Source organism: Streptomyces sp. NPDC052109, from assembly GCF_040680195.1.
In the GTDB taxonomy this organism is placed as follows: domain Bacteria; phylum Actinomycetota; class Actinomycetes; order Streptomycetales; family Streptomycetaceae; genus Streptomyces.
Genome location: NZ_JBFAWF010000001.1, coordinates 334,422 through 390,624, shown reverse-complemented (window position 1 = coordinate 390,624; position 56,203 = coordinate 334,422). Strand labels below are relative to the sequence as shown.

The 56,203-nt window shown below is 68.8% G+C and carries 54 protein-coding genes, 1 tRNA gene and 5 pseudogenes; 22 read left to right on the top strand and 38 right to left on the bottom strand.

Annotated features, from left to right (window positions below):
- Positions 1-433: 433 nt before the first annotated feature.
- A complete protein-coding gene (locus AB0L59_RS01800; RefSeq protein WP_365578126.1) occupies positions 434-2,386 on the bottom strand; it encodes a GTPase in 1,953 nt (650 codons plus the stop codon).
- Between the two features lie 1,662 nt (positions 2,387-4,048).
- On the bottom strand, positions 4,049-5,653 hold the full coding sequence (locus tag AB0L59_RS01795; protein WP_365578124.1) for a dynamin family protein: 1,605 nt from the start codon (positions 5,651-5,653) through the stop codon (positions 4,049-4,051).
- Positions 5,654-5,926: 273 nt separating this feature from the next.
- Between AB0L59_RS01795 and AB0L59_RS01790 the strand changes: the two genes are divergently transcribed.
- A tRNA-Arg gene (locus tag AB0L59_RS01790) sits at positions 5,927-6,002 on the top strand.
- Between the two features lie 178 nt (positions 6,003-6,180).
- On the opposite strand, the gene AB0L59_RS01785 is transcribed toward AB0L59_RS01790, so the two are convergent.
- The 12 genes from AB0L59_RS01785 to AB0L59_RS01730 all read right to left on the bottom strand — a co-directional run bounded on the left by AB0L59_RS01785 (position 6,181) and on the right by AB0L59_RS01730 (position 13,785).
- A complete protein-coding gene (locus tag AB0L59_RS01785) occupies positions 6,181-7,581 on the bottom strand; it encodes a site-specific integrase (protein WP_365578122.1) in 1,401 nt (466 codons plus the stop codon).
- The gene (locus tag AB0L59_RS01780) at positions 7,581-7,781 is read right to left on the bottom strand and encodes a helix-turn-helix domain-containing protein (protein WP_356161037.1); all 201 of its coding nucleotides are present in this window, start codon (positions 7,779-7,781) and stop codon (positions 7,581-7,583) included. Before AB0L59_RS01780 ends, AB0L59_RS01785 begins: the two co-directional genes overlap by 1 nt.
- Positions 7,778-9,145, bottom strand: coding sequence for a replication initiator protein RepSA (repSA, locus tag AB0L59_RS01775; protein ID WP_365578120.1), 1,368 nt, complete (start codon positions 9,143-9,145; stop codon positions 7,778-7,780). The genes AB0L59_RS01780 and repSA overlap by 4 nt, the downstream gene beginning before the upstream one ends.
- Before the next feature lie 127 nt (positions 9,146-9,272).
- Positions 9,273-9,590 (bottom strand): SpdD-like protein, encoded by a 318-nt coding sequence (locus tag AB0L59_RS01770; RefSeq protein WP_365578118.1) that lies wholly within the window; start codon positions 9,588-9,590, stop codon positions 9,273-9,275.
- A 24-nt stretch (positions 9,591-9,614) separates the two neighbouring features.
- Positions 9,615-9,770: a hypothetical protein gene (locus AB0L59_RS01765; protein WP_107069211.1), complete on the bottom strand. Its 156-nt coding sequence runs from the start codon at positions 9,768-9,770 to the stop codon at positions 9,615-9,617.
- A 13-nt stretch (positions 9,771-9,783) separates the two neighbouring features.
- Complete coding sequence (locus AB0L59_RS01760) at positions 9,784-9,975, bottom strand: mobile element transfer protein (protein ID WP_365578116.1); 192 nt, start codon at positions 9,973-9,975, stop codon at positions 9,784-9,786.
- 1 nt (position 9,976) lies between these two features.
- Positions 9,977-10,171, bottom strand: coding sequence for a hypothetical protein (locus AB0L59_RS01755; protein ID WP_365578114.1), 195 nt, complete (start codon positions 10,169-10,171; stop codon positions 9,977-9,979).
- A gap of 20 nt (positions 10,172-10,191) precedes the next feature.
- Positions 10,192-10,866 carry a DUF2637 domain-containing protein gene (locus tag AB0L59_RS01750; protein WP_365578112.1) on the bottom strand — a complete coding sequence of 225 codons (675 nt, stop codon included), beginning with the start codon at positions 10,864-10,866 and terminating at the stop codon, positions 10,192-10,194.
- Positions 10,866-11,069, bottom strand: a complete 204-nt coding sequence (locus AB0L59_RS01745) for a hypothetical protein (protein WP_365578110.1) — start codon at positions 11,067-11,069, stop codon at positions 10,866-10,868. Before AB0L59_RS01745 ends, AB0L59_RS01750 begins: the two co-directional genes overlap by 1 nt.
- 83 nt (positions 11,070-11,152) lie before the next feature.
- The gene (locus tag AB0L59_RS01740) at positions 11,153-12,508 is read right to left on the bottom strand and encodes an FtsK/SpoIIIE domain-containing protein (protein ID WP_365578108.1); all 1,356 of its coding nucleotides are present in this window, start codon (positions 12,506-12,508) and stop codon (positions 11,153-11,155) included.
- 2 nt (positions 12,509-12,510) lie between these two features.
- Positions 12,511-12,867 (bottom strand): hypothetical protein, encoded by a 357-nt coding sequence (locus tag AB0L59_RS01735; protein ID WP_365578106.1) that lies wholly within the window; start codon positions 12,865-12,867, stop codon positions 12,511-12,513.
- A 138-nt stretch (positions 12,868-13,005) separates the two neighbouring features.
- On the bottom strand, positions 13,006-13,785 hold the full coding sequence (locus AB0L59_RS01730) for a GntR family transcriptional regulator (RefSeq protein ID WP_365578104.1): 780 nt from the start codon (positions 13,783-13,785) through the stop codon (positions 13,006-13,008).
- An 18-nt stretch (positions 13,786-13,803) separates the two neighbouring features.
- Between AB0L59_RS01730 and AB0L59_RS01725 the strand changes: the two genes are divergently transcribed.
- Positions 13,804-14,268 carry an NUDIX domain-containing protein gene (locus tag AB0L59_RS01725; RefSeq protein ID WP_361981548.1) on the top strand — a complete coding sequence of 155 codons (465 nt, stop codon included), beginning with the start codon at positions 13,804-13,806 and terminating at the stop codon, positions 14,266-14,268.
- A gap of 792 nt (positions 14,269-15,060) precedes the next feature.
- Here the strand turns inward: AB0L59_RS01725 and AB0L59_RS01720 are convergent.
- The 4 genes and pseudogenes from AB0L59_RS01720 to AB0L59_RS01705 all read right to left on the bottom strand — a co-directional run bounded on the left by AB0L59_RS01720 (position 15,061) and on the right by AB0L59_RS01705 (position 21,082).
- Complete coding sequence (locus AB0L59_RS01720) at positions 15,061-16,818, bottom strand: response regulator receiver domain (RefSeq protein WP_365578102.1); 1,758 nt, start codon at positions 16,816-16,818, stop codon at positions 15,061-15,063.
- Entirely contained in the window at positions 16,815-19,844 is a 3,030-nt protein-coding gene (locus tag AB0L59_RS01715) for an ATP-binding protein (RefSeq protein ID WP_365578100.1), read from the bottom strand. The genes AB0L59_RS01720 and AB0L59_RS01715 overlap by 4 nt, the downstream gene beginning before the upstream one ends.
- A gap of 231 nt (positions 19,845-20,075) precedes the next feature.
- Positions 20,076-20,243, bottom strand: a pseudogene (locus tag AB0L59_RS01710) (IS701 family transposase); the annotation flags it as partial.
- Between the two features lie 53 nt (positions 20,244-20,296).
- Positions 20,297-21,082: a GIY-YIG nuclease family protein gene (locus AB0L59_RS01705; protein ID WP_365578098.1), complete on the bottom strand. Its 786-nt coding sequence runs from the start codon at positions 21,080-21,082 to the stop codon at positions 20,297-20,299.
- Between the two features lie 119 nt (positions 21,083-21,201).
- On the opposite strand from AB0L59_RS01705, the gene AB0L59_RS01700 reads away from it, so the two are divergent.
- Together AB0L59_RS01700 and AB0L59_RS01695 are read left to right on the top strand one after the other, a co-directional pair.
- Entirely contained in the window at positions 21,202-22,518 is a 1,317-nt protein-coding gene (locus AB0L59_RS01700; RefSeq protein WP_365578096.1) for a DNA cytosine methyltransferase, read from the top strand.
- The gene (locus AB0L59_RS01695) at positions 22,515-23,402 is read left to right on the top strand and encodes a very short patch repair endonuclease (RefSeq protein WP_365578094.1); all 888 of its coding nucleotides are present in this window, start codon (positions 22,515-22,517) and stop codon (positions 23,400-23,402) included. Before AB0L59_RS01700 ends, AB0L59_RS01695 begins: the two co-directional genes overlap by 4 nt.
- A gap of 268 nt (positions 23,403-23,670) precedes the next feature.
- On the opposite strand, the gene AB0L59_RS01690 is transcribed toward AB0L59_RS01695, so the two are convergent.
- From AB0L59_RS01690 to AB0L59_RS01675, 4 genes are all read right to left on the bottom strand, one after another.
- Positions 23,671-23,973 (bottom strand): hypothetical protein, encoded by a 303-nt coding sequence (locus AB0L59_RS01690; protein ID WP_116129677.1) that lies wholly within the window; start codon positions 23,971-23,973, stop codon positions 23,671-23,673.
- Positions 23,970-24,713, bottom strand: coding sequence for a GntR family transcriptional regulator (locus AB0L59_RS01685; protein ID WP_365578092.1), 744 nt, complete (start codon positions 24,711-24,713; stop codon positions 23,970-23,972). Before AB0L59_RS01685 ends, AB0L59_RS01690 begins: the two co-directional genes overlap by 4 nt.
- Positions 24,710-24,934 (bottom strand): hypothetical protein, encoded by a 225-nt coding sequence (locus AB0L59_RS01680; protein ID WP_365578090.1) that lies wholly within the window; start codon positions 24,932-24,934, stop codon positions 24,710-24,712. The genes AB0L59_RS01685 and AB0L59_RS01680 overlap by 4 nt, the downstream gene beginning before the upstream one ends.
- 526 nt (positions 24,935-25,460) lie before the next feature.
- A complete protein-coding gene (locus AB0L59_RS01675; protein WP_365578088.1) occupies positions 25,461-25,739 on the bottom strand; it encodes a hypothetical protein in 279 nt (92 codons plus the stop codon).
- A gap of 79 nt (positions 25,740-25,818) precedes the next feature.
- Here AB0L59_RS01675 and AB0L59_RS01670 point away from each other — a divergent pair, with 79 nt between their 5' ends.
- On the top strand, positions 25,819-26,574 hold the full coding sequence (locus AB0L59_RS01670) for a GntR family transcriptional regulator (RefSeq protein WP_365578086.1): 756 nt from the start codon (positions 25,819-25,821) through the stop codon (positions 26,572-26,574).
- A gap of 726 nt (positions 26,575-27,300) precedes the next feature.
- Here AB0L59_RS01670 and AB0L59_RS01665 read toward each other — a convergent pair.
- Entirely contained in the window at positions 27,301-27,540 is a 240-nt protein-coding gene (locus tag AB0L59_RS01665) for a hypothetical protein (RefSeq protein WP_365578084.1), read from the bottom strand.
- Positions 27,541-27,582: 42 nt separating this feature from the next.
- On the opposite strand from AB0L59_RS01665, the gene AB0L59_RS01660 reads away from it, so the two are divergent.
- Genes AB0L59_RS01660 through AB0L59_RS01650 form a run of 3 tightly spaced genes read left to right on the top strand, consistent with a single transcriptional unit; the run spans position 27,583 to position 30,133 of the window.
- Entirely contained in the window at positions 27,583-28,533 is a 951-nt protein-coding gene (locus AB0L59_RS01660; protein ID WP_365578082.1) for an AAA family ATPase, read from the top strand.
- Positions 28,530-28,733 carry a helix-turn-helix domain-containing protein gene (locus tag AB0L59_RS01655; RefSeq protein ID WP_365578080.1) on the top strand — a complete coding sequence of 68 codons (204 nt, stop codon included), beginning with the start codon at positions 28,530-28,532 and terminating at the stop codon, positions 28,731-28,733. Before AB0L59_RS01660 ends, AB0L59_RS01655 begins: the two co-directional genes overlap by 4 nt.
- Positions 28,733-30,133 (top strand): site-specific integrase, encoded by a 1,401-nt coding sequence (locus AB0L59_RS01650; RefSeq protein WP_365578078.1) that lies wholly within the window; start codon positions 28,733-28,735, stop codon positions 30,131-30,133. The genes AB0L59_RS01655 and AB0L59_RS01650 overlap by 1 nt, the downstream gene beginning before the upstream one ends.
- Here the strand turns inward: AB0L59_RS01650 and AB0L59_RS01645 are convergent.
- The 3 genes from AB0L59_RS01645 to AB0L59_RS01635 are packed head-to-tail and all read right to left on the bottom strand — an operon-like array spanning position 30,042 to position 31,625.
- Entirely contained in the window at positions 30,042-30,593 is a 552-nt protein-coding gene (locus AB0L59_RS01645) for a bifunctional DNA primase/polymerase (RefSeq protein WP_365578076.1), read from the bottom strand. The genes AB0L59_RS01650 and AB0L59_RS01645 overlap by 92 nt on opposite strands.
- The gene (locus AB0L59_RS01640) at positions 30,514-30,738 is read right to left on the bottom strand and encodes a hypothetical protein (protein WP_365579460.1); all 225 of its coding nucleotides are present in this window, start codon (positions 30,736-30,738) and stop codon (positions 30,514-30,516) included. Before AB0L59_RS01640 ends, AB0L59_RS01645 begins: the two co-directional genes overlap by 80 nt.
- Complete coding sequence (locus AB0L59_RS01635; RefSeq protein ID WP_365578074.1) at positions 30,672-31,625, bottom strand: helix-turn-helix transcriptional regulator; 954 nt, start codon at positions 31,623-31,625, stop codon at positions 30,672-30,674. The genes AB0L59_RS01640 and AB0L59_RS01635 overlap by 67 nt, the downstream gene beginning before the upstream one ends.
- Before the next feature lie 429 nt (positions 31,626-32,054).
- On the opposite strand from AB0L59_RS01635, the gene AB0L59_RS01630 reads away from it, so the two are divergent.
- The gene (locus tag AB0L59_RS01630) at positions 32,055-32,510 is read left to right on the top strand and encodes a hypothetical protein (RefSeq protein WP_365578072.1); all 456 of its coding nucleotides are present in this window, start codon (positions 32,055-32,057) and stop codon (positions 32,508-32,510) included.
- A 120-nt stretch (positions 32,511-32,630) separates the two neighbouring features.
- On the opposite strand, the gene AB0L59_RS01625 is transcribed toward AB0L59_RS01630, so the two are convergent.
- Positions 32,631-33,554 (bottom strand): Ku protein, encoded by a 924-nt coding sequence (locus AB0L59_RS01625; RefSeq protein ID WP_365578070.1) that lies wholly within the window; start codon positions 33,552-33,554, stop codon positions 32,631-32,633.
- Between the two features lie 979 nt (positions 33,555-34,533).
- On the opposite strand from AB0L59_RS01625, the gene AB0L59_RS01620 reads away from it, so the two are divergent.
- The gene (locus AB0L59_RS01620; protein WP_365578068.1) at positions 34,534-35,676 is read left to right on the top strand and encodes a hypothetical protein; all 1,143 of its coding nucleotides are present in this window, start codon (positions 34,534-34,536) and stop codon (positions 35,674-35,676) included.
- A 441-nt stretch (positions 35,677-36,117) separates the two neighbouring features.
- On the opposite strand, the gene AB0L59_RS01615 is transcribed toward AB0L59_RS01620, so the two are convergent.
- On the bottom strand, positions 36,118-37,716 hold the full coding sequence (locus AB0L59_RS01615) for a hypothetical protein (RefSeq protein WP_365578066.1): 1,599 nt from the start codon (positions 37,714-37,716) through the stop codon (positions 36,118-36,120).
- Between the two features lie 211 nt (positions 37,717-37,927).
- Here AB0L59_RS01615 and AB0L59_RS01610 point away from each other — a divergent pair.
- Both AB0L59_RS01610 and AB0L59_RS01605 read left to right on the top strand, forming a co-directional pair.
- A pseudogene (locus AB0L59_RS01610) lies at positions 37,928-39,162 on the top strand (IS701 family transposase).
- Positions 39,163-40,109: 947 nt separating this feature from the next.
- Complete coding sequence (locus AB0L59_RS01605) at positions 40,110-40,694, top strand: transposase (protein WP_365578064.1); 585 nt, start codon at positions 40,110-40,112, stop codon at positions 40,692-40,694.
- A 467-nt stretch (positions 40,695-41,161) separates the two neighbouring features.
- Here AB0L59_RS01605 and AB0L59_RS01600 read toward each other — a convergent pair whose 3' ends face one another.
- Positions 41,162-41,578, bottom strand: coding sequence for a hypothetical protein (locus AB0L59_RS01600; RefSeq protein ID WP_365578062.1), 417 nt, complete (start codon positions 41,576-41,578; stop codon positions 41,162-41,164).
- A gap of 80 nt (positions 41,579-41,658) precedes the next feature.
- On the opposite strand from AB0L59_RS01600, the pseudogene AB0L59_RS01595 reads away from it, so the two are divergent.
- From AB0L59_RS01595 to AB0L59_RS01585, 3 genes and pseudogenes are all read left to right on the top strand, one after another.
- Positions 41,659-42,034, top strand: a pseudogene (locus tag AB0L59_RS01595) (HAD family hydrolase); the annotation flags it as partial.
- A 445-nt stretch (positions 42,035-42,479) separates the two neighbouring features.
- On the top strand, positions 42,480-43,097 hold the full coding sequence (locus tag AB0L59_RS01590) for a hypothetical protein (RefSeq protein WP_365578060.1): 618 nt from the start codon (positions 42,480-42,482) through the stop codon (positions 43,095-43,097).
- A gap of 408 nt (positions 43,098-43,505) precedes the next feature.
- Positions 43,506-43,655, top strand: coding sequence for a hypothetical protein (locus AB0L59_RS01585; protein WP_365578058.1), 150 nt, complete (start codon positions 43,506-43,508; stop codon positions 43,653-43,655).
- Between the two features lie 303 nt (positions 43,656-43,958).
- Here AB0L59_RS01585 and AB0L59_RS01580 read toward each other — a convergent pair whose 3' ends face one another.
- The gene (locus AB0L59_RS01580) at positions 43,959-44,276 is read right to left on the bottom strand and encodes a hypothetical protein (RefSeq protein ID WP_365578056.1); all 318 of its coding nucleotides are present in this window, start codon (positions 44,274-44,276) and stop codon (positions 43,959-43,961) included.
- 319 nt (positions 44,277-44,595) lie between these two features.
- Here AB0L59_RS01580 and AB0L59_RS01575 point away from each other — a divergent pair, with 319 nt between their 5' ends.
- Both AB0L59_RS01575 and AB0L59_RS01570 read left to right on the top strand, forming a co-directional pair.
- Positions 44,596-45,555 (top strand): D-2-hydroxyacid dehydrogenase family protein, encoded by a 960-nt coding sequence (locus AB0L59_RS01575; RefSeq protein ID WP_365578054.1) that lies wholly within the window; start codon positions 44,596-44,598, stop codon positions 45,553-45,555.
- 189 nt (positions 45,556-45,744) lie between these two features.
- The gene (locus AB0L59_RS01570) at positions 45,745-46,068 is read left to right on the top strand and encodes a chaplin (protein ID WP_365578052.1); all 324 of its coding nucleotides are present in this window, start codon (positions 45,745-45,747) and stop codon (positions 46,066-46,068) included.
- Between the two features lie 80 nt (positions 46,069-46,148).
- Here the strand turns inward: AB0L59_RS01570 and AB0L59_RS01565 are convergent, their stop codons facing one another.
- From AB0L59_RS01565 to AB0L59_RS01530, 8 genes and pseudogenes are all read right to left on the bottom strand, one after another.
- The gene (locus AB0L59_RS01565) at positions 46,149-47,015 is read right to left on the bottom strand and encodes a tyrosinase family protein (RefSeq protein WP_365578050.1); all 867 of its coding nucleotides are present in this window, start codon (positions 47,013-47,015) and stop codon (positions 46,149-46,151) included.
- Positions 46,999-47,493, bottom strand: a complete 495-nt coding sequence (locus AB0L59_RS01560; RefSeq protein ID WP_365578048.1) for a tyrosinase cofactor — start codon at positions 47,491-47,493, stop codon at positions 46,999-47,001. The genes AB0L59_RS01565 and AB0L59_RS01560 overlap by 17 nt, the downstream gene beginning before the upstream one ends.
- A 145-nt stretch (positions 47,494-47,638) precedes the next feature.
- Entirely contained in the window at positions 47,639-48,154 is a 516-nt protein-coding gene (locus AB0L59_RS01555) for a hypothetical protein (RefSeq protein WP_365578046.1), read from the bottom strand.
- Positions 48,155-48,270: 116 nt separating this feature from the next.
- Positions 48,271-48,854 (bottom strand): annotated as a pseudogene (locus AB0L59_RS01550) (vitamin K epoxide reductase family protein).
- On the bottom strand, positions 48,854-49,345 hold the full coding sequence (locus AB0L59_RS01545) for a DUF5949 family protein (RefSeq protein WP_365578044.1): 492 nt from the start codon (positions 49,343-49,345) through the stop codon (positions 48,854-48,856). The pseudogene AB0L59_RS01550 and the gene AB0L59_RS01545 overlap by 1 nt, the downstream one beginning before the upstream one ends.
- Before the next feature lie 164 nt (positions 49,346-49,509).
- A complete protein-coding gene (locus AB0L59_RS01540) occupies positions 49,510-49,800 on the bottom strand; it encodes a hypothetical protein (RefSeq protein ID WP_365578042.1) in 291 nt (96 codons plus the stop codon).
- 207 nt (positions 49,801-50,007) lie between these two features.
- Positions 50,008-50,793 (bottom strand): hypothetical protein, encoded by a 786-nt coding sequence (locus AB0L59_RS01535; RefSeq protein ID WP_365578040.1) that lies wholly within the window; start codon positions 50,791-50,793, stop codon positions 50,008-50,010.
- 169 nt (positions 50,794-50,962) lie between these two features.
- Entirely contained in the window at positions 50,963-51,202 is a 240-nt protein-coding gene (locus AB0L59_RS01530; RefSeq protein ID WP_365578038.1) for a chaplin, read from the bottom strand.
- Positions 51,203-51,416: 214 nt separating this feature from the next.
- Between AB0L59_RS01530 and AB0L59_RS01525 the strand changes: the two genes are divergently transcribed.
- The 5 genes and pseudogenes from AB0L59_RS01525 to AB0L59_RS01505 form a co-directional block, all read left to right on the top strand.
- Positions 51,417-51,701 (top strand): hypothetical protein, encoded by a 285-nt coding sequence (locus tag AB0L59_RS01525; protein ID WP_365578036.1) that lies wholly within the window; start codon positions 51,417-51,419, stop codon positions 51,699-51,701.
- A gap of 53 nt (positions 51,702-51,754) precedes the next feature.
- On the top strand, positions 51,755-52,924 hold the full coding sequence (locus AB0L59_RS01520; RefSeq protein ID WP_365578035.1) for a glycosyltransferase: 1,170 nt from the start codon (positions 51,755-51,757) through the stop codon (positions 52,922-52,924).
- Entirely contained in the window at positions 52,921-54,339 is a 1,419-nt protein-coding gene (locus tag AB0L59_RS01515) for an exopolysaccharide biosynthesis polyprenyl glycosylphosphotransferase (RefSeq protein ID WP_365578033.1), read from the top strand. Before AB0L59_RS01520 ends, AB0L59_RS01515 begins: the two co-directional genes overlap by 4 nt.
- Positions 54,340-54,342: 3 nt before the next feature.
- Positions 54,343-55,704, top strand: coding sequence for an O-antigen ligase family protein (locus AB0L59_RS01510; protein WP_365578031.1), 1,362 nt, complete (start codon positions 54,343-54,345; stop codon positions 55,702-55,704).
- 28 nt (positions 55,705-55,732) lie between these two features.
- A pseudogene (locus AB0L59_RS01505) lies at positions 55,733-56,203 on the top strand (hypothetical protein); the annotation flags it as partial.

The following is a 56,203-nucleotide window of genomic DNA, read 5'->3' as shown; positions in this document are numbered from 1 at the left end:
TGCTGTGCGCATGCGCTGTGCGTGTCTGGCGTGCGTGTCCGCTGTGCGCACCTGTTGTGCACGTTGCGTTGGGCGCACCCGTTGTGCGCGTCCGTTGTGCGTGTGTGTCTGGTGTGTCGCGTGTGTCTGCGGTGCGGGCGCGTACGACCGCCGTACGTGCCCGCACGTCACGCCGATCGCGCGCGCCGTCCGCCGTCCCTCCGGCCGGACCGGCCCTGCGATCGCCGCGACCCCAGACTGCCTCTGCCCGGCCGAGTCCGCTGAGCGCTGTGGACACCCACCCACCTGTGGAAAAGCCCGCCACCCACACGAGTGGTCCCGTCCCCCGCGGTCCACTGCCACCCTGGGTGCCGATTCATCCCGCCCCCGAAAACCGGCGAGGAGCCCCGGAATACCGAGGCTCCTCGCGCTCACCCCTCGCCCGCTCCGGCGCTCACCCCACCCCGGCACCGCGTCGCACGACGCGGCTGTACTGCTCCCGGACCTCCCGGTACCGGAGCAACTCCGCCGCCACCGGCTCCAGCACGCGGGCCCGGCCGCAGCCGGCGGCCGCCTCGCGCAGCCGCCGTTCCGCCTCCTGGCCGTAGCGCCTTGCCGGGCCTCTGGCCGCCATCCGGCAGCCCCACTCCACCAGCGGCCCGCCGACGATCCCGCACACCATCAACAGCACCGGAATCCCGAGGTTGGGCGCCATGACGCCGATGATCTGACCGGCCAGCCACAGGCCGCCCACGACCTGCAAGAGGGTCATCGCGGCCTGGACCAGCACCGCCGCCGGCCACCAGCCGGGCCGCGGCGGCCGGCCCGGCGGCAGTCCCGCCCGCGCCGCCATCTCGTCCAGCGTCTCGGACAGCCCCTGGGACCCGCGTACGGCCGCCTCGCGCACCGCCTGCGCCCACGGCGTCGGCAACCCTGCCGAGGCGCGGTCGGAGACCGTACGGACCGCCTGTTCCACGCGCTGGCGGGCCGTGGCCTCCTCGTCGGGCTGGGCCGCCCGTACCGGGATGCGGCCCGTGCTGGACTCGCCCCGGCACTGGTACCAGCGCCACAGCCGCAGCCAGGGCGTGCCGCACGCGCGGTTGGCATTGCGCAGCCAGGCCCGCTCGGCGGCCTCGCCCGCGGCGGTGGCGCCCACCGCGTCCGCGAGTCGCGCGGAGAATTCCTCACGCGCCTCCTCGCTGAGGCCGATCCGCCGCCCGGCGGCGTACACGGGCCGCAGCTCGGCCGCGGCGGCGTCCACGTCGGCCGACACGCGGCGCGCCGCGGCGCCGCGCTCCGCCACGAACTGGCCGATCGACTCGCGCAGTTCGCCGACGCCGTCGCCGGTGAGCGCCGAGAGCGCGAGCACCGTGGCGCCCGGTTCGCCGTACTCGCCGAGCGCGATGCCGTCCTCGTCCAGCAGCCGGCGCAGATCGTCCAGGACCTGGTCGGCGGCCTCTCCGGGCAGCCGGTCGATCTGGTTGAGGACGACGAACATGATCTCCGCGTGGCCGGCCATGGGCCGCAGATAGCGCTCGTGCAGCACGGCGTCTGCGTACTTCTCCGGGTCGACCACCCAGATCACCGCGTCGACCAGCTTCAGGATCCGGTCGACCTGCCGGCGGTGCTCCATGGCGGCGGAGTCGTGGTCGGGCAGGTCGATCAGGACGAGCCCGCGCAACTGCGCCTCGGCCTCCGGGCTCTGCAGCGGACGGCGGCGCAGCCGGCCCGGGATCCCGAGCCGGTCGATGAGGCCGGCCGCGCCGTCGCTCCAACTGCAGGCGATCGGGGCGGCGGTGGTCGGACGACGTACACCGGTCTCCGAAATGGCCACTCCGGCAAGGGCGTTGAACAGCTGCGACTTGCCGCTGCCGGTCGCGCCCGCGATGGCCACGACGGTGTGCCGGCCGGAGAGCTTGCGGCGGGCGGCCGCCTCGTCCAGGACCCGGGCCGCCTCGGCGAGGGTCTCGCTGTCCAGGCGGGTCCGGGAGAGCCCGACCAGCTCGCGCAGGGCGTCCAGCCGGGAGCGGAGCCGGCCGTCGTACGCCAGCGGGGCGGGGGCCTGGGTGCCGGGGCCGCGGCTGCCGCTGTCCAGCGCGGAGGCGCGTTCGGCGGCGAGCGCGGCGGCGGTGGCCTCCGTGACGCGGCGGGCGATGAGACCGTCGTCCCAGGACTCGGAGGATTCCGGGCTTTCCGGGGAGCCCGGAGAGTTCGGAGAGTTCGGAGAGCCGGCGGTCCCTGGGGATCCTGGGGGCCTGGGGGCCGCTGGGGACCCGGAAGAGCCCGCGGACTCCCCCGGCCGCGAGGGCTTGGCGGACCCCGGTGACCCGGGTACGGCGTCGGTGTCCGTGGCCGCGCGCGAGGCGGGGGACGGCGCGAACGCCAGCAGGGGCGCGAACGCGAGCATGGGCTGGAGCAACGGCGTGGGCGTGGGCGGGAGCGTCGGCGCGGGTTGGGCGGTGGGGGCGGGCGTGGCTCCTGCGGTGGGCTTGGCCGATGGGGTCGGGTCGGCTCCGTGGGTGGGCTTGGCCGACGGGACGGGACCGGCTGCAGGGCTGGCCTCGGCCGACTGGACGGGGCCGGCTGGGGGTGTGGGCTTGGCCCCATGGGTCGCATCCGCCCCGGCGGTGGGCTTGGCTGCGTGGATCGCGTCCGCCCCGGCCACCGGCCTGGACACGGGGAGCGGATCAGCCCCGGCCACCGGCTTGGACACGGGGAGCGGGCCGGCTCCAGGGGTGGGCCCGACGGCAGGGGTGGGCTCGGCCGCGGAGAGCGGATCGGCTCCGGCGACGGGCCTGGCCGCGCGGAGCGAATCACTCCCGGCGGTTGGCTCGGCCGCGCGGAGCGGATCACTCCCGGTGGTCGGCTCGGCCGCGCGGAGCGAATCAGCCCCGGCCACCGGCCTGGACACAGGGAGCGGGCCGGCTCCGGCGACCGGCCTGGCCACAGGGAGCGGATCGACTCCAGGGGTGGGCCCGGCGGCGGGGGTGGGCTCGGCGGCGGGGGTGGGCTCGGCCGCGAAAAGCGGGTCGGCTCCGGCGACGGGCCTGGCCGCGTGGAGCGGATCGACACCGGCCACCGGCCTGGCCGCGCGGAGCGGATCAGCCCCGGCCACCGGCCTGGACACGGGGAGCGGGCCGGCTCCAGGGGTGGGCCCGACGGCAGGGGTGGGCTCGGCCGCGGAGAGCGGATCGGCTCCGGCGACGGGCCTGGCCGCGCGGAGCGGATCACTCCCGGCGGTCGGCTCGGCCGCGCGGAGCGGATCACTCCCGGTGGTCGGCTCGGCCGCGCGGAGCGAATCAGCCCCGGCGGTCGGCCCGGCCGCGGAGATCCAGTCGCCTCCGGTGGCGGGCTTGGTCGTGCGGGGCGGTCTGGCTCCCAGGGGGGTGGGTTCGCCGGTGGGATGCGGAAGCGGATGCGGATGCGGATGCGGATGCGGATGCGGCAGCTGCGTGCCGCCTCCCGTGTCCAGGCTCCTGCCCCACTCCGTGCCTCGGTTGACGCCCCCCGTACCGGCTCCGGCGGACCGCTGCCGGTCCACAACCCCGCCCACACCACCCTCTCCGCCGCTGCCCCCGTCCTCGCCCACGCCCCCGACCTCACCCGCGTGCCGTACGCGCGCGTGCTGCGCGCCCGGCGCGCGGACGGGGACCGAGGCGTCGTGCCTCGCGACCGCCTCCCGGGTGTCCGCCGCCCCGTAGTGGGCAGTGGAACCGGCGGCAACGGAGCTGTCGGGCATCTCGAAGGTTGCGTGGACGTCGGCGGACCCGGAGGCGCCCAGCACGCCGGGCTCGCGGTCCGGACCGGTCCCCGCCCCCCGCCCTGCCGCCGGACCGTCACCGGAGACGAGGTCACCCGCACCGCTGCCGTCGCGCGCGTGGCCCTCCGTCCCCTCCCCGCCCCCTCCGGCGTGGTCCAGGCGCACCGGCTCCGCGTGACCGCCGTATTCCACGGTTCCGGAACTGCTTTCGCTGCCGTGGCTCCCGTGCTCCGTGTCCCTCATGCGTCCCACGCGCCTCATGTGGTCGGTGTGATCCGTGTGGTCCTGGTCAGTGACGGCGGTCACCGGTCACCTCTCCTTCTGCAGTACGGACAGCGCGGCGATGAGTGCGGCCTGGGGCTCTGGATGGACGTCCAGGGCGTCGAGCGGGGCGACGCGCCGCTCGCGTTCGGTGTGCATGACGCGGTCCACGTGCTCGCCCAGCAGCCGCCCGGCCCTGTCGCGCAGCCGCAGCGCGCCATGGGCCCCGATCCGCTCCGCGAGCCCCTCGCCCGCGCTACGCGCCCGGCGCCCGCCCAGCAACGCGGTGGCGACCAGCGCGGCGACGGCCTCCGCGTCGGGTGCGGCGGTACGTTCCAGCTCGCGCACCTCCTCCTCGGCGTACTCCTCCAGCTCGCGCCGCCAGCGCCGCACGGCGAGGCCGATACGGTGTTCGGCGCTCTCCGCGGTGGTCTCGCCGGCGGCGAGGGCCGGGTCCTCCCCGGCGGGCTCGCGCCGCCAGGCCTCGTCGACGCGCTCGTCGGCGGCGGTGACGGAGCACAGCAGCAGGGCGGCCAGGCTCTCCACGAGCGCGTCCAGGAGCTCTCCCGGGGTGCAGTCCAGCGGGAAGGCCCGCCAGCGTTTGAGCGCGTCCCCGGCGAGTACGGCGCCGGACTGGAGCCGGCCACGCACGCGCGCGTGCTCGCCGTCGTAGGCGGTGTCCACGGCGGAGGTGAGCCGGAGGGCGGCCGCGTACTGGGCTGCGGCGGCGTTCGCCAGCTCGGGCATCCGGGCCTTGAACGAGTCGAGGAGTCCGTGGACGGTGCGCGCCATGACGTGCTGGCGGGCGGCGGGATCCTGGGCGTGGTGCGCGAGCCAGTTCTTCAGCGGCGCGACGGCGGTTGCGGGCAGCAGACCCGCGCCCCAGGCGGACTCGGGCAGCTCCGGCACGGTGAACCGGGGTACGTCGCCCAGCCCGGCCTTGGTGAGCAGGGCACCGTACTGCCGGGAGACCTCGGAGACGACCTGGTGGGGCACGCGGTCCAGCACGGTCACGAGAGCGGCGTCGTACTCCTTGGCGGTGCGCAGCAGGTGCCAGGGGACGGCGTCGGCGTAACGGGCGGCCGTGGTGACCATGATCCAGACGTCGGCGGCGCAGATCAGCTCGGCGGCGAGGACACGGTTGTCGGCGATCAGGGAGTCGATGTCGGGGGCGTCGAGGAGGGCGATTCCGCGCGGGAGGGTCTCGGCGGTGTCGATGCGCAGCACGCGCGCGGGGGGGTCGCCGGAGGGCAGGAGGTCGTCGGGGTCCTCCTGGGGGGCCCACACGCGCGTGAGATCGGGCAGGATCCGCATGCCGCTGAACCAGTGATGGTCCTCCGGATGGCAGACAAGCACCGGCGTTCGGGTGGTCGGCCGCAGCACGCCGGCCTCGCTGACCGGCCGGCCGACGAGGGAGTTGACGAGCGTCGACTTGCCGGCGCCGGTGGAGCCACCGACGACCGCCAGCAGCGGCGCCTCGGGCTCCCGTAGCCGCGGTAGCAGGTAGTCGTCGAGTTGCGCGAGGAGTTCGTCGCGGTTGGCACGCGCGCGTGGCGCCCCGGGCAGGGGCAGCGGAAAGCGTGCGGCGGCGACACGGTCGCGCAGTGCGGAAAGTGTGTCGAGCAGCTGAGGCCGTACGTCCAAGGTCACCACATGCGAAGAATGCCCAATTTTAGGGGAATTCTGAAGCATATAGACATGTCTGCGCGCCGACAGGACAGAACGGACGCAAGGGGCGACCGGGACAAGGGCACAGTGCAGGCATAACGAGTGCACAACACCCGGTGCGCCGGACGCCAAAAGCGATGCACGATTCGCACCTGCCTGCGATTATCAGGACCGCTTCACCGAACCTCCACATCGAGCCACGGAGGCGAAGCGACAGGGTCGAGGAACAGGGAGCTTTATCCTTGGACCCGCCACCAGGCCCCCGTAGCTCAGTGGATAGAGCAGGCGCCTTCTAAGCGCTTGGCCGCAGGTTCGAGTCCTGCCGGGGGCGCCATCCCTCAGCCCTCCCATCGGGAGGGCTTTTTGCTGGTCAGGGGCCGTTTCGCTCGACACGGGTCAGCCCCGGACACCCCCTTGGTGATCAAGGGCGGGGTCCGGGGCTGTCCGGCCGTCACCGGGTTTTCGCGGGTGGCCGTGTCGAATACGTGTCGAAGTTCTCGACCGGTGGAAGATCAGCCAGCGCCCGGCACCTCCGCCTCCGGGAGGTCGCCCGCGGCTTCCAGCCGCCGTTTGAGATCCGGCAGCTGCCCGTCGACGCACCGGGCGTAGGTCGACAGGAGCACGGCGACGCTGTTCCCGGCCCACTCGGCCACCTGGGCGGGCGGGATGCCGTCGTTGAGCCACTTCGTCAGACGCGTGTTCCGGTTGTCGTAGACGCGGCGCCCGGTGGGCGAGTCGTAGACGTGCGGGGGCAGTACGGCTTTGCGCGCGCTGCGCCACGCCCGGCGGATGACGGAGCCGGCGAGGATGCCGCCGGTCTCCCCCCGGAAGAGGAGATCACCCGGCTGGAGCTGTTCGTCGGCGATGTGCTGGCGCAGGATGCGCGTCAGGGCCGGATGCCCGGGAACAGTGCGCGTCTCACCCTCCGCACGGCCTTTCAGGTCGCGTTGCTCGTGGATCTCCCCCGTGTCGGTCCACTGCTTCCCGACCTCCGGGGTCGCTGTGTGGATCAGCAACTCGCACCACTGATCGTCGGCGTCGGGCTCGGGCAGCGCCACGTCCTCCACGCGCATGGCTACGGCTTCCTCGGGCCGGGGGCCGCAGTAGTACAGCGTGGCGAAGAAGGCGTGGAGCCGCTTGCCGCCGCGTGGCCGGCGCCGGATCCAGTCGAGGATTGCCGCGGCTTGCTCGGGGTTCAGCAAGGATCGCTTGTCCACGGCGTTCGTGGTCTTCGTTGCGGCCGTCGAATCCTTGCCCTTGGGGAGGGGGTTGGCCCGCAGGATGCGCCGCCGGATCGCGTACTTCATGGCGACGTTGAGGATCCGGCGGTTGCGCTTACGGGACCAGGCCGCCGCCTGTTTGCCGTCGAGGCGGGTGTCGATGGCCTGCAGTACCTGGTCGACCTTCTCCGGGTCCTCCCAGGCGGAGACGGGCAGGGAGTTCCGCTCGACCCATTTGAGGATGGCCACCACGTCTCGGGGCGCGTCCGGGCGTCGGTTGGTGTTGAACGCCCATTCGCGGAGGGCCGTCCGCACGGCCGCAGGGGCGAACTGGGTGGGCTTGGCCCGCAGCAGGGCGATGGTGGTCGCGGTCAGGGTCTTCGCGACGTTCTTGCGGCTGTTGCCACCGAGTTGAGGCCAGCGGGCATCTACGTACTCGACGGCGAACTTGTACCAGCTCATGGCAGCCGACTTGGAACGATGGGACACCGGGAGGCCGGTGGCGACGACGAAGGCCTCGCCTTTGCCCGTGGCCCGGATGAGTTCGGAGCGGAAGCCCTCGGCGAGCGCGACGGTGTTGAAGGGCTCGCGCCAGCGCTTGTCCGCCACCGTCCAGCGCACGGTGTACGTGGTCTTCCGGGCGCCCTTGTAGGTAAGGATCTTGTAGATCTTCACGTCATACGTGGTCTCCATCAGGCGGCGTCCTCGCAGTCGTCGAGCCAGTGATCGAGGTCGCTCCGCCGGATCCGGAGATCGCCGTTCGGGAGCTTGATGCAGCGCGGCGCGCGGCGCTTGGCCCGCCAGTCGTAAAAGGTCGAGCGGGAGATGGCCAGTTCCTCGCAGACCTCCGCGAGGGTGAGCATGGTGCGTCGTGATCGGAGGGCCGTGGTCATTCCGTGCTCCCTTCGTTCAGGAGGGCTTCGCGGGCGGTCTCGCGGTTGGTCTGGAGGTCGCGGGCGATGGTCGCGGCGAGGGCGGCTTCGCCCGGGGTGTGGCCGTGGCCGGCGTACTGCCAGTCCGCCAGGACGAGGACGGTGTCCGGCTCGCGGTCGTCGAAGCCGAGGGCGGATGCCTCCTGGGCGGCGCGGTAGTCGGCGCGTTCCTGGCGGAGAGCACCGAGAGTGGTGGAGTAGGTGCGGGACTTGGACGAGAAGTGCCCGCGGAAGCCGAGCATGTGAGCCCAGGCCCAGAGGCGCCGGTCCGGGTACAGGGTGTCCAGGTCGCGGCATGCGGTGATGAGTCGCCGGGTGTGGTCGGGGACCTGGTGGCGGTCGAGTTCGGCGAGTTCGCCGATGCGGCGGTCCAGGGTGCCGGTGTTCTCAGCTGCCTTGGTGGCGTACTTGGCCACGTACGAGGCGACGGCCTGTTCGGTGATGTCGGAGCCGTCACCGAAGGCCTTGACCGGGCGTACGTCGAGCTGTCGGCCCCAGCGGAAGGTACGGGCGGGCTGGTCACCGGCGGCCGGGACCGACACCGAGGTGTACGAGTGCGCTGCGGCGGCGAGTACCGCGTCCGTGAGGAGGTCGACCGTCGCCCAGGCGGGCGGCGGCGTCCCGGGTCCCTCCGGGCCGTCGAGGCGTACGACGGCATGGAAGTGCAGGGCGCCGCGCTTCTGGAACTCGGCGACCTTGCCGTACGAGACGCGAAGGTGATCGGCGAGTTCCCTGCGAGGCAGTCCGGCGCGGGCGGCGAGTTCGCGGCGGAGTCGGGTGGTGAAGCGCTGCCAGAGCTGGCCCGCGTGGTTGTTGAACAGCACGGCGCCCGCGTAGTCGTAGCTGTCCGGGTCGAGGGCGGTCCCCAGCTCCGGGGCGTCGGGCACGTGCTGGGTGCCGCAGCGGCAGGAGCCGTTGTCGGGGCGGTTGTGGACCGGGCCGAACGAGGGGGCCGTGAGGGTGGCGAAGACGCGGGGGTGATCGCGGACGGTGGCGGGGACGTCGCGGCGGTCGTCCCCGGCCAGGCCAGCACGGATCAGGTGGTACGTGTCGCCCGCGTAGGTCCAGGCGCAGGACGGGCAGCGGGAGGCTCGACGATTGCCGCAGGCGAGGCGGAGGCGTCCGCCCGGCTCCTTCTCGGTGGAGTAGTGGTGCAGGGTCTCGCCGCTGGTCTTGTCCTTGTGGAGGACCCAGCCGGTGAGGTGGATCGGGTCGGAGCAGCCGCCGGTGCGGCGAATCTGGTCCTCCCAGCGGGCATAGTCGGAGGCCGAGGCCACCCGGAGCACGTCTCCGAGGGTGATCGGGTCGAGCAATGTGTCGGGCATGGGCGCACTCGGTGTCGCGGGTGAGGCGCGGTGGGCCATGCTTGGGGTTCCTTCCGGTTGCGAGATCGGACAGGGACGGCGCCCGGGCGGCGGATGCTTGGCGGTATCGAGGCCGCCCGGGTGCCGGTCAGCGACGCTTGGCGTCGGAGGCGAGCAGGGAGCGCAGGACGACGGCGCAGACGGCGACCGAGGCGCCGGTGATGGCGACCGCCAGGAGCAGGGAGACCAGGACGGCGCCGAGGACCAGGACGACGGCCGTGCCGCCGCCGATGAGGGCGAGCGCGGTGCCGGGCGTGAGCTGGACCGTGGGCCGGGACGGCGCCGGAGTCGGCTGGACGGCCGGCGGAGTCTCTTCGTGCCGGGTGATGGTGGTCGCCTCGATGACGGCGGGCGGGGTGGTGAGGCTCGTCGGCATGGGCATGGTGGGGATCTTCGGGTGGAACATGGGTGGTCTCCTCTCGCGGGCGGACTACTTGACGAGGGCGTTGATGGCCGGGGCGAGGACGCTGTCTGCGAGGAGGAAGCCGCCGAGCAGGAGTACGGCGATGAGCCAGGCCGGCGGGCGGATGAGCTTGACGCCGAGGTAGCCGACGACAAGCAGGGCGAACCAGAGCGGGACCTGCATGGCGGTGGGTCTCCTAGCGGACGCGGCAGCGGTGGGTGCGGGCGGCGAGCTGGGCCGCGGACGGGCTGGAGTAGTCCGCGGACCAGCCGCAGTCGTCGGAGGTGCACACGGCGGCGTGCTTGGTCCGGCCGTTGCGGTCGCGGTGCGTGCCGATCTGCACCGGGCCGATGCGCATCACGGAGTGGAAGTGGTCGCGGGCGGGCATGTCAGTCGGTTTCCTCTCGGGCCGTGGTCGGGGCGGGGAAGCTGGCACGGATGCCAGCGGCGGTGGCAGGGTCGGCGGTGAGGCGGGCGGCTTCCTCGGCGAGCAGGTAGGCGAGGAAGGGCCGGTTGGCGGAGGCCATCTCGCGGGCGCCGTCGAGGTAGTCGGAGGCGGTCAGTTCGGCCGGGTCGCGGGTCACTGGTCTTCCTCTCTTGCTGATCAGGTGAGGTGGGCGGCGATGGCGTCGGCAAGGTGGGGCGGGACGCCGAGGCGGGAGCGCAGGGTGTCTGTGTCGATCGGGGCACCGGTACGGGCGCGGTACTCGTCGCCGATCTTGCGGGCGTGGTCGACCAGGACGGCGGGGACCGGAGGAGCGGGAGCCGGGGCCGGAGATGCGGGGACCGCATCAGGCTCGGGCACCGGCTCAGTTACCGATGCGCGTTCGGCGTCCGGGACCGGCTGCTCGACCGGAGACACGACCTCCTCCACGCCCGCGACAGGTGCCGGCGGTACCGGCCCCGACTCCGCAGCCGACGAGTGCGCGAGAAGCGTTCCGCCGAGGAATGCGAGCGCGGGCCATCCGGCGATGCCGAGGCGGAGCAGGGCGGGCGGGTCGGCCAGGTCGAGGAAACCGGCCGTGGCGACGTTGGCGCCGAGCGAGGCGAACAGCGCGACGAGGAACCAGCACCAGGCCAGCCGAGACGGGCCCTCACTGCGCAGGCGCCGCCAGGCGGCGACCAGGAGCAGGTCGACACTGACCGGGTAGGCCCAGGCCTTCCAGCCGTCCTGCCCGGCAGCGGAGGCCAGGTCGTGCAGGTGGGCGAAGGACAGGGCACCGGCGATGACGGCCTGAACCAGGACCGCGTCGACCCGGAGGCCGTGACGGGCACCCATCAGGAGTCACCGGGGTAGGCGGGGCCACCGTCGGGGTCGTAGCCGTCCGGGAACGTGCCGGGCGGCGGCTCGGGCAGCGAGACGGCGAGGGACGCGCTGACGGCTTCCACGAAGTCGAGGTCGGCGCCAACCATGTCGGCGTACAAAGCGAGTTGGCCGAGCAGGAGCACGGTCCGGGCGAAGTCCTCGCAGTTCGGGCACACGGCGGGGTCTCCCTTCTTTGGACATGGCGGGGGTAGGGACTTGGCGCGGTGGCGGTCGCGCCGACCGGTGGGGATCAGAGAGATCAGACGGCGGCTGAGGAAGCCTTGGCCAGCGACACGGGAGCGGCAGCGGAGGCGGAGAAGGCGGGCCGGAACGGTGCCAGCTCGGGCAGGTCCGGGGTCCGGTCGGCGTGCCGGTTGCAGATGTTCACGGCCTGGCGGAGCGAGGTGTGCGGGGCACGGATGCGGTGCCATCCTCCGGAGGAGTCGCCCGCGATGGCGAGCCCCCGCATTTCGGCCGGGATCTGGATGGCAGCGAGTACGGCGTCCGGGGCGATGTCGCCGAAGGCCATGTTGGCGGATGTCTCGTCGTTGACGCGGTGGGCGGTACGGCCGGTGAGCTGGGCGCGGAGCATGGTGATGCCCTTGCCGAGTTCGGAGCCGAAGCGCTGTCCGCAGATTTCGAGGTAGATGCCGGCCGCGCGGCCGAGCTGGGCGAGGCGGACCAGGGCGGTGATGATGCGGTCCCGGCGCTTCTCCTCCTCCTTGTTGGCGTACAGGGCGAGTTCGGCGACCTCGTCGACCAGGACCACGACCGGGACCGGACGCAGGTGATCGGGCAGATCCCAGATGTCGGCAGCGATCTCGGCGTCCGGCACGTCAGCGGCGATCCGCTGCTGAGCCCGGATGACCTGATAGGTGCGCTCCATCCGGACCACGAGTGCGTCGAGCACGTCGGCGGCGGTGTCGGGATCGTCGGCCAGCGCGGAGAACCGGCGGGCCAGCGGGAACAGTTCAACCCCCTGTTTGCAGTCGATGCCGACGAGGGCAACGTCCATCGGGGCGAGCCCGGCGACCAGGTTGCGTTGGTAGACGGACTTGCCGGACTCCGTGGCCCCGAGGGTGAGGGCGTGGGGTATCGCCCGGTAGTCGCGGTAGTGCACCGAGCCGTTCTGTCGCAGGGCGACCGGTACCCGCATAGTCTGGGTCTCGGTCTTGGCCGGCATCTGCACCCGCTTGAGCACGTCGTAGCCGGTCATCCGCACCTCTACGACGCCGGAGCGCAGTTCCCGCGAGGTCACGCCGTACATCGAGAACGAGTGCCGAAGCCGGTCCGAGGCGGCGGCGACGTCGAAGGCGTCCTGTCCGGGCCGGAGTTTGAGCCGCAGGATCAGACCGGTGCGGGTGGGCCCCAGCCGCAGGATGCGCGGGGCACGTGGCCCCGGTATCGGCCGGTTGGCGGCACGGGCGAGAGCGAGCCGCCACCGCGCGGGCGGCACGGTTAACCCGCATGCGTCCATGACGGAGCCGTACCGGACCAGGACCCGCACCACGGCCAGCGTGACCCCGAAGGTCAACCAGTACCAGGCGGGGCGCCGCCACCGCAGAAGACCCGCGGCGGCAGCGACCAGCACCAGAGCGACCGTGAAGCCGGTCATGATCAGGCCGCCTTGGGCCTTGCGGCGGCATCGGCGAGCGAGGTGACCGCGACTGCGCGGAACGCGATGCCATGCCGCTTCTGGCCGTTGAAGTCGTTCTCCCAGGGCCGGGCGATCAGGCCGGTGAGCGCGACCGGCGTGCCCATGGCCAGCTCGCCGGTGATGCCGGGCTCCGGGACGGTGATGGAAAGGATCTCCACCTCCTCGTTCGCCGCGAACATCACGTCGACCGTCATCAGCTTGGCCCCGGTCTCGGCGTCGGTGGCGATCTCGCCGGTACGGCGGTCACGGACCTTGACCTGCGGGGGCTTGGCGACCATCACGACGGCGCCGGCGGTGTCGACGGGAATCTGACGCACAGAGATCACTCCTCTATAGATGCTGAACTCTGTCACTCATGTACATGAGTGACATGAAGAAGAGTGCCTCACTCCTGTATATGAGTCAACCCGCCACGAAGAGGAACTCGCGACGGGTTGCGGAGAGTTGAGTGCGCGTCAGTCGACGGCAGGGATCCGGTACTCGAAAACGAACTGGTCAGCGGCCATGAGGGTGTCGCACACCTCGACCACGAGGCCAGCCGTCGTACGGGCCTCACGGATCAGATGAACCACGGGCGCACCCGGACTCAGCGCCAGCTCCGAGGCTTCCGCCTTGGAGGCTGGCCGCGCTTGCAGCGTCTCGACGAACTCCGCGAACTCATGCCCGTGGTCTTCGAGTCGCGCGTAGATGCCACCGCCGCCGGGGTTCTCGGCGAACAACTCCGGGATGTCCTTCACGACGTCCCAGGGCAGGTACGACGTCGCGGTCTCGACCGGGGTGCCGTTACGGAAGTAGAGGCGCCGGCGGGCGAGCACCTGAGTACCGACGGGGACGCCCAGTCGCTGGGCCGTATCCTCGGGCGCCTCCATGGGCCCGATGTAGAGAACGCTGACTTTGGCGGTGGCGCCGGACTGGGCGGACTCCGCAAGGTAGGCCGCCTGTCCGCCCTGCCGGAGCGAGCGCCGGAAGCGATTGGAGGAGCGGTGCCGCACAGGAGGCCGGTTCTTCACGATCGAGCCCTTGCCGTGCCGGGTCTCGACCAGCCCACTCGCTCGGACCTCAACCATGGCCTTACGGATCGTCCCGCCGGACACGCCGTAGCGCTCCACCAGCTCAGACTCACTCGGCACCATGTCGCCAGGCTTGAGAACCCCCGCCCGGATCTGCTGCACGATCTCGTCCGCGATCTGCACGTACCGAGGTCCGGACCCGACCCCTCCAGCCGCAGTTCCCATAGTCCTTCTCTGCCTCCTATGCTCCTCTACATGAGTCAAGCACAGGAAGCGACGCCGTCTCCCCTGCACTCCGTATCCGTGGCCGGAGTGGTGGTGCGCGATGACGGCCGCCTCCTGGCGATCCGCCGAGCCGACAACGGCACCTGGGAGCTTCCCGGAGGCATCCTCGAACTGAACGAGACCCCAGAGGCCGGCGTCGCCCGCGAGGTCCTGGAGGAGACCGGCATCCACGTCGAGGTGGACGAACTGACCGGTGTCTACAAGAACCTCACCCGCGGCATCGTGGCCCTGGTCTTCCGCTGCAAGCCCTCCGGCGGCATCGAACGCACCTCAAGCGAGTCGACGGCCGTCTCCTGGCTCACACCCGACGAGGTCAGCGAGCGCATGGCCGAGGTTTTCGCAGTCCGACTCCTCGACGCCTTGGACGACAACGGCCCCCACGTACGCAGCCACGACGGCAAGCGCCTCATCCCAGCGGGATAAAATCTTCTCTCCTTCATCAAGGCTCGCTGCGCTCGCTCGTCCGGCGTCCACCGGCACTCATCGATCATCGCCAACCCGACCACCGCACCCTCCACCCCAGCGCATCAACGGCCGCTCCCCGACCCAACACCACCGCCACCACGATCCGGCCTCAGGAAGGGAAAGGACGCAACAGCAGCTGGCTCCCAACGCCCCGCCGGGGCCACCGCGCGCCCTTTCCGCCCGGTTGCCTACTCCAGATAGGTCGGATCAAGACCCGAGGGCCGCGCCAAGCGCGGCGGCGCCGGCCGGTCGCCGCCGCGCCGCCTCGCCTGTCTTCGCCACCGGCCGCACGTCGCCGCCCGCCCGTCGCCGCACGCAGCGGCCACATTCCAACACGGGCACGGGGCGAACGGTGATCCCCAACGGCGCAGGTCAAAGACTCTTTGTGTTACCGCAAGAGGCCGGAGCGTGGTGGCGGTGGCATGCGGACCGACGCTGCCAGATGCGCTGGCGTTCGTACGGCCCGCTGATCCACGCACCAGACCACCGCCCGGACGCGGGCGCGGCCCATGAGAGCGGGAGAACCCCTCTGTGGCTGGGGCGGTCGGCTCCGCAGCTTTAGGCAGCCGCTTTGGCGCGAGCCTCGAAGATCATGGCCCCAACGTCGTGCTTCAACGGGCAGGTCAACAGACTGCCCGACGCGCCGGAAGCTTACGGGGCCATGATCACTCGCGCCAAAGCAGCTCCAGCCCAAAGCCGCTCCGCCGACCTTGTGAGTGTGTACCAGGATGCGCTGCCGGTGCCAGCAAATCAGCGGTTCAAGCCGTCATACCTAAGCCACTCTGATTCATCAAGACCTACTCGGCTAATCAACCTTCCCAATTCATGGGATACGCGCAGCGCATGTTCTGGACGCAACTCACCTATCCACAAAAATTCTTCCCCGTCATCGCTAGTGAAGCGCGGAATGCCATCCCTTTTGATAGCCCGTACCACACCCTCGCCAACCGTTGACCGGAAGGGAACTATGATCATTTCGTACGGCTTCGCCTTACCCGCTAGAGCACGCTTCTCCTTACCATGGTCAAAAGCAAGGAAGTGAAATTCCTCCCCGAGCTCTACCTCAGAGAGAGGAATCATGGGGAAGCCGCGCCGCTCGTCCAACTCCAACCTCTCAGAGTCGCAAAGCGGCTGCAGGCAGAGGAGAAACTCTCTTTTAGATTCTTCCTGCTTCGACTCATGCAACGGATCGGGAGCAAGCTCCCCTGCCGGCGTCGTTCCCGCCTCCCTGATCAAGATAGTTCCAAGCTGGAGGGTAGGTTCACGTTCGAACGTGTATCCGCTATGCAAATCTCTCGCGAAGCAAGACAATCTGCCCAGCTCCTCCTCAGAGGCCCGCGCTCGATCAGCAGTGGTGAAAAGTGAGGCGATAGTGGCGATCTTACTAACCCCCAGCTGCCCGCCCCTGCTGTCGCGCAGAGTGTCAATTTTGACCTTCTCCTGTGTCAGCAGCTCCAAGACGCTATCAGGAGAGACGTCCTTAAGGGCACGCTTTTTCCCTTGAACCTGTGGAACAAACTCCCCACTGGCGAGGCGGGCTTTCACCCACGACTCAATGCGTTTGCGGGAAATCATGTCTCCTGCGCCAGTCGATTCCAAGAGAGACTGAATCTCCCGCGCAATCAACTGGATAGCGAACCTCTTTCCCTCGCCAGTGAGAAGGTCATGACTGACGAAAGCGGGGTCGAGGTCACTCCGGAACCGCTGCAAAAGCGTTGGCGCGTTGTCCCGTAGAAGACTAAGACTCTGCAAGGCAAAGCCTGGAAGAATGCCATGGGAGGCTTGAGCGAATTCTCTGACGATTCTCTCGGGAAGCTCTGCTTCGGATACCGCAGACAACCCCGGAATGCCAGGGCGACTCACTCCGGGCTTGCCCAGGACCGAGATACGAAAGTCCCGCGCTACGATGCCCAGCCCATCACCGTTTTCAGAAACTTCCAGCTCATGCCCTTCGCCTTTCAGCTTCCGCTGCAGGGTGTCTCTGACGCCATAAAGATCCGGGTCGTTTGTATAGATACAGATAAGCCGCAGCCGCCCAAGTTTTCCTTGCTCGGTCTGCACCAGCCGTGCAACAAGCTGCGAAGTTGTCTGCCCCGTGTCACCGTTCAGCGTCCAGTCCAGCACTAGGACATCGGATCGCAAGAACAGGCGGTCGTAGCTACCTTCGACCAAAGCGTTTCGCTGGTCGCCATTTTTCGGACGCACGTATCCACAGACTAGCCCGTAACCTGCAAATGCTTCAGAGAGGGCAGCGCCATCTAGATCGTCATTGCCGCCTGATGTCTCATCAGCGCGGTGGTTATCTGTCGATCTCTGCTTACTGGCCCGCCCTCCCTCCGGTTCAGGCTCTACCGACAATGGGTCGAAGTCCTCAACGACATCCTCAGGTCCCGGACCGTTAGCGGAACCTTCCGCTGGCTCAATCGCCACCTGGTCGTCAACGACAACCACGGTTTGTAGGTAGTCTCTAGCAGCATTTACAGACCACTGCTCCAGCTCAGTACTCATTCCGTTCCCCCCAACCCCTTCTCATCAACCCCACTCGGCGGATTGATCGAGAAGCACGCACCTACGCCCTGTCCGTCAGAACCTGCCATGGAGGCTGCATCCGCCGGCCACGGCAAGCCCCCCTCGGGTACAACTGTGAGCGACCAACCGCTTCTCTGCAGCACGTCTTTACTGATTTTCAGCCCAAGCCCCCTTCCCCCTGGCTTCCGCGAAAAACCGTGCTCAAAAATAGCGTCGTGATCACGCAAAGAGATTCCAGGACCATTGTCCGCAACGATCAATGATCCGTTTCGCTGTCCTAGCTGCACTACCCGTGGAACCGGTCTATCCGACAGCCAAAAGATCGCGTTGTCCACCAAGTTTACAAAGACCGGGTAGAACGTAGAGGGGTAGCCCACGAATGAGTAGCTCTCGAACAACGGGCTCACCTGCAAATCGACGTCGTGGCGTCGAAGCCTGTCACCGAAGAGATCACGAATGAATTGCGCCACCTGAGCGCCTCGAATGTTGGCCGGCTTTCGATACAGCCTTCTCTGGAGCGGAGTGAACAACGTCAAATAGTTGTCCAGATGCTCGAATGCCGTTGCAAGCTCACGCTCAATGCTGCCGAGCTTTTCATTGCGCTGCCCCCACGGCCGCAGAGCACGCAAATTCCTCCTCACCGTCTTAATGCTCGACGAAAACTCATGGTTGATCAGCTCAACGGCTCTTCCCAGCTGAGTCAGTTCGAGATCAGTGTCAACCTGCTCTCGAAGGGCAATAACCTCCTCCTCCACGGCCTCAAGTTGCTCTTCCAGGCCAAAGCCCCGCGACATGTGCTCGAAGCCGCCCAAAAAGCGTCGGACTGGCTCCAGTGAATCCTTCTGACGCTGCAGTTCTTTTTCAAGCTCCTCCATGAGCTGTCGTCGGAGCCTAAAGAGATCGTCTTCCGTAGCCGAGGCCGGGAGGTCTGTGATACGGCGGGTCATGCCGCGTGCAAAATCTGAGGCACTTTGGACCGCAGACCGGACTCTATTCGAGATATCCAGAGCGACCTGCTCAGACCTCGTACGGATCTCTTGAATATCCCGCGACCAGTCGTCGAACTCCCGGCGTGCTGATTCTTCGAAGTCTTCCTGTAGTCGCTCCCGCAATTCCGTGATCGATACCAAATGGCCGGCTCTGACTGCGGCCATCGAGCTAATTTTGTTAGTCGCCGTGGTAACGACATTGCTTACAAGTTCGTCACGCAGCCTCTCGTATACTGCCCAATCTCGACTCGTCTCTCTATCAAGGCCGATACCCACGGGCTTAGGTACTGTGTATCGGCTGATCAAGCTCTCAAGGTCGCGTCGAGCGCCCTCCTCTAGTTCGAGGGTGGCTTCCAGAGCATCCGGTGCCGTGTCGCTAATAACAGATAGCTCGCGCTCGACTCGTGCCACCGTCCTCTCCACGAGTGCGACCGGACGTGACTCCGAAAACTCACCGATGACGAGTTGAAGTCGATTGCGCAGTCTGTTGCGCTCCGCATCTGCTGTCTCGGCGCGTGCGCGGCGAACCTGCTCAGTGCGTTCGAGCTCGTCGCGCTTTGCCAGAAACTCCTGCCCCCGCTGACTGCTGCCCCTGAAAAAGTCCGCAGCCAGCTGCATCATGAAGTTCTCAAGAATGGCCTTCATTTGCTTGAAAGCAATGTTCTCGCGGAATCCTTCTCGCCCAGCTTTTTCCTGCAGGGCAGGATTGACCTTCGAGGACAACTCGATAGCCCCGAACATTTGCCGATATGAGAAGAAGTAGTAACCTAGATTTCTGGTCCTCCGCTCTTCGATCTGCAGATAATCCACGTCACTCTGTCCGTACGGCAGGATCCGGATGCCATCCTTGTACACGTACAGGCCAGCGATCTTTTGAAGTTTCAGAGAAATCTCTGCGTGCTCTTGCGGCGTTAGGCTACTCTGGGAGGGTTTATGGTGCACATACCCAAAACGAATCTTGAAGGGGCCGCATTGAGTTGGCGCTCCCTTTCCCGCACGCCAAGGAATGACATGTTGCACAGGTTGCGCTTTATAGATAGACACTGCCCCATGGAACGTGCCGTATTCGTCAAACGTCCCAGAGAACTCGTGATCGGCCCTTGCGAAGTCAGACTCATTGAAGAACTCGTCGTCGTCCAAGATATCCGTAGCCAGGCCATCATCGGTGCGAACCACGAATGATGTCTGCATCTCAGGCTCTCGGGAACCTGTGGTCATGGTGTTCGAGAAGCCGGCGAGCAATTTGAAGAGGTTGGTGGCTCGCCCCTTCTTAGTTCTGTCGCCTTCGACTTCTCCGGGCAGAGATTCATCGACAGGCGTGACCACAAATGCCGTCCCGTAGCCGGCGCTACCAGTGATATGCGGCCCAGGAAGTCTCTCAAGGAGACGCGGGTCGATCTGCTCGAGTCTCGTCAGATGGTCACGGATCGTCGCTATCGTCAAATCGTCTAGCCGGTTTGAGAGCCGCAACAAATTGGCACGTACCTCACCCGCCAGGCGCTCGATCACCGATCGATTAAGAGTCCCGTCAACCGATAGCACCGGAACATCGATGTCTTCCAGGGTCACACCTGGGGCACTGAACAATGTCCACGGCAGCAGGGCTGCGATTATGGGAGCCGCATTGTCCTCACTCGCATTCTGAGGCCGCTGCCGCGTGAGAACGAGAGTCTGAGGGCCCAAGGCGGCGATAGCAAGACGCCCAATCCCCTTCTCCCCCATTACAGGTCGAACGGTGAAACCTTGAGGAATTGGTGGTGGGCTTAGCCTGCCACCTGCGGCCTTACTGTCCGTCCCGATCGTGAGCCATCGGTCGAGGAAGTCCCTCTCGCTCATGCCCACACCGTCGTCGCGAAGGATCAGAGCATTACGATCCTTCAACCAGTCGACGACAACCGTTTTCGCGTACGCGTCATAAGAATTCTTGAAGAGTTCGTTGATTGCCGTGGGGATGCCAGCAATCTGCTGCCGGCCGAGCATGTCAACGGTACGGGCCGAAGTACGAAAGTTGGCCACGCTAGCGCACTCCTGAGTGAGGATCGAGTCAGGGACGTGTCCCCAGGCTCGATCATGCTAGCGGTGCTCGGGCCCCAGGTGGAGGCCTTTGGCGGAAGTCATCTGGCCCTCGGCGCTCCGATGTCGATCATGGCCTTTCGCTCACTGACCAGCGCCTACCTCGCTTGTGGTGAGTGAACGGCCGCAGGTGGTGCAGGTGCCGGTCCAGTACCTTCCTGGATTGCGTAAGGGTCAGACCAGCGTGTGTGCTTTTGGGGCGAGCCGTCGCAGAGCCAGGAATGCCTGGGCGGCGGTGACGAGGGTGACGTGGTGGTGCCAGCCTCGCCAGGTTCGGCCCTCGAAGTGGTCCAGGCCCAGGCCGTGCTTGAGCTCGCGGTAGTCGTGCTCGATCCGCCAGCGCATTGCCCACTCCAGCGAGGAACTGCGAGTGACAGACGCTCTACTTACTTGCCTCACCGAGCACTATCGCTATAGAGGATTTCCCGACCATCGATGTAGCGCCTGCGTGCACTCTGCGACATCAGTACCCTTGGGTACATGACGGCGTATCCGGGAAGCACCATGATTTGCCAGTCATCAGGCAACTGGGAGCTCACGAAACGGAAGAACTCGCTCGCGATCATATTCGACTGCTCAATGACCACTTCGAACTGGTCGTAGAAGCTCTCCCTGTTGGTGCGGTAGTACGCGTACCTGAACGTGTAAGGAAGCGCCGCCTTTGCGAACTTCAAGACGGCGCGTAGGCTTTGAGACCCTTGAGGGAGGTCGCGTATTACCCAGTTGAGGTTGGCGGGATAGATCTGATCGAAGTGATCTTCGCCGAAGACCGTGGTGTCCCGCTCAACCCCCGGGTCGTTGATGCCGAAGCCGTTCTCGTTCCAAGGAGCCTGGCCATCCTCCTGGAACCTGTCGATAAGGAGCTTCTCGGGAGCTACCGCCGCGAAGTCCTCATCCACGGACAACGCCTTGAAGGACATCCACTCCAAGTGGATGTTCTCACGGCCGCTAAGCTTCTTGAGGTGCTTCCTCAGCCTTTGACCGAGGGTGACATCGGCCTTCCCGATGTACACGGGCTCGCCGTGCCTGTAGAGCTGGTACACCCCCTTGTGGCGAGGAAGACTGCTGATGTTCTCCTCGGTCAGGGGCGCCGGAGTGAGTGTTCTCAAGGCTGCGGCCAACTGATCGCCGAGGGCCTTCGTGATGCTCAGCTTGAACTCGGCATGGTTCTCCAGCGGCAACGCCTGGGCTCCCTTCGGGCGAGTGATCGGCATCACCTTAGCCGGTGACAACGGGGCGCGTGGGGTGCGTCTTCCTTGAAACGACACCGTGATCACAAACTCCGCGGTACGCTTCTCACATGCCTGAACTGCGAGAAGAGCACCTAGAGGTGGGGACCTGTGTCGAGCTGTTCGCCGGCGGCGGGGGCCTCGCGATGGCTGTGCACGCCGCAGGCTTCCGTCCGCTTCTGGTGAATGAGCTGGCCCCGCGGGCGTGCCAGTCCCTGAGGGACAACCCGCCGGACCCCAAGGAGCCGGAGAAGCTGTGGCCGCTCGTCCCCGGTGATGTGAGCAACATCAGCTTCACCGACCACGTCACCGAAGATGTCGACGTCCTCGCGGGCGGACCGCCGTGCCAGCCCTTCAGCCTGGGCGGCGTCCACAAGGGCACAGAGGACAAGCGGAACATGTTCCCGGAGATGTTCCGCGCCATTCGGGAGATGAGACCCAAGGCGGTCATCTGCGAGAACGTTCGCGGTCTTCTCCGGCCGTCTTTCAGGCCTTATTTCAACTACATCCTGAATGAATTGACCCTTCCCTTCGTGGAGCGCGACAAGAGCGCCACATGGGAAGACCACAACGACGTCCTTGAGAAGCTGATTGCCAACGAATCGGTTGATCGTTCCGAGCGATACGTCGTCAAGGAGATGGCGGTCAACGCCGCTGACTACGGCGTACCTCAGATTCGGAACCGGGTAATCATCGTCGCGTTCCGCGCCGACCTCGGCGTCAACTGGGGCGAGTTCATGCCCAAGGAGACACACTCCGAGGAGTCACTGATCCACTCCATGCGCGAGGGCGGACCGTACTGGACGGAGCGACACAAGCACGTGCCCTCCGACGTCCGCAAGCGCGTCATCGCCAACCTTCCGAAACTCGACTACGAGAACAAGAAGACCCAAGCAAAGCTGGAACTGAAGCCGTGGCGCACCCTACGTGACGCCATCGCGGGAATCGACGAGAACGAGGGCAAACCCCTTCCGTACGTCACGGAAGAAGCCGTCGAGAAGAAGCATGAAGTGGGCGACATCCCCGATCACATCGGATGGCCCGGAGCCCGCATGTACACGGGCCACACCCCGAACGTGCTGGACCGACCCGCGAAGACCGTGAAGGCAGGTGTGCACGGCGTGCCGGGCGGTGAATCCGTCATGCAGCTCGACAACCCCAACTTCGTCAACGCCGGTGGCGGAGCCGGATACCGGTACATGACCGTGCGTGAGACCGCCCGGGTCATGACGTTCCCAGACCGTTGGATCCTCGATGGGCCACGGGGAGAGAAGATGCGACAGCTGGGGAACGCCGTACCCGTCAAGCTCGGGACGGTCTTCGCGAAGGCCGTCGCTGATGCTCTCAAGTCAGTTGGGGCACTGGAGGACCCGGAGAAGCGGAAGTGACCGAAACCGCAGACGGTCGGCATAGCCGTTGGAAGGATCGGATGCCTCCCGATCGAGCGTGGAAGCCTAAAGCGGGGGTCAGCAGGGAGGCCCGCGCGGCCGAGCAGGACCGGGCCGCCGGCGGCCGTCTCGCGCGTGCCGTGGACCTCGGCGAGGGCCGATACGCGCGCGCGTCCATCGCGCTGCGCCTATACCGCAGCACCCGCCGTGTCCGCGCCTACCTGCGATGGTCACAAGAGGGCCAGACCCAGGAACGGTACGTCGGCGAAGTGGACGCCGCGACTCGCGCCGCCAACCTCGCGCAGGCCTGGAAGATGGCCCACGCCGCCGGCTACGTGACGACCGAGACCCTTCCCCCTGGCTCGTGGGCGTCCTCTCCCGCCTCCCGCGCGGTCATGTCCGCTAACAAGGGGCGGGACACGAAGCCCGAGAGGCTGTTGCGGTCCGCGCTCCACAGGCGCGGACTGCGCTACCGCGTGGGCGTCAGGCCGATACCCGACCTGCGCCGAACCGCCGACGTGGTGTTCACCCGGGCTCGCGTCGCCGTCTTCGTCGATGGCTGTTACTGGCATGGCTGCCCGAAACACCACCGGCCCGCCAAGAAGGGCGCGGAGTTCTGGCAGGACAAGATCGCCGGGAACCAGGCCCGCGACGCCGAGACCAACGAGGCGCTGAGCGACGCCGGTTGGCTGGTCATCCGCGTATGGGAACACGAAGACCCGGAACAAGCAGCCCAAAAGGTAGTTAAGGTAGTCATGTCGCGACAGAACACGAGCGCTGCGGTGGTCTCCGCGTTACAGGTTGGGCGAGAAGGCCGTCGCCCAACCTCGTCCCCTGAATCTGAGCGCGGCGCCGAAGTCCGGCGCTGGCGCGAGCAGGACTGACCAGCGTCTAGCGACCGCCGCTACGGAAGACCACGGATCCCGACAGCGGTTCGTGGACTATTCGTGGACGAGTGATGGCCAACCGCTCGTCAAGAAGTTCGTGACCTGACCAAACGCTCAAGACCGAGGCGGCCTCCGGAGCCGTTGCGGGGTTCGGGCGTCACGCATAGGGACGGGGAGAGGGGCCCGGGCTCGTATCCGGGTACCTCTCCCCGCCGGGGTGGAACGGAAGGTCGCCGTCGGGAGGCGCTAAACGCAGCCGCCCGCCTCAGGAGCGATGCGGGTCGCTTGCCCCCAGGAGGTGACCGCGGCTGGTCGCGACGCGCAGCACGTCCCGCAACGCCCCGGTCAGTTCCTTCGCCAAACGTCGCAGGTCCTCCGGGTCGGCGTCCTGGTCGTCGAGGTTGTCCGAGGCATGCTCCAGCAAGTCGGCCGCCGTTCCCAGTTGCACCGCTTCGATGTTGTCCGCCAGGCGGGACATGTAGCCGCCCGTGTCGTCGGTGTTCAGGTAGCAGGGTTTGCCCTCCGGCCCCGACCACGGGAGGAGGCGCAGTTCGTTCGGTGCCGTCATCCTTGCGTCTGCCTCTCATCGGTCATGTGATGGGTGGTGAAGACCGCGTCGACGCGATCCCCCGGGAACGCCAGAAGGGCGGCCTCGACGACTCGCCCGGCGGTGTCGGTCGCGACGCGCGTGATCGCGAGGACTGCCTTGGAGGAGCCGGTCCGGAGGGCCGATGCTTCGTCCGGTGTTGGTGGGCGGGCACATACCGTCTCCCGGACGGTTGCCGGCGGCGAGCCCAGAACGGCAAGCCGTATGGCGGTCTCCTGCCAGGAGGGTTCGCCGTTCAGCACTCCGGCCGGGACCATGTCGCGCGGGATGTAGATGCGGGCCAGTCCGTGCGGTGACTCTCCCTCGTGGCTGATGCAGAAGAATTCGGCGAGGGGGCTGCCCGTCGGCACCTTCAGCAATGTCGTCAGGTGCCCGTCTGCCTGGACCGTCGTGGTGCGCACGGTGACGCGCAGAGCTGCTTCAGCAGCGGTCCACGGGTCCAACGTCCCCCATCCGCCGACGTACACGATCTTGCGGAGTGGGCGGCGGACGAAGTTACCTTTGCCGTGGATCTTCTCGACGAGGCCTTCGCCCTGGAGGACCGCGAGGGCGCTGCGCAGTGTCACCGTGCTGACCTTGTATCGGTCGGCGAGGCAGGCCTCGGACGGTAGGCGTTCGTCGGGTTTGATGCGGCCGGTTGTGATCTGGTGCCGGAGATCTTCGGCGATGTCGTGGTGGCGTGATGACACAGACCGGGTCACCGCCTTCTCACCACGCGAACGGCTGTGAGCCGGGATCGCGCGTGTATGGTCAGCAGCTCACCCGACTCGAAGAGGAGTTGCTTGGCGCCTTGAGGGAGTTGGAAGAGGTCTGTCACCCGGCAGGCCCAGCCGCCGAGTTGGATGACGTCGCCACGCTGCACGGTGGTCGCGGTGACCTCGATGGTGGACACCAGCGCACCGCCGGGTGCCCAGCCGCTCACCGCTCCACCTCCACGAGCGTGGACCGGTCGGACGCCGAGTGGCAGAGGCAGGCGCACGTCTCGTAGACAACGGGTAGGTCAATCGGTGCGGAGACTGGCGAGGACTCCGCACAAGCAAGGTGCGTGCCGATGCGGCAGGCGGTCGACCGGTACGGGACGGCCGAGGCGTCGGTGACGTGAAGCTGTCGGCGAGGAGGCATCAGCAGACCCCCGCCAGAGCCGACCAGGCTTCAGCCGGCAGGTGGGAAGCGACGACCACGGGGCGCGGCCGTACTCGTTCCTCCCAAGCCAGCACGTACGGGCGGACGAGTGCGTTGCCCTCCCCCGCGAGCGGGTGTCGGTGGTTCGCAGTTTCGGAAGCCCGGCTCAGGATGACCGTCGACGCGTCAGCAGACGTCGCCGAGAAGGCAGGGGTGACTGTCGGCCGGGAGGGCATTAAGGGGCGGCGGTGCCTGCCCATGGGGAAGTACCGCGCTCTGGTGAGTGAGGCGGCACGGCGGATACGGTTGAGCACGCTGCTCAGCTCCTATCGCTGATGGCGCGGTCCCCCGACATCGCCCGTCGTGGGGACCGCCTTGCGTACGACCGCCCAGAGAGTGCGGCCGTTCAGGCTGGTGGCGACGAGCCCGAACCTGTCGGCCTCGGCCACCACTTCCAGGACCTCCCGCCATAAGTCGGCAGAGAGCGATTCCGGTACCTCCGCTTCGACCGACGCGTACCCGTCGTGCTCCTCCACGCGCGCGACGAGCCCGACCGCGGACAGCCGGGCAGCGATGCCTGCCGCGAGAACTCCCGAAGCGGGCACAGGGCAGCCTCCGTCAACCGGCAATCACGTTCAGTAAAGCTAGTTAACTAGATTAGAGCTAGTGGACTAGATTTTCCATATGCCTGAGCAGCCGCCCTATCTCCGCATCGCCGACGAACTCCGGCGGCGGATCGCGGAGCACATGTGGGAGCCCGGGGACCGTCTGCCGTCCCGCGCCCAGATCGGCCAGGAGTGCGGGGTGGGCGAGAACGTGGTCCGCCGGGCACAGGAGCTGCTGATCTCCCAGGGTGTGTTGGAAGGCCGCGCCGGTTCAGGCACGTACGTCGCCGAGCCACGGCAGCGGGTGCGGGTGGTCCGTTCGGCCGCACGTGAGCGGCCCGACGGGTCGCCGTTCCGGGCGGACATGAAGGCCGTGGGCAGGCAAGCAGATTGGGAGAGCCGGACTGAGGCCAAGGTGCCGGCCCCGGCAGACATCGCGGCACGGCTCGGCATCTCCGAGGGCGACCTCTGCGTCCGGACGACGTACGAGTTCCTTGCTGACGGCAGGCCGATGCAGCTCTCTACGAGCTGGGAGCCGTACGACCTCACCGCCGGCACTCTCGTCGTTCTCCCCGAGGGAGGACCACACGCCGGGGCTGGTGTCGTGAACCGCATGGCCGCGATCGGCATCACCGTCAGCCACGCCGTGGAGCAGCCCGAGCCGAGGCAGGCGACCGCCGAGGAGGCGGCACTCCTGGGCATCCAGAAGGCCGCCCTCGTCACGCACATCCGGCGGACGTACTACAGCGACCAGGGGCGGCCCGTGGAGACGGCGGACATCATCGTGCCCGCCGCTCACTGCGAGATCGTCTATGAGATCCCGATCAACCCTTAGCTGAGACAGCCGAGACCTCGGTCATTGCGCCCACGCTAGGTAGCGTGGAGAACATGACCGATGCCGCCCGCCATGCGAACACCTGTGGCCTATGCGATCAACCGCTCGACGGGGATCATTCCCACGAGAAGGAGACTCTCGGAACCCGAGTCGAGTACGAGGTAGTCGAAGTTCGCGGCGTGCTGGCTGATTCGGTTGCGGTCCATGACCCGAATGACAAGCATCCGCTGCCCACTCGGGTCCTCGCTACCAACCTGGGTGTTGACGCCGGTTCGCTACTCGGCCTTCATTACACGTGCCTCGTTTCCCGTGATCCGTACGGAGCTACTCGATCTGACTACCGCCTTTGGTGCAGTGGCAGCTTGCCGCCGGCGGCTCAGCCGAGAGTCTGACGCTGAGCGGTGCGGCGATCGCCTCGCCAACACGAGTCGAATGCGTGTCGAAGCTTGCAGTTGAGAGGGATCCGATCGGACGTTTGAGCAGATCAGCGACCACGTGGCCTGTCAAGCACCAGGCGCCTTCTAAGCGCTTGGCCGCAGGTTCGAGTCCTGCCGGGGGCGCAAGTCTCCGCCCTCCCGCTAGGGAGGGCTTTTTGCTGGTCAGGGTGGGTGTAGGTGCACGCAAAGAGCGCCGGACCCGCCCCCGGTGATCGCGGGGAGGGTCCAGCGCTGTCCGGCTGTCACCGGGTGGCTGCGGTGAATACGCGGAGAAGTTCTCCGGCGGTCGTCAGCCGGTCTCGGGCAGGTCGGGGAGATCACCTCGCGCCAGAATCCACTGTTTGAGGTCCCCTAGCTGCCCGGAGATGCATCGGGCGTAGATGGCCAGCAGCACGGGCACGCTGTTGCCCGCCCACTCGGCTACCTGCGCCGGCGGGATGCCGTCGTTGAGCCAGTTGGTGAGGCAGGTGTGCCGCAGGTCGTACACCCGCCTGCCGAGTGGTGAGGCGAATTCCTCCGGAGAGAGCACTTCGGCGCGAGCGGTCCGCCATGCCCGCCGGATGCGCCCAAGGTGGGCAAGTCGTGGCTGTCCCTCGGTCTGGCCCTCGCGGTCGCGGCCGGCGGCCACGCCTTCGACTCCGTCCCCGTCCAGGGCGGCCCGGTGCTCTACCTCGCCCTGGAGGACACCCCGCGCCGTCTCCAGACCCGTATGGGCAAGATCCTGGGCGGGCAGGCGGCCCCGGCCGGGCTGACCCTGGTCACCGAATGCCCGCCCTTCCCGCAGGGCGGCAGCGACGCCATCGCTGGATGGCTGGAGCGCAACCCGGACGCCCGCATGGTCGTCATCGACGTGTTCGCCAAGATGCGCGGTCCCGCGCCGCAGGGCGTATCCGCCTACGACGCGGACTATGTCGCCGTCGGCTACGCCAAGCGGATCGCCGACCACTACGGCATCGCCGTTGTCCTCGTCCACCACGTCCGTAAGGCAGGCTCGGACGACTTCCTGACCGAGGTGTCCGGCACGAACGGCATCGCCGGAGCCGCCGACGCCACGCTCGTGCTCAAACGGGCCCGCGGGCAGGCAGACGGCATCCTCCACGTCACCGGACGCGACGTCGACGAAGCCGAGTACGCCCTCAGCTTCCAAGCCGCCTCCGGCGTCTGGCAGATGCTCGACGGACCCGTCACGGACCACACCATCGGCGACACCCGCGCGGCCATCCTCCGCCACGTCCGCGCGCACCCCGGTGCACGCCCGCGGGACATCGTCGCCGCGCTGCCGCAGCTCGATGCCGAGAATGTCCGCCGGACCTGCTCGCGCATGGCCGCGGACGGACAGCTGACCAAGGACGCCGGCGGCCGGTACTACCCGGACACCGAGACCCGGACACAGGGAACGCCGGAGGTGTCCCAGCTGTCCGACTGTCCCGGCACCCCACCTGACCTGCATGAACAGGTGGGACAGCCTCAATCCGGACTGTCCCAGCTGTCCGACTTGAACGGCGAAGGGAGCGCGCCTTGACGACGTCCGTGCCCAGGCCGCGGGACGAAAAGCTCACGCTCGCGGAGGTCTGCAAGGACCTGAAGATCTCGCGCTCCACCTTCTACGACTGGCGCGCGAAGGGGCGCGCCCCTCGGTGCATCAAGCTGCCCAACGGCGACATCCGGATCCGGCGCAGCGACTACGAACACTGGCTGGATGACCGGGAGGACGCCGCCTGATGGACGGCACGACCTACAACGTCAAGATCTGGAAGACGGCGGTCTACAAGGGCAAGCGCAAGACCACCCACACCGTCCGATGGGAGTTGGACGGCAAGGAGTGGCGAGCGCCGTTCGACACGAAGGCACTGGCGGACGCTTTCCGCTCCGAGCTGGTCAGCGCCACGCGCCGTGGTGAGGCATTCAGCCTCACCACGGGGCGCCCCGTCTCGCATCAGTCCGGGGCGAGCGCCGTGAACTGGTACGACTTCGCCGTCCAGTTTGCAGATGCTCAATGGCACCGCACCGGCGGGAACAACCGCAAGAACACGTCGAAAGCCCTCATGACAGCCACCGTTGCTCTGCTGCGGACACCGCCGACGGTGTTCCGGCCGGTCGACGTGCGCACGGCACTGCGGGAGTACGCGTTCAACACGCGGCGCCGGCAGGACGCCCCACCCGAGGTGGTCACCATCCTGAAGTGGGTGGAGCGCAACACCCTGACCATGGCGGCATGGGAGGACCCCGCCAAGGTTGACGAGGTACTTCGGGTCGTCGGCTCGAAGTTGGACGGCGCGCGCGCCGCGGCAAGCTCCGTCAAGCGCAACCGGCGGATCCTGAACGTGGCCATGGAGTACGCCGTCAAGCACCGGATCCTGCGAGCGAATCCCCTGCCGAAGGGTAGGGGGGCGGCACCCAATACGTCGTCCGCGGTCGACAAGAGGTCCCTTCTCAACCCGGAGCAGGCGGCGCGCCTGCTGGGGTGGGTGCGTCGGCGTTCCCGCGGCGGCAAGCGGCTGCATGCCTTCTTCGCCACGATGTACTACGCCGGGCCGCGTCCGGAGGAGATTGTGGCGATGAACGTTGCGGACGTCCGCCTGCCCGCCGAGGACGCAGAAGACCAGTGGTGTGAGCTGTTGTTCCATACAGCTCAACCGGAGGTCGGGAAGAACTGGACGGATGACGGTGGGATCCACGAAGAGCGCGGGCTCAAGGGACGCGCTTCGGACGACACGCGCGTCGTACCGGGGCATCCGTCGCTGACGCGGATCCTGCGCGAGCACATCAAGGCCGAGGGCCTGAAGCCGGGAGATCTGCTGTTCCAGGGTGAGAAGGGCGGCATGCTCGCTGGTTCGGGTCCGGCGAGCAGGTTGACGCCCTCGGCGAGGATGCCGGGCACCGCCCACCTCGGCTCCGGGAAGTCCGCGGCCATGAGCTGGTCCGCGGTCCACGCCGTGCGCGGCCGCTCCCGCTTAAGCGGGGCCTGGGGGGCTGTCTGCGGGTCGGTAGGCACGGAGTACAGGTGCAGCGGGGGAATCGGGCTGGTGGTCATGCCGCGACCTGCCGGGGGCGGTTGGCTCCGGCCCGCAGACCGGAAGCGATGGTGCGGCGTGCCTCGCGCTCGCCCTGGCCGACGCTGAGCGCTGCATCGGTGAGCTTCTCGGTCACCTCGTTGGCGTCCAGCTCTCCCCCGGCGACCAGCTGTCCGAGGGCCACGGAGGCGTGGTAGAGCGCGTTGTTGTGCTCGTGCGGGCCGGAGCCGGTGACGCGGGCCAACTCGCCGTTGAGCGCGGCGGTCAGGAACTTGACGCGCCGGTCGCGGGTGGTCAGCGGGACCGTGACCGGTCGCTGCGGCGGCAGCGGCGCCGGACGCAGCAGCGTGGCGAGCCAGCCGGGCAGCGGCGCCACGGGGGCGTCGTGAACGGTGGTGTAGGGGCGTCCGGCCGCGGTGCTGCCCGCGGCGACGACGTAGCCGCCTGCCGCGCGGGTGTCGACCTTCCAGCCGAGCCCGTTGCCTTTGTCACCCGCCGTGTTGCGCAGCGGCTCGCCGTTGGTGGGGGCGGTGAAGTACAGGTGCAGGCCGCCGCGGCCGGTGCGCACGGTGTGGGTGGCGCATGGCGCAGGGGAAGGGCTGGCCGTGGCGCTCGCACAGCACTGCGAGCACGGACGCGCCGTCGGTCACGCCGGGCAGGGCCCATGCGGCGGGCGGGGTGTCGTCGGGGGTCTTGGGGGTGTCGAGGTCGATGACGACCAGCCGTGAGGGGCCGGTGGCGATACCGACGTTGTAGGCGCGGCACGGTTCAGCAGTGCCGTCGCGGTGGAGCGGTCCTGATGTCGGGCCGCCGCGACGGCGGCCCGCAGGTGGATCATTCCGAGCAAGCTGAGCGCCGCCGGATCGTGTTGGGTCACCTGAGACGACAGCCACGCTGCGGCCGTGTTGCCCAGCTCCAAGGCGTCGTCATAGCGCCCGTTGGCGAGCAGGGCATGGGTGCCGGACCGTGCGGCAGACGCCAGTACGAGCGGGTCGTCCGACTCGTCAGCGGCCCGCATCGCGCGTTCGGCAGCGAGCCATGAGATGTCTGACTCGCCGATCTTGGCGAGCGTCGTGGCCGCGAGGTGATGCGTGCGCGCCGACACCGCCCAGCAGTCGCTACCTTCCTCTCCGCGGCGCGCTGCTCGCTCCTCCAACTCCTGAGCCGTCTGCAGCAGGGCTGGGAGGGCAGAGATGACGCTGCCGAGCCGGCCGCCCTGATAGTCGTTCCATGCCTGCTCCACGCGCACGGCGACAGGCGCGGGCGTCGGGAGCTGAGCCTCAGCATCCGGGCCGAACAGCAGACGGGACAACCGTCGCGGGCTCATGAGGGCGTCGCGCACAGAAGGGACGTCGTCCTGGTGCCGCTCGTCCTCCATGAGAATGAACTGCCCGAGCAAGTCCCCGAGAGGTACGCGAAGGATGCGCGACAGCTCGGCGAGCATGTCGATACGAGGTGGCTTCCGGCGTCCCGTCTCGATCTTCGCAAGCCAGTCAGTGCTGCGTCCGACGAGGCCGGCCAACACCTCTTGCGTGTAGCCACGACGCTTCCGGATAGAACGCGATGCGCTCACCGATGCTGAGGTGATCTCCAAGACCACGCATGGCCTGTTGCCTCCTGCTCGTAGGGGCCAGCTTCACCGTACCGAGTTGACCGACGCTGAGGCAGACAGCCTCACCCCCCGCCGATTCGAGCATGCAGGCACCAACGGACGAAGGCCCGGACGAAGTGTCCGGGTTCAGGGTTTGGCCCCGCACAAGGGCGCTGCGCAACCTGCCCCTGCACGACTCCGCGCAGACAAGGTCTGGCTGGACACCGTCCAGCTTGCACTCGACCTGCTGCCGCCCTCAGCCGCCGAAAAAGTCAAAAGAGATCGAGGCTAGTAAATAGCCTAAAGAGGGTCATGGACAAAACAGCACAATGGCGGCGACCGTGAGCGATCGATTGCCTCAACGATTGCACTCGCCACAACGTTGACGCGAACAAGGCAGGGTGATAGCTTCACCCTTGATCATTTAGGGGAGGAAGCATGAAAAGAAAGATTGTCGCCATTCTGGCGTCGGTAGCGGCGGTTATCGGATTCAGCATTCTCAGTGCCCCTGCGGCCAGCGCCGCCGGATACGGGTGTTCCGGCAACCAGATCGATTCCTATTCGGTCAAAACAAGCGGCGGATCGCAATATGCAACCATCTATCTGTACTACGACTCCAGCACTGGGAAGAATTGCGCTGTAACCGTCTCTACCTCCGCTGGCGGCTACGGAAGCTCAAAGCCAATGGGTGCATGGCTTTACGTTTGCACCCAGACGTCGCCTAGTGGCACATGTTCTACCACGACGACTCAAGGTGATAGCGGCAATTACGCGTACTACGCTGGGCCGGTTTCGGTCTACGCTGCTGGCCATTGCATCCTCGTTGACGGCTCGGACCAGTGGAACGGCGTGACTGCTTATGGCAGCTCAGGGGGCGCCTCCCACTGCGGCTGATTAAAGTCGGATACGGAGGGGCTTTGAGCAGCACCAAGTGCGAAGCCCCTCCGCCTGCCCTACCAACGGCCGACTGTCGTCGGCTGGGGTTCAGGCCTGGTTCCGCACGCCTGCCGCCCCTCAGGCACTCTTCGGTTTGCGGCCCGTCGTCTTCTTCGCGGCTGTCTTCTTTGCCGTGGCTTTTTTGGCCGGCTGCTTCTTCGCGGTGGCTTTCTTCGTCGGTCTGGGCAGTTCGTGCACCTCAGCCGGACCGGCGTCCTCCCCCCGGGACGCTCTGGCCTTCGACACCGACTCCTGCAGCGCGGCCATCAGGTCCAGCACCACGGCGGGCTCCTCCGGCTCCGGGGCCTCGGGCAGTGGCCTCTCCTCGCGCTTGGCCTCGATGATCCGGGCGATCGCCTCGGTGTAGCGGTCCTTGAACTCCTCGCCTTCGAGTTTGTCGACGGTCATGGCGTCCATGAGAGCGAGCGCACCGTCGATTTCCCCCTCGGACACCTCGGCGGGTGCCGGCAGCAGCTCGGCGGGGTCGCGGATCTCGTCGGGCCAGCGCATGGCGTGCAGGACCAGGACGTCGTCACGGACCCGCAGCAGGCCGAGCCTCTCCCTGCCCGACCACGCGTACTTCGCGACGGCGACCTTCGCGGAACGGCCGAGTGCCTCGACGAGCAACTTGTAGGGCTTGGCCGCGACCTGGCCGGCGGGCTGGAGGTAATAGCCCTCGGCGATGCGGATCGGGTCGATGGACTGCAGCGGCACGAACGCGTCGATCTCGATCGCCTTCGCCGTGGGCAGCGGCAAATTGCTCAGGTCCTCGTCCGTGATCGGGATGACCTGCGTCTTGGTCAGCTCGTACCCCTTCCCGATCTCGTCCTGCGGGACCTCACGGTCCTCCAGCTCGCACACCTTGCGGTAGCGGACCCGGCCCTGATCGGCCAGGTGGTACTGGTGGAAGCGGATGCTGTGGTCCTCGGTGGCGCTGACCACGTTGATGGGCACGGTGACCAGGCCGAACGAGACGGCACCGGACCAAATGGTTCGGGGCATGGGCGACCTCCGCAGTAGCCCCGAGCACCACCAGCCTACGAACGGCACACCAGGCCTGCATCGCATCGCGGCCGGTCCAGCTGGGCCTGAGGGCCGCCCTAGCGGCGAAACGCATGCCGGACGGCCCTTGGGTTCTGCCCCGTGGCGCGCACCAGTGCGGCGGCGCGACGGATCCCCTAGGCCTGTCCGGTCGGCCTGATCCTGACGCGGCTTATCTCCAGGGCCGACGCCCGTCCGGCTCCTGACCTTCACGCCTGACATCAACCACTCCGAACTGCGGCTTTTGACGGTGGTCCGGCATACGAGCGCGAGCGCCAAGGCGTGAGCGCTGCGCCTAGGCCCCGCGCCCCGCGCTGGATCAGCAATGGGTCGCGCTCCGGCACCGCTAGCCCTACTGTGGGATAAGGCTTTAGTCATCTGTCACGGTAGGCGTCACCATGACGAATTTGCCCGGCCGGAGCGTGAAGCCAGTTGGCGCAGGAGTGCGCGAAGCCGGAAATTTCATGGATGTAATTATGAACCCGACACCACGAATGGTAAGGGTATATTTCTGGACCCTCGGCGTTACATTGCTGTCTACTGTGGCCGTCTGCTGGCCGTTAATAACTGGATCCGGAGAGCACATTGGTCCAGCCAAAACTTTCGGAGGCGTCGAGTTCCTCCTTGCAGGGATTGTCATCATGTTTGGCGGAGTGACTGACCTCCTTTGCAGCAACCGTAGCGAGCACCCTCGTGCACAAATTCTCGTTGTTCTCTGCAGTGTTCTATCCAGTTTTCTTGGTCTCAGTTTCAGCGCTCGGCTGGCGGCTATCAAAGGCCCGCCGCCCGGTCCGTACATTCTTTTCGCTGTGGTCGTCTTCATCTTCACTATCACTTGTGGAACGATCGCTGTATGGCTTGGCGGGGAGGGTGGATGAATTATGGAGGTCTTGGTCGCATTTGCGAAGGAGAAGTGACAGAAGCCAATACCGTGGCCCCTTTGGATCTTCCCGAAGTTGTCGACGGGCTGGGTGGTCGTTCACCTGATGTGGAGTCTGTTCCCAGCGGATCTAAGCCCGAGAAAATGTCAGCTCGCAAGTGCCCGGAGCGTGAGCCTGTAGCGATTCACTCTGAGAACGGAGAGATTAGGCCCCTAAACGTCGTGATGAGTCCCAAGTCACCGGTCGCACAAGCGTACGCAAGGCGAGCGTGCGAGGCCGAGGCTTCTACAGCGCCTGTGATGTCTGACGGATTTCGTGTGCTCCCGAAGTGGGATCTGGTGCACTTCGGAGGAAAGACGATCGCTGACCTGGTTTTCGTCAACCGCTATGTAGGCGGGGAGGGAGCATGGGACAGGAGGGATATACAAAATATCGATGCTGCACTTGCAGCCGCCATGTCGGACAGTAGGCTGCAATCGGTGATTGCCCAGTACTACCCCAGCCCGATCACATCCAGGATGCTGGAGCCGTCCCGGGTGGTGCCGGGTTACGTGCCCCCTAGGTTCTTCAAGGATGACGCGGAGGAGCTGGCCAGTAGACTATTCCTGGGAGGGGACCTCGACGAAAGCGATCCCGAGCAGAGCGTCATAAACCTCATGCTTCCGCGTGGCGTCGTCCTCGTCGACGGCTTCTCGCCTTCCTTCCGACCTCCGCCTGGCATGGAAGAGGAAAATGGTCGCCGGAGGCGCGCGCTCATTAAAGTCGATGACGATGAGAGCGATTCAACGCACGGACTGGGCGGCTACCACGGATCGGTGCACGTGAACCGGAACGGCCAGGACGTCACCGTCTACTATGCGGTCGGGGTTTTCTCGGAAGGAGACAACGGAATAGCGGTGTTCGACGGGGCAAACGGTGCCTGGCAGAATGTGGTCGCTACCTTTTATCACGAGCTCAATGAAGCGCGGACCGACCCCGACGTAGAAGACGCCATCCGACTGAACGATGTGTCGAAGATCGGGTGGTATTCCCCCGGAGGCAATGGTGAGATCGGTGATCTCCCCATCAAGGAGGTCGAGTCCGCACCGCGCCCCGACATCGGACGTGTCTTCACGACGGTGCCACTCGAGCAAGGGAGCGGTGGGGTTCCGATCCAGCTTATGTGGTCGAACAAGGCGCACGCTCCAGCGCTGTCGCTGTAAGTCCGACGGTAGTGACGGCAACAGCGACGGACGACAGCGGCACTCGGCACCCTAGCGCGGTTCTAACAAAGTGCCGACGGCGCGGCATTCCAAGGCTTGCCCGCATCTTCTAAGCGCCTGTCCCGCCGGGTGCGGCACCAGAGGGGCTGCGCATCGAAGCACGGATCCCACAACACAGACACCCGGTCCGGTTGCAGCTTCCGACACACGATCTACGCATTCACTCCGGAGTCATGGGTGATCGACCTCAACAGCGGCGGTATCGCACTGCCGTGGCTGCGCACATGGCACAAGCCCGGCCGACCCGGACGACCGCCGATCGACTAGGTCGCGTACACGCCCGAGCGTGTGCTCGCCATGGCGCAAGCGCTGCTGAACATCGCGAAAGCCCAAAACCCGATATGACGGACCGCTGAGCGTGACAGGGTCGGAGCGGGTCGCTCATGTGCCTCTGGCGTCGTTTTTCGGCCGCAGGCCCGGCTCGCGGACCATCGCGGTGATCTCGGCGGCGGCACGCTCAGCACGGCCTGGGCGGCGCAGCCGTCGCTCCAGCGGCGGGAAGCCGACACTGCCGACGGGGACGTCGTCGACATCGGCGCGGCAACGGGCGATCAGCTCACCTTCGGGGGTGTAGACAGCGCCGATGACATCCGCCCACGGGAGGTGGGCAGTACGCCACAGGCCGCGAACGTGCAGTCCATCGGAGTCGGCGGTGATCCGCCAGATCATCATCCGGAGGCAGACGCTCACCCAGTACAAACCACCTACCGACCAGAAGGGCAGCTGCCACCACGTAAGGGAACCCCTGAAGAGCGGCCCCAGCAGCATGATGGCCACGACGATCAACGCCGCTCCGACGAAGCGCGCCACCGGACCTGCCTGCCACCGGACCGGTCCAGTAGCAGGGGTCATCGCGGTGAGGGCGTCTTGGACGCGGGCCTCAGCGGCCCGGCGGTGTGCGGCCGTGCGTGCTGTGCCGGGACGGTATACCCCGGGCTTGCCCGTGCCGTCGGGCGAACCGCGCCGTATCGGAGACGCGGTCCCCTCGACGAGCCACTGCCCGGACTCCGTTGCGCTCGCCAGAATCAACTCACCGCCCTCGCGAGGTGCACCGTAGAGCAGGGCTTGGCGCAGTGCCGTGCGGGTGCGGGTGTGGGGCTCGTAGCTCAGCACCGGGCGCAGGGTGGCGGTGTCGTCGGCGGCGAATATCTCCGTACGCCCCTGATCGTGACGGGTCAGGACCCGCAGTACCGGGACCGGGGCGCGGTGCAGCGCCACCGCCCGGCGGCGGGAGAGCAGGCCCGAGCCGAGCACGGTGACACCGAGCCCGGCAAGGACGAGTGCCAGCGCCTGGCGGCCGGTGCGGTCGCCGTAGGGCTCAGTGGCGAGCCTCATCCAATCGCCGTGCATCAGCACCGGCACGCTACTGCCGACCCGATAGCTGCCCTGCGCGTCGAACCTGTGTCGTGCGTTATCGGAGAGGCGGACGGTGACGGTGTAGTCGTCAGTGTTGTAGGCCACCACTCGGGCGTTCTCCGACATCGCCGTATGGGCCAGACGGTCGTCTGACCGGTCGTCCACGACGACGGACGTGATCAGGGCACCGGCCACCGTGCACAGGATCGCCCCAGCAACGCCGCGGACCAAGCCCCGACGCCAAGGGCGGACGTCGTCCGTCGCCGGGGCAGGCACCGTGATGCCGCCAGCCGCGTCGAGCACGAGCGAGCGTTGGCGGCCGCGCGCCCGCAGCCGCGCCACGACGGCCGCCCAGCCCCAACACAGCGCCGCCACAACGACGGCGTCCGCGATCTTCTCGGCCGGCCCACCCAACCAAATATCGGGATTGCTCATCCAGATCAGCAGCAACGGGGCGGACACGAGCGCCAGTTCCGGTAGCACAAACAGCCACACCAGGTGCGGCAGGAAGAGCATCGATCCGGCCGCATCAAGCCAGTCCGCCCCACAAGGCGCTGCCACCGTGCACATCGGGTCAGGCGAGAACATCACCGCCGCCATGACCACGGCCACCAGCAGCACCACAGCCGGCCCCACCGGCCGCGCCCACGCGGGTACCCGGACGTCCGCCCACCGCCTGGCATCGGCGGACACCCAGGGGCGAGCGGGGACATCCGCATACGGCACTGAACTCGTCATCACCCGCGCATTATGAGTCACGGCTGTGTGCCCCCCTGCGCCTAGTAGTGCTTCGTTACGTCGGGTGATCTCGCCTGGTGTTGGGCATCTTCTTGGCATGAGGTTGGGGGAAGTGGAACGACTCCGGGGTGAGTTATCGGAGTTCGTTGCCGATGTGTTCGCTTCGGTGCCGCGGCGGGATCAGCGGCGGTGGGGCGAGTGTTATCTGCGGGGCCTGATGCTCGACGGCCGGCGCAAGTCGGTCCAGCCGATGGCCGAGCGGCTGCCGGACGGCAACATGCAGGCCCTGCAGCAGTTCGTGAACCAGTCGCCGTGGGATCCGCTGCCGGTACGGCGGCGGATCGCCGAGCGGCTCCCGAGGTGATCACTGCCGAGGTGTGGGTGATCGACGACGTGTCGTTCCCCAAGTGCGGCAAGGCGTCGGCCGGGGTGGCCCGCCAGTACTGCGGGGCGGTCGGGAAACGGGCGAACTGCCAGGTCGCGGTCAGTGTCCATGCCGCCACCGACACCGCCTCGTGCCCGTTGGAGTGGCAGTTGTATCTGCCGCGTGAGTGGACGGACGAGCCGGACCGATGCCGCAGGGCAAAAGTCCCCGACGACGTGGTGCACCAGGAGAAGTGGCGTCTCGCGCTCGGTCTGCTGGACACACTCGCCGAGTGGCAGTTGAAGGCGCCGGTCGTGGTCGCCGACGCCGGCTACGGCGTCAGCACCCCGTTCCGGCTCGGTCTCCAGGAACGAGGACTGTCCTATGTCCTGGCACTGAACGGGAAGGAAGTCGCCCACCCGGAGGACGTCGACCCGCACCAGCCGGCTTACGGCGGGCTCGGACCACCTACCCTGCCCCGCTACCGCAACCCACCGCGAGCCGTCTGCGTCCTCGCAGCGGAGGCGGGTGCGGAGCGGTTCACCGAGGTGACCTGGAGGCAGGGCAGCAGAGGCGCGATGACCTCACGGTTCGCGGTGCTGACAGTGCGGCCTGCGGGCAAGCAGTCGCTGGCCGCAGCTCAGGAGGCGGGCGGCGGCCGCAACCGTTGGGACGGCGTCCTGCCCGTCCAGACACTCCTCGTCGAATGGCCGGACGGCCATGACACTCCGACGGACTACTGGATATCGAACCTGCCCGCCGCCACCCCAGTCGCTGACCTGGTGCGGTGGGCGAAGATGCGCTGGCGGATCGAGCACGACTACCGCGAGCTCAAGCATGGCCTCGGGCTGGACCACTTCGAGGGCCGCACCTGGCGCGGCTGGCACCACCACGTCACCCTCGTCACCGCCGCCCAGGCCTTCCTCACTCTCCGGCGGCTCGACCCAAAAGTCCGCACACCGGCCTGACTCTCTACCAGGTCCTCGACGTTCTTCAGGACCTGCTGAGGTGCTGGACCGGTACCTGCACCACCTGCGGACGCCCCCTGCCTCGCCCTCGGAGCAGCCGCAGACAGCCCACAACCTAACGAAGCACTATTAGGGCCACCCCGAGTAGTACGCCCGGTGGCGAGCGCCGATCGTTGCTGCCGTGGGCCAAGGCTCTGCACATCGAAGCACGGATCCCACACCCCGGACCCCCGTCGGGTCGTCTCACCCGACGATGTCAGACACGGCTCCGTTTTGCAGTCCTGTTTCTGCACAGCACTCAGCGAGGCGTCGGGGAGATCACCGGAAGTCTTTCCTCCGGTGAATACGCGGCTAAGTTGGCCGTGGCATGCAGACCTGCACCGGCTAACAAACAGGTCAAAGCCCCATGCAGGCGGAAGTAGCCGCCCTCTTCTAAGCGCTTGGCCGCAGGTTCGAGTCCTGCCGGGGGCGCCCAGCCTCAGCCCTCCCAACGGGAGGGCTTTTTCCTGGTCAGGGCCCGTTTCGCTCGACACGGGTCAGCCCCGGACACCCCCTTGGTGATCAAGGACGGGGTCCGGGGCTGTCCGGCCGTCACCGGGTTTTCGCGGGTGGCCGTGTCACATGCGTGTCGAAGTTCTCGACCGGTGGAAGATCAGCCAACGCCCGGCAGCTGCCCGTCGACGCATCGGGCGAGGTCTTCAGGTGCACGGCGACGCTGTTCCCGGCCCACTCTGCCACCTGCGCGGGGACGCCGTCCTTGAGCCACTTCGTCAGGCGCGTGTTCCGGTTGTCGTAGGCGCGCCGCCCGGTGGGCGACTCGTAGACATGCGTGGGCAGTACGGCCCTGCGTGCGGTGCGCCGCGCCCGGCGGATGACAGAGCCGGCGAGGATGCCGCCGAACTCACCCTGGAGAGCGGATCACCCGACTGGAGCTGTTCGCCGGCGATGTGCTGCCGCAGGATGCGCGTCAGGCCGGACGCCCCGGCACCGTGCGTGTCTCGCCCTCGGCGCGGCCCTTCAGGTCGCGCTGCCCGTGGACCTCCTGCGTGTCGGTCCATTGCTTCCCGGCCTCCGGAGTGGCCGTACGGATCAGCAGCCCGCACCACTGGAGATTGCGCTCAAGGCAATCACCCGCCCGTCCTTGGGTGTTGATCCTTTCTGCGCATCGAGAGCATGAAGGCCGCCGTCACGGACGCCCGGCATCGAGCCGGTGTCGGGCCGTTTCGTTCAGATCATCCGATCGCCGACCGGATGTGCCGTTGACTGACGCGCAGTGGGCGCGGATCGGGCCGTTGCTCCCGGACCGGACGCCGAAGTGGGGCAGCCGCTGGCGGGATCATCGTGAGGTGATCGACGCGATCGCCTTCGGGTTCCCGACCGGAGCGCAACCGGAACGCAATGGGTGCACCTGCCGGAGACATGCGGCAACTGGCGAGGCGTTTCGACCGGCTGTGCGTGTGGGCCGTCGACGGCACCTGGGAACGGGTGTTCATCACGCTCACGGCAACAGACCGATGCTGCGAGTGACCTGAACCGGGCCGTCTCCGTGGACTCGACGATCGTGCGCGCCCACCGGGATGGGACCCAGGCCCGCAAAAGGAGCCCCGGCCGGTGAGCCCGACGACCATGCCAGCGGCCGGTCCTGCGGCGGGCCTACTGCAAGGATCCGCCTCGGGGCCGACGCCCGTTGCCGACTGCCGGCCTTCCATCTCACCACCGGACAGGTCGGCGACGCTCCCGCCTTCACGCAGGTCATGCACGCCCGTGTGTCCCCTGACGGCGAGCACGGCCCCGCCCCAGTCCGACGTCGTCCTGGCGCGTGCTCCTCCCGCGTGGCGAGTACCGTGCCCCCAAGCGGCGCGATCCCGTCGGGCGGTGCGTCGACCGCGTGAAGCACTGGCGGGGCGTCGCCACTCGCTCCGAGAAACCGCGGCCATCCGCCTGGCCGGGCTTCACGTCGCGGGCATCCTTCCCTGGTCCGCCGGTGATCCGATCGAGACTACGATCTGGCGATCTCTTGCCGGAGCTGGTGCGTGAAGCGGCGCAGGAGGTCCAACGTCTCTCGGAACTCGGCCCTGCGATCGTCCCTGCCCTCGGTGGGCCGGGTGCTCCAGACCCGGCGCGCGAGAGCATTGGCGAGATCGACGGTTTCGCTGGCGCAGAGCAGATAGAGGGCCGCCCGCGCTTCCTGCATCCGGTTCACCACCTCGTTGACCCCAGGACCGTCGTCACCCAGTCGTGTTTCCTTCAAGTGGTCGAGTAGCAGGACTACAGCTGTGGTGAAGTCGACCCCGGCTTTGAGTTTGCGTTCACGGAGCCACATACGGCCCTGTCGGCTCGCGGTGAACCAGGAACCGAACACGACACCCATCAGTCCGAAACCGGCCCCGATGGCCACGGACAGGATGTTATCCACGGTCAGCTCCCCCCCGACGAAAAGCCGATGCCAGGCTACAGACGCCGTCGGGGCGCGACACTCGATGAGCCTCCCTCCACCGGCCGCGCGAGGAAGCCGCTGCCACCTCCGCGGCACTGGGGCGTCCGGCCGGCACCGCTCCGGTTCCGGTCACTGGGGGCACCGCGCGCCTCAGCCCGGCTCGCCGACGAGGTCGGGATCACGGACATGCGTGCCGGGCTGCTTCCGCAGGACGAGGTCGCAGCGGTCAAGGAGCCGGAGCGGACCGGCCGGGAGGCGCCCGTGGTCGGCGACGGGGTCAACGACGCCCCCGCACCGGCCGCCGCTCGCACCGGCGTTTCCCTGCCGCTGGGCGTTGCCGGGCACGAAGGCTCCACGGTCGTCGTCGGCCTCGACGGACTGCGCCTGCTTGCCGACCGAGCTTGGAGCCGTCCCCGTGCCGGGCTGAACCGGTGAAGTCGCCGTACCGCAACGGCAGCTCCGAGGCATGCCACGGTCGTTGCTGTACAGCGGCGGACTGACCTGGCTGTCCGGTCCACGGCCACTGCCGTCAACGGCGATCAGCCGGACGAGCACGCACGTCCCCAGCGCGGCCCTGGCAGCCCGCCGGCCGGTGATCGAGGGCGCCGCGCACACCACGACCCACAACCTCACCGGGACACGCCGGACATGAACGTCGAGCGCTTCGCGGCTACGCGCGCGTGACCGGCACTGGTGTCGTCGCGTCGGGCTCGGGCGAGGCCGTCTCCTTCACCCGTCCGGCCACGACTTGAGCCGCGATACCTGATTGGGCTCATGCCGTCACACCTGGGACATGCCCGGAATGCCAGTAATGAGAGCTGCCGATACGTTCGTCGAAGATCGGTCGTCCGGCCGACGCCCGTCGACAGAGAGAAGCGACATGCCCACGCGTACTTTTGCCGTGGTCGCCGCCGGAGCAGGCGCGACCGTTCTGGCAGCCACCGGCATCACCTACGCCCTGACCACCGGATCCGCCCCGGCGTCCCCGGCTGCCCACCGGGCGGCGAAGCCCGTCCACCGCGTGGTCCAGCCCGCACACCGGGCGGCCCGGCCCGTACAACGAGCCGCTCCCGCCGCGGTTCCCTCGGACGGCGGGAGCGGAGGCGGGGGCAGGAACGAGGGCCGTCACGGCGGGGGACGCGGCTACGGCCACAGGGACGGCGGGAGGATCTACTTCAACGAACGTACGTACTCCGCCTCCGAAGAGGGCTGCATCACCGCGGCCAGCGGACCCGGCGCCAACAGCTTCAGCGTCGTCAATGACAGCTGGAAGGTCGTCGAGGTCTTCCGCGGCTTCAACTGTGACAACGGCGCCCCGGTCGCCACCGTCGGCCCCCACGGCAGGACCTTTGGCGTGGTGCCCCGCACCGACCACGGGGACGCATTCGACCCCGACGGCGCGTTCGGGTTCGGCGGCGCACTCGGTCTCGGGGGCCTGTTCGGCGACGACGGCGTCGTGGGCAGCTTCCAGGTGATCGACTACCACGACGCGTGGTGACAGCAGAGGAGGGAGACGGGAGTTCGCGGACCCGCTCGGGCACGGGCGACGTCCGCCGGTCACCGGGAACGGCCGACGGCGGCCGATCACCGGTCCGGTCGGCACTCACGCCCGCGCCGCGGTTCGTCGGAGGTCGTCGCCTGCGGTGGGAAGTCCCCTCGCCCGGTCAGGCGACACACGCAACGTCTGCTAGTCGGTCTCCTTCGGCGCTGGATCGACGAAGATGACTCGACCGTTCCTGCCGTTCTTGCCTCTCCTGCCGGGATGCCCCCGCCTGCCGTGATGACCGTGCCGCCCGGGCTTTCCCGTCGGGCCGGTGGGGCCGGCCGGACCGGAGGGGCCGGAGGGGCCTGGCGGACCGGGCGGGCCCTGCACGGTGCCGCCTCCCTGGAGCTCGATGCGCCGTGCGTGGAGTTCGTCGAGCTGCTGTTGGTGGGCGATGAGCGCAGCCGACTGCGCGACGAGCGCGACGGCCAGCACCGCACCGAGCACAAGGCGGCGCCGCGGGCTACGCAACACCTCGTTTACGCTTCTCACATCGTTCCTCACGCTGCGTGACGGCAAGAGTCTAAGTGTCGAGGACTTGGAGGAGGTGGACCGCCGCGTCGGCTGTCTGACCAGGGCGAGCGAGCACGTGCAACCGCGGCGAAGCCCCCGCGGAAGGTCACGGGAGGCTTCGCCCACCGAGGCAGTCCACCACCGGCCTGGCCGCAACCCGTGGCGGCCGGCCCTCTCACCGGGTCATCCGTACCGGTGGGTCATCCGTCCGGCCGGCACTCACGCCGACGCCGCTGTCTTCCGGTGCGCGGCGCAGGAGCCGCCCGGGGATGCCGCCGCCGCGTTCCCACCGCGGTCGAGGGGCTAGCTCGACGCCGGCGGGGCGACAGCGTCCTTGCCGTCTTTCCCGTCCTTCCCGTCGCGGCCGTTCTGGCCGTCCTGCCCGTCCTGCCCGTCCTTGCCCTGCGGACCGATAGGACCGGCCGGACCGCGGGGACCGGCAGGGCCGGACGGGCCGGAGGGACCGGGCTCGACTTTCTGCTGCAGGTCGATGGGCTGCACCTGCAGGTCGTCGATCTGCATTTGTTGGGAGATGAGCACCGCCGACTGCGCGACGAGCGCGACGGTCAGCACTGCAGCGAGCACATGGGGGCGCCGCGGACTACGCAGCGCATCAATCACGCTTCTCACATCGTTCCTCACGCTGAGCGACAGCCACAGCGTAGATGACGCGTCTCGGGACGGCTGGAACGCCGCGCGGGCCGGCGCCGGCCACCGACGGACTGTTGCCGCGCATACCGCCGAACGGGCCTTCGTCGCGGCTCTCAGGTCACTCGTCACAGCCGACGGTCGGTCAGGTCCTGCGCGAAGGTCCCCGTGAAGGAATGGATCCACGTGTTGTTTCCTTGCGGTAAGTGCCTCCTGTCGCCGCGTCAGGCGCCTCTGCCCCAAGCGGCGGGAGCAGCCGTTGACGTCGCCGTGGGTAAGGGAGAGAGAGGACATGCGACTTCGCTGTGCGGTGCTGGACGATTTCCAGGGTGTGGCCATCGAGTCGGCCGACTGGTCGGTGATCGAGGACGAGGTGGAGGTCGTCGCGCTGCGCGAGCACCTCGCCGACGAGGACGCCCTGGCCGCCGCCCTCGGCGACTACGACATCGTGGTCACCCTGCGTGAACGCGTCCCGTTCCCGGGGTCGTTGACCGCCCGTCTGCCACGGCTGAAGCTGCTCGTCGCCTCAGGGATGCGCAACAGCGTCATCGACTACGCCGCCGCCGAGAAGCACGGCGTCACCGTGTGCGGCACCGACAGTTCGGGCATCCCGCCCGCCGAGCTGACCTGGGCGCTGCTGCTCGGGCTGGCCCGCGGAATCGTCGAGGAGAGCACCGCGCTGCGCACGGCCGGTCCCTGGCAGTCCACCGTCGGCGCCGATCTGCACGGCGCCCGGCTCGGTGTGCTCGGGCTCGGCAGGATCGGTGGCCGGGTGGCCCGGGTCGGGCTCGCCTTCGGCATGCGGGTGAGCGCCTGGAGTCCGCGCCTGACCAAGGAGCGCGCCGCGGAGCACGGTGTCGAACTTGCGGCGTCGAAGGAGGAGTTGCTCGCCGACAGCGACTTCGTCTCCGTCCAGGTGCCCGGCGGTGACAGCACCCGCGGCCTCATGGGCGCCGCCGAACTGGCCCTGATGAAGCCGACCGCCTACCTGATCAACACCTCCCGGGCGTCGGTCGTCGACCAGGACGCCCTGCTGGCCGCGCTGCACGAGGGCCGCATCGCGGGCGCCGGCGTCGACGTCTTCGACATCGAGCCGCTGCCCGCCGGCCATCCGATGCGCACCGCGCCCCGCCTCCTCGCCACGCCCCACCTCGGCTATGTCTCGCGGGCCAACTACAGGACGTACTACAGCCAGGCGGTGGAGGACATCCGCGCCTATCTGGCGGGCTCTCCGGTACGGCGGCTGCCCTGAGACGGTTCGTCGGCCGGACGGTTCGGCGGCCGAACCGGGCCGGTACGGCGGCTACCCGATACGGCCCCACCTGGGACGGAAGGGTGATCCCCGAACGATCACCGTGACCCCCTTCGCCCCGCGCCGTTGAAGGGGAAGTGCGGCGGATGGACTACCGCTGCGCTTTCCGAGCAACAAAAGGAGAACGTGATGTCTCGCATCGCGAAGGCAGCCGCCGTCGCTCTCGGCACCGGTGCCGTGGTGGTCAGCGGGGCCGGGCTGGCCATGGCCGACGCGGACGCCCACGGCGCGGCCGTCGGTTCGCCCGGTGTGCTGTCCGGCAACCTGATCCAGGTCCCGGTCAACATCCCGGTCAACGTGTGCGGGAACACCGTCGACGTGATCGGCCTGCTGAACCCGGCCTTCGGCAACGCCTGCGTCAACAAGGGCGAGGGCGACAAGGACGGAGACTCCGGCTACGGCAAGAGTGGCCACATGAAGAGCTGGCACAAGAAGAGCGGCTACGGCAGCTGATCCGAGCCCCCAGGCGAGAGCCCCGGCACTCCGAGCGCCGGGGCTTTCCCGTGTCCGCCTCATGGGCGGGCCGGAGGGGCTCAGGCGTACCGGTAGATCCCGCTCAGGTCCTCCAGCTGGTCCGGCGTCTCGTCCCACGGCGGCAGCTTCTCGTGTCGGCCGACGACCCGGTGGTACTGGTCGTCGGCGGGGCCGGGCGGCTCGGCCGGCAGGTAGCGGTGTTCGGGGTGGGCCCGCTGCCAGCGCTGCCACTGCAGGTCGAGGAAGGCGTGGTGCAGCCAGAACACCGGGTCGTTGACGGACGCCCCGCCGAGCATCGCGCCGCCGACCCAGCGGTGCACCCGGTTGTGGTTGTGCCAGGAGGCGCTGCCGCTGCCCCGCCCCCAGCCCTCCAGCTTGTTGCGGAAGCCCCGGGTGACGGTCGAGTCCCAGGGCCGGACGTCGTAGACCGGGTCGTCGAGCGCCCACTGCAGCTCGCTCCTGGTGGGCAGCTGGATGGGGTCGGCGGCGCGGCCCAGGTCCCGGGTGAGGTACGTGGCGTCGGTGACGCCCTCCTTGAGGGTCCAGTGGCCCGCCCCGTAGGAGAACGGACCTGTCGTCACCCGCCGGTCGGAGCGCCGCCCGTTGCCGCCGAGCAGGTCCAGCGTCCAGGGCACGGACGTCGTCGTACGGTCCCGGGTCCAGTCCCAGTACGGCACCGTCACCGAGGAGTCCACGCGGCGCAGGGCCCGCTCCAGCTCCAGCACGAACCGGCGGTGCCAGGGCAGGAAGGACGGTGACATGTGCGCGGTGCGCAGCCCGGTCTCACCGTCGGGGGTGTAGAAGTCGACGTGCATGCGCACGAACTCGTCGTACTCGCCGCGCCGTTTGAGTTCCAGCAGCGCGTTCACGAACCGCCGCCGCTCGCTCGGGGTGAGCGTGCCGACGTCCTTACGCACGTACGCCATCGGGTCCTCCCCTCGCATGCCCCATGCCCCCCGGGTGTCCCCCGCCCCTCGGTTCCGGCGCCGGGTCGCGCAGCAGTCTGCCGGGGCCGATCTCGTCCACGGCCGCCCGCGTCGCCTCCAGCGGGGTGCGGTACGACGTGTAGTGGTCGACCATGCTCAGCCAGGTGCCGTCCGCCCGCCGCATCAGGTGCAGCGGGCGCCCGTCGACTGTGATCCGCCAGTCGCACCCGGCCGCCCTGCGCCCCCCGGCCGGCACCGCCACGCCCTTGATACGGCGGCCCCGGTAGGTCTCGTCGAAGGAGGTGGCGTCGGCGCTCCGCACCGGCGGCGCGGGCCGGGAGGCGGCGACGGCCGGGGCCAGTCCCAGGGTGGCGACGAAGGCCAGCAGTCCCCGTGTCACCCCTCTGCGCGACGGACCGGCCGCCCCCGATCTCCGTTGCTTCGCAGCCACCGCCACAGCGCCGACGCCGACGACCATCGCTCGCTCCTCCGTGATCGGATGTCCGTGATCGGACGTCCTTGATCGGATGTCCGTACCGGCTAACCGGTGCGGGGCACGGAGGGTCACCGTCCGCAGGGCCATCCGGTGGGCGGACGGCTGCTGTCGGGCACCGCTGCGGTCGCTATTTCCCCGCTCCGGCGCCCAGGTTCGCGTCCGCGACCGTCTGGACGACCGGGGCGAGCAGGCTGATCTCGGGCTGCTTGAGGGCGGGCAGGCCGAAGTTGTCCGGGTCGGGCGCGGTCAGGGGCGCGTCCAGGTTCAGGCCGGGGCCGAGGGTGCGCAGGTCGGAGGCGGGGGCGTCGATGCCGACGTGGTCGAAGCGGTCGCCGAGGACCTGTGGCAGCGGCGCGTCGAGGACGGCGCCGGGCAGCGCACCGTTGAGGGGCGTCTGGGGCAGGGTCCGGTCGGGTACGAGGCGCCCGGTGACGTAGCGCGGGCCGTCGGGGACGCCCGGGGTGAGCACCGGAATCTCCAGGCCGGCCTTGGGGACCTCCGTGCCGAGTGCCCCGGAGACGCCCTCCAGCGGCACCGGGACGGGGACCGTGCCGACCGCGGCGGCGGGGGTGGCTGCGGTCCCCACGGCGGCCGCGGCACCCGCGATGACGGCGGCAAGGGTTCCTCGGGTGGTCGACTTCATGTCAGGTACGGTGCCTTTCAGGATGCGGGGGTTCGACGTCCGTACCGCGTAACGAGCCGGAAAACGGTCTCAGTTCACAATTCGCCCGACTGCCGTAATAGTCGGCTCGTCACTCATCAGCTCGTCCAGAAGTCCCACCAGCGGGTCAGGATCAGCATGCCGATCACGCCGATGTGCAGGAACGGAAGCACCCAGGTGAATTCGGCGAGGAAGCCCTTCAGCCACTCCGGCGCGGGAAGGAAATGGTTTCCGACGATCAGTGCGGTGGCATACCAGAAATCAGGATCGTGGCGACCCAGGCCAGGCAGCACCACAGGCACAGCGCGTTGATCCGGTACAGCGACTCGAACTGGAGCCAGGAGACGAACCCGACGCCGAACAGGCACCCGGCCTCGAACAGCAGCCAGTACCAGCCGGGGAAGCGGGCGCCGGCGAGGAGGCTCATGCCGACGCAGATCACGATGCCGTAGGCCACCAGGCCCAGCATCGGATTGGGGAACCCGAACGCCGCGGCCTGGGGGCTCTTCATCACGCTGCCGCAGGACACCACCGGGTTCAGGCTGCACCCGGGGACGAAGTTCGGATTCTGCAGCAGCTCGAACTTGTCGAGGGTGATGACCCAGGAGGCGAGCAGTCCGGCCACGCCGGTGAGGACCAGCAGCAGACCGAAGCCCCTGCCTCCCGCGGGGGTTCCGGGCATCAGCCGCGCAGGCTGGTGGCCGGCAGGACGATGTGCGCGGCGGCCGTCAGCGTCTCCTCGGCACCGGCGAACGCGGCCAGGTCGGCCGGTTCGACGGGCTTGCCGGGCTCGCCCACGGGCCAGGCGCGGGTGGTGAAGACGAGGTAGGCGAAGCCGCGCCGGGCGACGGCGGCGAGCCACTCCGGCGGCGCGTCGGCCTGGGCGACCAGCCGCGGCATGCGCAGGACGGCCTGACCGGCCTCGACCAGCAGGCTGACGGGCAGGCCGGGCCGGCCGGTGCCGTCGACCAGGTCGCCGCCGACCGGCAGCCCGTTGCTCGTCAGCAGGTCCTCGACCGCGGCCGCGGTGGCCTCGGGGCCGCCCTCGGCGTCACCGAGGGAGTAGGCCAGCAGGTACGGCATGTCGGCTCCGTCGGGGGCCTCGCCGCTCCAGGCCAGGAGGACGAGCGTGCCCAGGTCGGCGGACCGGATGTCACTTGAGGTGGAGGTCACCGCGCGACCCTATCGGCGCGTCCACGCACCGCCGGGCGGCTTCTCACCCTTCCGGACCAGTGCCGTTCACCGCTCCACACGATTGAGGGAAGCGGACCGGGAAACGCCGAAGGCCGGTGCCGCGGCTGCGGTACCGGCCCCGGTGCGAGCGGGTGGGCGGAGCGTCAGCTCTGCAGGGGCAGGCCGCCGAGCAGCGGGTTGTGCTGGTTCAGTGCGCCGGTGGCGCGCTTGACCGCGTTGAGCACGGAGTGCTTGTTCTCGGTGTTGAGCGCGTTCGACTGGTGCTTCAGCGGCATCGCGTCGTCGAGGGTGATCGGACCCTTGGTGAGCTGGTTGACGGCGCCGTTGAGGCTGGTGGGCGTCACGTCGGCGGCGTTGTAGGCGAACGCGGGCGCCGCAACGCCGGCGAGGGCCACGGAACCGGCAACTACAGCGGCAGCCTTCAGGGACTTCATCGTGTTCCTTTCTTCGGCAACTCACGTCACCCCAGGGAATACTGACGCCCTGCCTAACGAGGTCCCGCCGGGCCGGAAACCCTGCCCCGAGAAGACATATGAAATCCCCGAGAACGGGTCGTCGGGAAATGGGTCTCGGCCGTCGCACCCGGGGGGCTCGCGACGGCCGAGACCGATGAGGACACCCGGGACGTCCGGGCGCCCGCGTCACCCGGTCGAGGGCAGGCTGGGCAGCGAGGGCACGGCCGGCAGCGAGGGCAGGGCGGTCAGGCTCGGGGCGGGCAGGTCACCGCCGAGGAGAGTGGTCGTCAGCAGGTTGACGAGGCCGTTGACCACACTGGTGGCGGACGAGACCAGCTGGTCGAGGTCGCCGGTGACGGCCTTCAGCAGATTGTCGACGGCGGTCTGCAGGGAGCCGAGCGCGTCGTCGGTGAGATCGCGGGCCGAGGGCGGCTTGCCGTCGTCACCCTGCTTCGCGGCGGCGGGGACGGCCGGGGTGGCGGGCAGGCCGGGGGTGCTGGGAGCCGACGGCTTGGCGGGTGCGGGCGGCTCGGCCGGCAGCGAGGGAGTCGCGGGCGCAGGCGCGATCGGGGTGGCGGGAGCCACGGGGGCCGCCGGCGCGGCGGGGGCGGCCGGCTTGGCGGCAGCCGCGGGCGTGGCCGGCGTGTTCGGCTTCGGTTCGGCCGCCGCGGCCGCGGCGATGGCCCTCTTGGCCGCCTCGCCGAGCACCCGGGCCTGGTCCGGGGACAACTTGCCCTGCTGCAGGGACACTTTGAGCAGGTCCACGACCGGCTGGAGGACGGAGCCGGTGTGGTCCAGGGTCCTGACCTGGGCGAGCAGCTTCTCCGCGCCGGGCACGGCGCCCCGGGAGGAGGCGGCCTGGTCGCGCTCTCCCGCCGAGTCGGCGGCGACGGCTGCCGGGCCTGTGATGGCGACCAGGACGGCGGCGCAGAGGGCGGTGGACGCGAGACGCCGGGCGGGCAGACCATGCATGGGGCTTCCTTTCGGTGAACATCGGGACCTGTGCCCACCGTGAGTTCACCGGTAGCGCCCCGCAACCGCTCGACCACTTCCGTGATCCATCCGGGCGAGTGCAAACCGGCCGTCCACCCGCGGCTGATCGCGCAGGGCGGCCGGCCGGCCGACGGGTTGCGCCCCGACGTCAGTCGTTGACGCAGGTGTTGCCGAAAGCCGGGTTCAGCAGGGCGATGACGTCGACGGTGTTGCCGCAGACGTTGATCGGCACGTGGATCGGGACCTGGATGACATTGCCCGACAGCACGCCCGGGGAGTTGGCGGCGGCGCCGTGCGCGTCGGAGTCGGCGGAGGCCATACCGGCGCCGCCGGCAACGGCCGCGACGGCGGCGGAGGTCAGGACCAGACCCTTCGCGATACGCGACATGGAGAGGTGCTCCTTGGGATCGACACAAACATCCGGGCGGATGCCCGGCTCTGTGTCAACGCACGCCGGCATCCGGGGTTGCGCGGCCAATGGGGTGATGTACCGAAAGGGAGACTTTCACGATTCCGACACACTTGTCCTGTTTCTCCGGATTAATACGTATAGCCATTAGAGTTGGGGCCTCTCCAGGACGTGCGAAAGGGCACCGCCGGTCATGCGCAAGTTCCTCGGTCCGCTGCTGTGCACGACGGCGGGCGCCCCGCTCACGCTCTCCCCCGCGCTCCGGCGCAGGCCCGTCGTACCGGGCGCCACCGCCGGTCCGACGGACGACGTACCGAAGTCCGCGGCCGGTGGACCGGGTGGGGTACCGGCCCGGCGGATCCCTGCCCACTCCCACACGTTCGGCCACGACTTCGACGGGTCCGGTGCCGGCCCGGCTCCGCTGCGCGCCGGTGACCAGCCGGGCTTCCGGCTCGTTCCCCACCACACACCGGTGTGAGGCGCGTTCCCGACCTCCGTCCCGAGCGCCCCCATGAGCGAGGTATCCCGCGAATGCACCAGTCAGCACCCGACCCTCGGCCACGGGTCCTGCACCTCGCACAACCCGTCGACGGCGGCGTTGCCCGGGTCGTTCTGGACCTGGTCGAGGCCCAGCTCAGGGCGGGTCTCCAGGTCACGGCAGGCTGCCCCGGCGGCGACCTGGCCGCGCGCCTGCGGAAGCTGGGCGCCGACGTGCGGGACTGGCGGGCCGCCCGGTCACCGGGCCCCGCCCTGCCGGGCGAGGTACGCCGCCTGGCACGCCTGATCGACGAGGTGCGGCCCGAACTGGTGCACGCACACAGCGCGAAGGCCGGCCTGGCCGCCCGGCTCGCCCTCCGCGGGCGCGTCCCCACCGTGTTCCAGCCGCACGCCTGGTCGTTCGAGGCGGTCGACGGCCTCACCGCGGCCCTCGCGGTGCGCTGGGAGCGGTGGGGGGCGCGCTGGGCGGACCGGGTGGTGTGCGTCAGCGAGGCGGAACGCCGTACGGGGCTGCAGGCAGGCGTGCAGGCCGTCTACACGGTCGTCCCGAACGGCATCGACGCCGACCGCTTCTCCCCCGACCCCCTCGCCCCGCCGCCTCCGCAAGCCGTCGACGGCGAAGGCCCCCTGGTCGTCTGCGTGGGCCGGCTGTGCCGCCAGAAGGGCCAGGACGTACTGCTGCGGGCCTGGAATGACGTACTCGGTACCGTGCCACGGGCCCGGCTCGTGCTGGTCGGCGACGGTCCGGACCGCGAGATGTTACAGCAACTCGCGCACCGCTCCGTACAGTTCGCCGGCGCCGTCGCCGACCCCGTGCCCTGGTACCGCGCCGCCGACCTGGTCGTACTCCCCTCCCGCTGGGAGGGCATGGCGCTCGCCCCGCTGGAGGCGTTCGGCTGCGGCCGGCCCGTGGTGCTCACCGACGTCGGTGGCGCCCGCGAGAGCCTGCCGCCCGCCCTCGCCGCCCGCTGCCTGGTCCCGCCGGAGGACCCCGCCGCGCTGGCCGAGGCGGTCGCCGGCCTGCTGTCCGACCCGCCGCTGCGCGCCGCGCTCGGCGACCAGGGGCGCCGGCACGTCCTGTCCACGCACGACGTACGGCACACCGCCGAACGGATCGCGGACCTCTACCGCGAACTGCTCGGCACCGCCCGAGAACCAGCACCGCGCGTGCCCTCCGAGCGCAGGGAGCCCATCCACTCGTGACTGCCGAAAGTACCGTCCCCTCCCCCGGCGGGCAGCCATGGGACCACGGATTCTCGCCCGTCTCGGTGCTGCCGGCCCGCGCGGCCGGCGGCTTCCGGTTCCCGCTCGGCCGGCCGCCCGCGCGGCCCGCCTCCCCGCTGCCGCTGCTCGTCGCCGACCTGGTCGCCGCGCTGGCGGGCGCGACCGCGCTGGACGCCGCCGGCCGACCGCTGCTGGTCGCCGTCCTGGTGTGCGGCGCGCTGCTGCTGCGTCCGCACGCGCCCCGGCCGGTCCCCGGCGTCCTCGACGAACTGCCCGCGGTGTGCGGCCGGATCGCGGTGGTCTGGCTGGGCCTCGCCACGCTCCTCGCCGCCTACGACCCCGACCGCGCCCTCGGCACCCGCACGCTGCTGCTGGGCTGGGCGCTGCACGCGGCGGCGGCCTGCGCGGGCCGGGGCCTGGTGCACTGGCGGCGCCGGGTCGCGCTGCTGCGCCGCCCGCGCACCGCCCTGCTGATCGGGCCCGCCGAAGCCGCGCAACGGGTGGCCGCCGCGCTGCTGCGGCACCCGCGCTGCGGGGTGCGGCCGGTCGGGGTCGTGGCCGAACGCCCCGGCGGTGGAACCGGATTGCCCGTGCTCACCGGTGGTGAGGAGGTGGAGCGTGCGCTGATCCAGAACGGGGTGCGGGTGGTGCTCACCGTCGCCCCCTCCGTACGCACCGCGCAGGGCCCGCTGCTGCGGGCGCTCGCCGAGTCGGGCTGCACGGTGTGGGAGCTGGACGCGGACTGTCCGTCGTACGAGATGCGCGAGCAGCTCGCCGGGTTCGCCGTCCGGCGGCTGGACCTCGGCTCGCGGCGGCGCGGCAGCCTGGGCAAGCGGCTGCTGGACGTGCTGGTCTCCGGGACGCTGCTGCTGGTGGTCAGCCCGGTGCTGCTGGTGTGCGCGGTGGTGCTCCGGTGCACCGACGGGCCCGGCGTGATCTTCCGTCAGGAGCGCATCGGCAAGGACGGCCGCCCCTTCACCCTGCTGAAGTTCCGCACCCACCGCCCGGCCGACGAGCACGAGGCGGCCACCCGGTGGAGCGTGGCCGGCGAACTCCGGATGAGCCCCTTCTGCCGCTTTCTGCGGCAGACCTCGCTGGACGAGCTGCTCCAGCTCTGGAACGTCTTCTGGGGCGACATGAGCCTGGTCGGCCCGCGCCCCGAACGGCCTTACTTCGTAGCCCAGTTCAGCCAGGAACATCCGGGCTACGCGGCCCGGCACCGCATGCAGACCGGCATCACCGGGCTCGCCCAGATCCATGGGCTGCGCGGCGACACCTCCATCGAGGACCGGGCCCGCTTCGACAACGCCTACATCGACAACTGGTCGCTGTGGCAGGACGTCTGCATCCTGCTGCGGACCGCGGCCGCGCTCGTGCGCTCGACGGGGAGCTGACCGATGACCCTCGCCCTGCCGCTGTGCCGCCCCGCCCGTCTCTCCCCGGTGCTGCCCGTGGTGGCGGTGGTCGCGCTGCTCGCGCTGCCGGCCGCGCCCGGCGGCGAGGGCGGCGCGGGCCCCGCCGACGCGCTGTCCGCGCTGGTCGTCGGCTACTGCGCCGTACGGCTGCTGCGCGCGCGCCGCCGCCCGCTGGCCCGTACCGCCGCCCTGGTCCTCGCAATGCCCGTGCCCGGTCTCGCGCTGGCGGCGATGAACGCGGTGTCGCCGGGTGCCGGGATCACCGGCCTCGGCCGCTACCTCCAGATCTTCGTGCTGGTCCCCGCCGCCGTGGTCCTGCTCGTCCGCGACCGGCGCGATCTGCGGATGCTGGCCTGGTCGTTCGTGGCGCTCGCGGTGTACCAGGGCGCGATCGGCGTGCACCAGTACCTCACCGGCACCGGCGCCACCTACCAGGGCCAGGACATCCGCGCGGTCGGCACCTTCGGGCCGTCGGACGTGATGGGCATGGCGACGGTGGTGTCGTTCGGGCTGGTGTGCGCGGCGGGCCTCGCGCTGGGCCGCGGCACCCTGCGGGTACGCCTGACGGCCGCCGGCTGCGCCGCCGCCCTGCTGCTCCCCGTCGCGGTCTCCTTCAGCCGGGGCGCCTGGATCGCCACCGCCGTCACGCTCACCGCCCAGCTCGTGCTGGCCGGGGTGCGCCGGGCGCTGAAGGCGGGCGCGGTCCTGGTCGCCGTGTGCGTGCTGCTGATCGGCGGGTTCGGGGTGGGTACGGCGATGCTGCAGGAGCGGATCGACAGCATCACGCGGGTCACCGACGCTCCGGACCAGTCGGTCACCGACCGGTACACGATGTGGGCGGCGGCGACCGACATGTGGCGTGCACACCCGCTGACCGGCGTCGGTCTGAAGGGTTTCCCCGAGTACCGGGACGGACACGCCTCCCTCGCCCTGTCCTCCGGCAGCGACACCGGGGGCGCGGGCGCCGCCTATCGCCGGCAGCCGCTCCTCTCCCCGCACAACATGTACCTGCTGGCCCTCGGCGAACAGGGCCTGATCGGGCTGGTCTGTCTCGCGGGCGGCTGGCTGGCCCTGCTGGTGTGCGCGCTGCGCGGCCTGTGGCGGGCCCGCACCGCGGGCGGGCGTGGCCTGGACTGCGCCCTGGTCGCCTGCGGGCTGCTGGTGTGGCACCTCGTCGACTTCGTGTACGCCGACATCGGCGGCCCCTCGACCGTGCTGACGGCGGTCTGCTTCGGCCTGGCCGGCTGGTGGGCCCTGGTGGGCGCCGGTGAGACCACCCCCCACGCGAGCACCGGCACGCCGAGCGCGCCGACAGCGGCCATGGAGGAGGCGGCGCTGCGATGACGCTGTTCCGTGGGGCGTGGAACTGCGGGTGGTCCGGAACGCGCGGCGCGGAGCCGCACCGCAGGCGCAGGCCGACGCGCCCCTGGTGCGAGAGCCGCAGGCCGCCGCGCCACTGGTCCGGGATGCGCGGACCGACGCGCCACTGGTGCCGGAGGCCGACGCGATGACGAGCCCCAGGACCAACGACGTACCCGAACAGGAGAGGGCCGACTCGGTGTCCCGGCAGGAGACGGCTGATGCGATGCCCCGGCAGGAGACGGCCGGCGCGATGCCGCTGCCGGTGCCGAGCCGCCCCGGGCCGGAGACAGGCGACGCACAGTCCCGGCCGGAGCCGAGCCGTACCTTGCCGGCACCGGCCCCGGCCGCGGACGCGGCCCCGGATGCGGGCGGCCCGACCGTCCCTATGACCCGGCCGCCCGTCCCCGACCACACCGCGCCGACCCCGACCATCGCTCTCGGGTCGTCCCCCCTCATCGGTACCCTCCCGGCCCCGACGGCC

Bases quoted from the DNA above. Each gene is read 5' to 3' on its own strand.
- AB0L59_RS01800 (WP_365578126.1), bottom strand. From the start codon at position 2,386: ATGCTCGCGTTCGCGCCCCTGCTGGCGTTCGCGCCGTCCCCCGCCTCG.
- AB0L59_RS01785 (WP_365578122.1), bottom strand. From the start codon at position 7,581: ATGGAGACCACGTATGACGTGAAGATCTACAAGATCCTTACCTACAAG.
- AB0L59_RS01780 (WP_356161037.1), bottom strand. From the start codon at position 7,781: ATGACCACGGCCCTCCGATCACGACGCACCATGCTCACCCTCGCGGAG.
- repSA (WP_365578120.1), bottom strand. From the start codon at position 9,145: ATGCCCGACACATTGCTCGACCCGATCACCCTCGGAGACGTGCTCCGG.
- AB0L59_RS01770 (WP_365578118.1), bottom strand. From the start codon at position 9,590: ATGTTCCACCCGAAGATCCCCACCATGCCCATGCCGACGAGCCTCACC.
- AB0L59_RS01765 (WP_107069211.1), bottom strand. From the start codon at position 9,770: ATGCAGGTCCCGCTCTGGTTCGCCCTGCTTGTCGTCGGCTACCTCGGC.
- AB0L59_RS01760 (WP_365578116.1), bottom strand. From the start codon at position 9,975: ATGCCCGCCCGCGACCACTTCCACTCCGTGATGCGCATCGGCCCGGTG.
- AB0L59_RS01750 (WP_365578112.1), bottom strand. From the start codon at position 10,866: ATGGGTGCCCGTCACGGCCTCCGGGTCGACGCGGTCCTGGTTCAGGCC.
- AB0L59_RS01740 (WP_365578108.1), bottom strand. From the start codon at position 12,508: ATGACCGGCTTCACGGTCGCTCTGGTGCTGGTCGCTGCCGCCGCGGGT.
- AB0L59_RS01730 (WP_365578104.1), bottom strand. From the start codon at position 13,785: ATGGGAACTGCGGCTGGAGGGGTCGGGTCCGGACCTCGGTACGTGCAG.
- AB0L59_RS01725 (WP_361981548.1), top strand. From the start codon at position 13,804: ATGCTCCTCTACATGAGTCAAGCACAGGAAGCGACGCCGTCTCCCCTG.
- AB0L59_RS01720 (WP_365578102.1), bottom strand. From the start codon at position 16,818: ATGAGTACTGAGCTGGAGCAGTGGTCTGTAAATGCTGCTAGAGACTAC.
- AB0L59_RS01700 (WP_365578096.1), top strand. From the start codon at position 21,202: ATGCCTGAACTGCGAGAAGAGCACCTAGAGGTGGGGACCTGTGTCGAG.
- AB0L59_RS01690 (WP_116129677.1), bottom strand. From the start codon at position 23,973: ATGACGGCACCGAACGAACTGCGCCTCCTCCCGTGGTCGGGGCCGGAG.
- AB0L59_RS01670 (WP_365578086.1), top strand. From the start codon at position 25,819: ATGCCTGAGCAGCCGCCCTATCTCCGCATCGCCGACGAACTCCGGCGG.
- AB0L59_RS01650 (WP_365578078.1), top strand. From the start codon at position 28,733: ATGGACGGCACGACCTACAACGTCAAGATCTGGAAGACGGCGGTCTAC.
- AB0L59_RS01630 (WP_365578072.1), top strand. From the start codon at position 32,055: ATGAAAAGAAAGATTGTCGCCATTCTGGCGTCGGTAGCGGCGGTTATC.
- AB0L59_RS01625 (WP_365578070.1), bottom strand. From the start codon at position 33,554: ATGCCCCGAACCATTTGGTCCGGTGCCGTCTCGTTCGGCCTGGTCACC.
- AB0L59_RS01590 (WP_365578060.1), top strand. From the start codon at position 42,480: ATGCCCACGCGTACTTTTGCCGTGGTCGCCGCCGGAGCAGGCGCGACC.
- AB0L59_RS01575 (WP_365578054.1), top strand. From the start codon at position 44,596: ATGCGACTTCGCTGTGCGGTGCTGGACGATTTCCAGGGTGTGGCCATC.
- AB0L59_RS01570 (WP_365578052.1), top strand. From the start codon at position 45,745: ATGTCTCGCATCGCGAAGGCAGCCGCCGTCGCTCTCGGCACCGGTGCC.
- AB0L59_RS01565 (WP_365578050.1), bottom strand. From the start codon at position 47,015: ATGGCGTACGTGCGTAAGGACGTCGGCACGCTCACCCCGAGCGAGCGG.
- AB0L59_RS01560 (WP_365578048.1), bottom strand. From the start codon at position 47,493: ATGGTCGTCGGCGTCGGCGCTGTGGCGGTGGCTGCGAAGCAACGGAGA.
- AB0L59_RS01555 (WP_365578046.1), bottom strand. From the start codon at position 48,154: ATGAAGTCGACCACCCGAGGAACCCTTGCCGCCGTCATCGCGGGTGCC.
- AB0L59_RS01540 (WP_365578042.1), bottom strand. From the start codon at position 49,800: ATGAAGTCCCTGAAGGCTGCCGCTGTAGTTGCCGGTTCCGTGGCCCTC.
- AB0L59_RS01535 (WP_365578040.1), bottom strand. From the start codon at position 50,793: ATGCATGGTCTGCCCGCCCGGCGTCTCGCGTCCACCGCCCTCTGCGCC.
- AB0L59_RS01530 (WP_365578038.1), bottom strand. From the start codon at position 51,202: ATGTCGCGTATCGCGAAGGGTCTGGTCCTGACCTCCGCCGCCGTCGCG.
- AB0L59_RS01525 (WP_365578036.1), top strand. From the start codon at position 51,417: ATGCGCAAGTTCCTCGGTCCGCTGCTGTGCACGACGGCGGGCGCCCCG.
- AB0L59_RS01520 (WP_365578035.1), top strand. From the start codon at position 51,755: ATGCACCAGTCAGCACCCGACCCTCGGCCACGGGTCCTGCACCTCGCA.
- AB0L59_RS01510 (WP_365578031.1), top strand. From the start codon at position 54,343: ATGACCCTCGCCCTGCCGCTGTGCCGCCCCGCCCGTCTCTCCCCGGTG.